General features: G+C 68.4%; 58 protein-coding genes, 2 tRNA genes and 1 pseudogene (1 of these 61 cut by a window edge). 20 read left to right on the forward strand and 41 right to left on the reverse strand.

Annotated features, from left to right (window positions below; genetic code table 11):
• The 3 genes from B7K20_RS10425 to B7K20_RS10435 form a co-directional block, all read right to left on the reverse strand.
• A partial coding sequence (locus B7K20_RS10425) for a hypothetical protein (protein ID WP_144018640.1) occupies positions 1-1083 on the reverse strand: 1083 nt, incomplete at its 3' end.
• Complete coding sequence (locus tag B7K20_RS10430) at positions 1017-1709, reverse strand: RNA polymerase sigma factor (protein WP_084102467.1); 693 nt, start codon at positions 1707-1709, stop codon at positions 1017-1019. The genes B7K20_RS10425 and B7K20_RS10430, both read right to left, overlap by 67 nt.
• 167 nt (positions 1710-1876) lie before the next feature.
• Positions 1877-1949, reverse strand: a tRNA-Glu gene (locus B7K20_RS10435).
• Between the two features lie 230 nt (positions 1950-2179).
• On the opposite strand from B7K20_RS10435, the gene B7K20_RS10440 reads away from it, so the two are divergent.
• Together B7K20_RS10440 and B7K20_RS10445 are read left to right on the forward strand one after the other, a co-directional pair.
• Positions 2180-4330 (forward strand): ATP-dependent Clp protease ATP-binding subunit, encoded by a 2151-nt coding sequence (locus B7K20_RS10440; protein WP_255372767.1) that lies wholly within the window; start codon positions 2180-2182, stop codon positions 4328-4330.
• A 205-nt stretch (positions 4331-4535) separates the two neighbouring features.
• Entirely contained in the window at positions 4536-5315 is a 780-nt protein-coding gene (locus B7K20_RS10445; RefSeq protein ID WP_084102469.1) for an SDR family oxidoreductase, read from the forward strand.
• 217 nt (positions 5316-5532) lie between these two features.
• On the opposite strand, the gene B7K20_RS10450 is transcribed toward B7K20_RS10445, so the two are convergent.
• The 5 genes from B7K20_RS10450 to B7K20_RS10470 form a co-directional block, all read right to left on the reverse strand.
• Positions 5533-5607 (reverse strand) — tRNA-Gln (locus B7K20_RS10450).
• 93 nt (positions 5608-5700) lie between these two features.
• Positions 5701-6741 (reverse strand): hypothetical protein, encoded by a 1041-nt coding sequence (locus B7K20_RS10455; RefSeq protein WP_084102470.1) that lies wholly within the window; start codon positions 6739-6741, stop codon positions 5701-5703.
• An 81-nt stretch (positions 6742-6822) separates the two neighbouring features.
• A complete protein-coding gene (locus B7K20_RS10460) occupies positions 6823-7581 on the reverse strand; it encodes an HAD family hydrolase (protein WP_084102471.1) in 759 nt (252 codons plus the stop codon).
• A 10-nt stretch (positions 7582-7591) separates the two neighbouring features.
• Positions 7592-9088, reverse strand: a complete 1497-nt coding sequence (gene gltX, locus B7K20_RS10465; protein ID WP_084102472.1) for a glutamate--tRNA ligase — start codon at positions 9086-9088, stop codon at positions 7592-7594.
• Between the two features lie 66 nt (positions 9089-9154).
• Positions 9155-9943 (reverse strand): fumarylacetoacetate hydrolase family protein, encoded by a 789-nt coding sequence (locus tag B7K20_RS10470; protein WP_084102473.1) that lies wholly within the window; start codon positions 9941-9943, stop codon positions 9155-9157.
• A 58-nt stretch (positions 9944-10001) separates the two neighbouring features.
• Between B7K20_RS10470 and B7K20_RS10475 the strand changes: the two genes are divergently transcribed.
• Entirely contained in the window at positions 10002-10505 is a 504-nt protein-coding gene (locus B7K20_RS10475) for a ClbS/DfsB family four-helix bundle protein (RefSeq protein WP_159449393.1), read from the forward strand.
• On the forward strand, positions 10502-11584 hold the full coding sequence (locus tag B7K20_RS10480) for a heparan-alpha-glucosaminide N-acetyltransferase domain-containing protein (protein WP_084102475.1): 1083 nt from the start codon (positions 10502-10504) through the stop codon (positions 11582-11584). Before B7K20_RS10475 ends, B7K20_RS10480 begins: the two co-directional genes overlap by 4 nt.
• 64 nt (positions 11585-11648) lie before the next feature.
• Here the strand turns inward: B7K20_RS10480 and B7K20_RS10485 are convergent, their stop codons facing one another.
• Complete coding sequence (locus B7K20_RS10485) at positions 11649-12089, reverse strand: DUF2255 family protein (protein ID WP_084102476.1); 441 nt, start codon at positions 12087-12089, stop codon at positions 11649-11651.
• Between B7K20_RS10485 and B7K20_RS10490 the strand changes: the two genes are divergently transcribed.
• From B7K20_RS10490 to B7K20_RS10515, 6 genes are all read left to right on the forward strand, one after another.
• A complete protein-coding gene (locus B7K20_RS10490; protein WP_084102477.1) occupies positions 12088-13521 on the forward strand; it encodes an MFS transporter in 1434 nt (477 codons plus the stop codon). The genes B7K20_RS10485 and B7K20_RS10490 overlap by 2 nt on opposite strands.
• Before the next feature lie 52 nt (positions 13522-13573).
• Positions 13574-14449 carry a 3-methyladenine DNA glycosylase gene (locus B7K20_RS10495; protein ID WP_200809073.1) on the forward strand — a complete coding sequence of 292 codons (876 nt, stop codon included), beginning with the start codon at positions 13574-13576 and terminating at the stop codon, positions 14447-14449.
• 196 nt (positions 14450-14645) lie between these two features.
• Positions 14646-15680, forward strand: coding sequence for a siderophore ABC transporter substrate-binding protein (locus B7K20_RS10500; protein ID WP_084102479.1), 1035 nt, complete (start codon positions 14646-14648; stop codon positions 15678-15680).
• 18 nt (positions 15681-15698) lie between these two features.
• Positions 15699-16712: an ABC transporter permease gene (locus tag B7K20_RS10505; RefSeq protein WP_144018642.1), complete on the forward strand. Its 1014-nt coding sequence runs from the start codon at positions 15699-15701 to the stop codon at positions 16710-16712.
• Positions 16702-17703, forward strand: coding sequence for an iron chelate uptake ABC transporter family permease subunit (locus tag B7K20_RS10510; protein WP_234985801.1), 1002 nt, complete (start codon positions 16702-16704; stop codon positions 17701-17703). Before B7K20_RS10505 ends, B7K20_RS10510 begins: the two co-directional genes overlap by 11 nt.
• Complete coding sequence (locus B7K20_RS10515) at positions 17700-18458, forward strand: ABC transporter ATP-binding protein (protein ID WP_084102480.1); 759 nt, start codon at positions 17700-17702, stop codon at positions 18456-18458. Before B7K20_RS10510 ends, B7K20_RS10515 begins: the two co-directional genes overlap by 4 nt.
• 4 nt (positions 18459-18462) lie before the next feature.
• Here B7K20_RS10515 and B7K20_RS10520 read toward each other — a convergent pair whose 3' ends face one another.
• A complete protein-coding gene (locus B7K20_RS10520; protein WP_084102481.1) occupies positions 18463-19026 on the reverse strand; it encodes a TetR/AcrR family transcriptional regulator in 564 nt (187 codons plus the stop codon).
• 222 nt (positions 19027-19248) lie between these two features.
• Here B7K20_RS10520 and B7K20_RS10525 point away from each other — a divergent pair, with 222 nt between their 5' ends.
• Positions 19249-20814, forward strand: coding sequence for an MFS transporter (locus tag B7K20_RS10525; protein WP_084102482.1), 1566 nt, complete (start codon positions 19249-19251; stop codon positions 20812-20814).
• Positions 20815-20931: 117 nt separating this feature from the next.
• Here B7K20_RS10525 and B7K20_RS10530 read toward each other — a convergent pair whose 3' ends face one another.
• The 19 genes and pseudogenes from B7K20_RS10530 to rnhA form a co-directional block, all read right to left on the reverse strand.
• Complete coding sequence (locus B7K20_RS10530; protein WP_144018643.1) at positions 20932-21549, reverse strand: CueP family metal-binding protein; 618 nt, start codon at positions 21547-21549, stop codon at positions 20932-20934.
• A 91-nt stretch (positions 21550-21640) separates the two neighbouring features.
• Complete coding sequence (locus B7K20_RS10535; RefSeq protein WP_084102483.1) at positions 21641-22033, reverse strand: hypothetical protein; 393 nt, start codon at positions 22031-22033, stop codon at positions 21641-21643.
• 107 nt (positions 22034-22140) lie between these two features.
• Positions 22141-22236 carry a DUF202 domain-containing protein gene (locus B7K20_RS10540; RefSeq protein ID WP_084102484.1) on the reverse strand — a complete coding sequence of 32 codons (96 nt, stop codon included), beginning with the start codon at positions 22234-22236 and terminating at the stop codon, positions 22141-22143.
• Between the two features lie 20 nt (positions 22237-22256).
• Positions 22257-22388: a hypothetical protein gene (locus B7K20_RS13360; protein ID WP_255372768.1), complete on the reverse strand. Its 132-nt coding sequence runs from the start codon at positions 22386-22388 to the stop codon at positions 22257-22259.
• A gap of 94 nt (positions 22389-22482) precedes the next feature.
• Positions 22483-22620: pseudogene (locus B7K20_RS13315) on the reverse strand (YidH family protein); the annotation flags it as partial.
• A gap of 180 nt (positions 22621-22800) precedes the next feature.
• Complete coding sequence (locus B7K20_RS13325) at positions 22801-22905, reverse strand: hypothetical protein (RefSeq protein ID WP_234985802.1); 105 nt, start codon at positions 22903-22905, stop codon at positions 22801-22803.
• Positions 22906-23266: 361 nt separating this feature from the next.
• Positions 23267-24865 carry a family 43 glycosylhydrolase gene (locus B7K20_RS10560; RefSeq protein ID WP_084102487.1) on the reverse strand — a complete coding sequence of 533 codons (1599 nt, stop codon included), beginning with the start codon at positions 24863-24865 and terminating at the stop codon, positions 23267-23269.
• Positions 24866-25021: 156 nt separating this feature from the next.
• A complete protein-coding gene (locus tag B7K20_RS10565) occupies positions 25022-25351 on the reverse strand; it encodes a DUF202 domain-containing protein (RefSeq protein WP_084102488.1) in 330 nt (109 codons plus the stop codon).
• Positions 25348-25713, reverse strand: a complete 366-nt coding sequence (locus B7K20_RS10570) for a YidH family protein (protein WP_084102489.1) — start codon at positions 25711-25713, stop codon at positions 25348-25350. The genes B7K20_RS10565 and B7K20_RS10570 overlap by 4 nt, the downstream gene beginning before the upstream one ends.
• Complete coding sequence (locus tag B7K20_RS10575; protein WP_084102490.1) at positions 25710-26678, reverse strand: formylglycine-generating enzyme family protein; 969 nt, start codon at positions 26676-26678, stop codon at positions 25710-25712. The genes B7K20_RS10570 and B7K20_RS10575 overlap by 4 nt, the downstream gene beginning before the upstream one ends.
• 1 nt (position 26679) lies before the next feature.
• The gene (locus B7K20_RS10580; protein WP_084102491.1) at positions 26680-28131 is read right to left on the reverse strand and encodes a sulfatase; all 1452 of its coding nucleotides are present in this window, start codon (positions 28129-28131) and stop codon (positions 26680-26682) included.
• Positions 28128-29648: a sulfatase-like hydrolase/transferase gene (locus B7K20_RS12960; RefSeq protein WP_144018645.1), complete on the reverse strand. Its 1521-nt coding sequence runs from the start codon at positions 29646-29648 to the stop codon at positions 28128-28130. The genes B7K20_RS10580 and B7K20_RS12960 overlap by 4 nt, the downstream gene beginning before the upstream one ends.
• 6 nt (positions 29649-29654) lie before the next feature.
• Positions 29655-30713 carry an aliphatic sulfonate ABC transporter substrate-binding protein gene (locus tag B7K20_RS12965; protein WP_234985804.1) on the reverse strand — a complete coding sequence of 353 codons (1059 nt, stop codon included), beginning with the start codon at positions 30711-30713 and terminating at the stop codon, positions 29655-29657.
• Positions 30714-30744: 31 nt separating this feature from the next.
• On the reverse strand, positions 30745-31548 hold the full coding sequence (locus B7K20_RS10590; RefSeq protein ID WP_084102492.1) for an ABC transporter ATP-binding protein: 804 nt from the start codon (positions 31546-31548) through the stop codon (positions 30745-30747).
• A complete protein-coding gene (locus B7K20_RS10595; RefSeq protein ID WP_084102493.1) occupies positions 31545-32294 on the reverse strand; it encodes an ABC transporter permease in 750 nt (249 codons plus the stop codon). Before B7K20_RS10595 ends, B7K20_RS10590 begins: the two co-directional genes overlap by 4 nt.
• 150 nt (positions 32295-32444) lie before the next feature.
• Positions 32445-33671, reverse strand: a complete 1227-nt coding sequence (locus tag B7K20_RS10600) for an ROK family transcriptional regulator (protein ID WP_084102494.1) — start codon at positions 33669-33671, stop codon at positions 32445-32447.
• 122 nt (positions 33672-33793) lie between these two features.
• On the reverse strand, positions 33794-34693 hold the full coding sequence (locus B7K20_RS10605; RefSeq protein ID WP_084102495.1) for a DMT family transporter: 900 nt from the start codon (positions 34691-34693) through the stop codon (positions 33794-33796).
• Positions 34694-34728: 35 nt separating this feature from the next.
• Positions 34729-35370, reverse strand: coding sequence for a YigZ family protein (locus tag B7K20_RS10610; RefSeq protein WP_084102496.1), 642 nt, complete (start codon positions 35368-35370; stop codon positions 34729-34731).
• A 4-nt stretch (positions 35371-35374) separates the two neighbouring features.
• On the reverse strand, positions 35375-35860 hold the full coding sequence (rnhA, locus tag B7K20_RS10615; RefSeq protein WP_371327885.1) for a ribonuclease HI: 486 nt from the start codon (positions 35858-35860) through the stop codon (positions 35375-35377).
• Between rnhA and ybaK the strand changes: the two genes are divergently transcribed.
• The 4 genes from ybaK to B7K20_RS10635 all read left to right on the forward strand — a co-directional run bounded on the left by ybaK (position 35859) and on the right by B7K20_RS10635 (position 40639).
• Positions 35859-36350 carry a Cys-tRNA(Pro) deacylase gene (gene ybaK, locus B7K20_RS10620; protein WP_084102553.1) on the forward strand — a complete coding sequence of 164 codons (492 nt, stop codon included), beginning with the start codon at positions 35859-35861 and terminating at the stop codon, positions 36348-36350. The genes rnhA and ybaK overlap by 2 nt on opposite strands.
• The gene (locus B7K20_RS10625; protein ID WP_084102497.1) at positions 36347-37099 is read left to right on the forward strand and encodes a YggS family pyridoxal phosphate-dependent enzyme; all 753 of its coding nucleotides are present in this window, start codon (positions 36347-36349) and stop codon (positions 37097-37099) included. The genes ybaK and B7K20_RS10625 overlap by 4 nt, the downstream gene beginning before the upstream one ends.
• A complete protein-coding gene (locus B7K20_RS10630; RefSeq protein WP_084102498.1) occupies positions 37096-39786 on the forward strand; it encodes an RNA helicase in 2691 nt (896 codons plus the stop codon). The genes B7K20_RS10625 and B7K20_RS10630 overlap by 4 nt, the downstream gene beginning before the upstream one ends.
• Positions 39787-39925: 139 nt before the next feature.
• Positions 39926-40639 (forward strand): VIT family protein, encoded by a 714-nt coding sequence (locus B7K20_RS10635; RefSeq protein WP_084102499.1) that lies wholly within the window; start codon positions 39926-39928, stop codon positions 40637-40639.
• Positions 40640-40648: 9 nt separating this feature from the next.
• On the opposite strand, the gene B7K20_RS10640 is transcribed toward B7K20_RS10635, so the two are convergent.
• The 3 genes from B7K20_RS10640 to B7K20_RS10650 all read right to left on the reverse strand — a co-directional run bounded on the left by B7K20_RS10640 (position 40649) and on the right by B7K20_RS10650 (position 45063).
• Positions 40649-41698 (reverse strand): biotin/lipoate A/B protein ligase family protein, encoded by a 1050-nt coding sequence (locus B7K20_RS10640; protein WP_084102555.1) that lies wholly within the window; start codon positions 41696-41698, stop codon positions 40649-40651.
• Between the two features lie 106 nt (positions 41699-41804).
• Positions 41805-43400, reverse strand: coding sequence for a citramalate synthase (gene cimA / locus B7K20_RS10645; protein WP_084102500.1), 1596 nt, complete (start codon positions 43398-43400; stop codon positions 41805-41807).
• Between the two features lie 253 nt (positions 43401-43653).
• Positions 43654-45063 (reverse strand): HNH endonuclease signature motif containing protein, encoded by a 1410-nt coding sequence (locus B7K20_RS10650; protein WP_084102501.1) that lies wholly within the window; start codon positions 45061-45063, stop codon positions 43654-43656.
• A gap of 206 nt (positions 45064-45269) precedes the next feature.
• Here B7K20_RS10650 and B7K20_RS10655 point away from each other — a divergent pair, with 206 nt between their 5' ends.
• The gene (locus B7K20_RS10655; protein ID WP_084102502.1) at positions 45270-45854 is read left to right on the forward strand and encodes a sigma-70 family RNA polymerase sigma factor; all 585 of its coding nucleotides are present in this window, start codon (positions 45270-45272) and stop codon (positions 45852-45854) included.
• Positions 45851-46723: a hypothetical protein gene (locus B7K20_RS10660; protein WP_084102503.1), complete on the forward strand. Its 873-nt coding sequence runs from the start codon at positions 45851-45853 to the stop codon at positions 46721-46723. Before B7K20_RS10655 ends, B7K20_RS10660 begins: the two co-directional genes overlap by 4 nt.
• A gap of 18 nt (positions 46724-46741) precedes the next feature.
• Here B7K20_RS10660 and B7K20_RS10665 read toward each other — a convergent pair whose 3' ends face one another.
• From B7K20_RS10665 to B7K20_RS10675, 3 genes are read right to left on the reverse strand one after another with little or no spacing between them, the layout of a single operon-like run.
• Positions 46742-47119, reverse strand: coding sequence for a type II toxin-antitoxin system death-on-curing family toxin (locus tag B7K20_RS10665; RefSeq protein WP_084102504.1), 378 nt, complete (start codon positions 47117-47119; stop codon positions 46742-46744).
• Positions 47119-47325, reverse strand: coding sequence for a CopG family transcriptional regulator (locus B7K20_RS10670; RefSeq protein ID WP_144018647.1), 207 nt, complete (start codon positions 47323-47325; stop codon positions 47119-47121). Before B7K20_RS10670 ends, B7K20_RS10665 begins: the two co-directional genes overlap by 1 nt.
• 59 nt (positions 47326-47384) lie before the next feature.
• Positions 47385-47924 carry a M48 family metallopeptidase gene (locus tag B7K20_RS10675; protein WP_084102506.1) on the reverse strand — a complete coding sequence of 180 codons (540 nt, stop codon included), beginning with the start codon at positions 47922-47924 and terminating at the stop codon, positions 47385-47387.
• Positions 47925-48057: 133 nt separating this feature from the next.
• Here B7K20_RS10675 and B7K20_RS10680 point away from each other — a divergent pair, with 133 nt between their 5' ends.
• Both B7K20_RS10680 and B7K20_RS10685 read left to right on the forward strand, forming a co-directional pair.
• Positions 48058-48618, forward strand: a complete 561-nt coding sequence (locus B7K20_RS10680; RefSeq protein WP_234985805.1) for an RNA polymerase sigma factor — start codon at positions 48058-48060, stop codon at positions 48616-48618.
• Positions 48615-49607, forward strand: coding sequence for an endolytic transglycosylase MltG (locus B7K20_RS10685; RefSeq protein WP_084102507.1), 993 nt, complete (start codon positions 48615-48617; stop codon positions 49605-49607). Before B7K20_RS10680 ends, B7K20_RS10685 begins: the two co-directional genes overlap by 4 nt.
• A 3-nt stretch (positions 49608-49610) precedes the next feature.
• Here the strand turns inward: B7K20_RS10685 and B7K20_RS10690 are convergent, their stop codons facing one another.
• On the reverse strand, positions 49611-50699 hold the full coding sequence (locus tag B7K20_RS10690) for a branched-chain amino acid aminotransferase (RefSeq protein ID WP_234985806.1): 1089 nt from the start codon (positions 50697-50699) through the stop codon (positions 49611-49613).
• A 113-nt stretch (positions 50700-50812) separates the two neighbouring features.
• Here B7K20_RS10690 and B7K20_RS10695 point away from each other — a divergent pair, with 113 nt between their 5' ends.
• Entirely contained in the window at positions 50813-51196 is a 384-nt protein-coding gene (locus B7K20_RS10695; RefSeq protein ID WP_084102509.1) for a RidA family protein, read from the forward strand.
• 9 nt (positions 51197-51205) lie between these two features.
• On the opposite strand, the gene B7K20_RS10700 is transcribed toward B7K20_RS10695, so the two are convergent.
• The 5 genes from B7K20_RS10700 to B7K20_RS10720 all read right to left on the reverse strand — a co-directional run.
• On the reverse strand, positions 51206-52423 hold the full coding sequence (locus B7K20_RS10700) for a sugar MFS transporter (protein WP_084102510.1): 1218 nt from the start codon (positions 52421-52423) through the stop codon (positions 51206-51208).
• Between the two features lie 100 nt (positions 52424-52523).
• Positions 52524-52991, reverse strand: coding sequence for an N-acetyltransferase (locus B7K20_RS10705; RefSeq protein ID WP_084102511.1), 468 nt, complete (start codon positions 52989-52991; stop codon positions 52524-52526).
• Between the two features lie 31 nt (positions 52992-53022).
• Positions 53023-53583 (reverse strand): hypothetical protein, encoded by a 561-nt coding sequence (locus B7K20_RS10710; RefSeq protein WP_084102512.1) that lies wholly within the window; start codon positions 53581-53583, stop codon positions 53023-53025.
• Positions 53584-53653: 70 nt separating this feature from the next.
• A complete protein-coding gene (locus B7K20_RS10715) occupies positions 53654-54523 on the reverse strand; it encodes an ABC transporter permease (RefSeq protein WP_084102513.1) in 870 nt (289 codons plus the stop codon).
• A protein-coding gene (locus B7K20_RS10720) for an ATP-binding cassette domain-containing protein (RefSeq protein ID WP_084102514.1) crosses the window boundary here: on the reverse strand, positions 54520-54820 show its 3' end. The gene runs 662 nt beyond the window's last position; 301 of the gene's 963 nt are visible here — the last part of the coding sequence; its start codon lies off the right edge, out of view; its stop codon occupies positions 54520-54522. Before B7K20_RS10720 ends, B7K20_RS10715 begins: the two co-directional genes overlap by 4 nt.

Below are 54820 nucleotides of genomic sequence, written 5' to 3' on the forward strand. Positions count from 1 at the left end.
GGGCTTGCCAACCTCGCCGGCCGGCTTGCTCTCCTTGGCGGATGCGTCGGCGTCGCCTGACTCCGCCGTGGGGGTCTCCTGCTCGGGCTTACCAGCGCCTTCGGGCTTGCCGGTGCCCTCGGGCTTACCAGCGCCTTCGGGCTTGCCGGTGCCCTCGGGCTTGCCGGCATCGGCAGGCTTGCCGGACTCGCTGGGCACATCGGCGCCAGCCGCCTCGTGGGCGTCGGACGGCTCCTGAGTACCGGCGCCCTGCCCTGCGGAGACCGGAGCATCACCAGCCTCGGCGGGCTGACCGGCGGTCTCCGACTGGCCTGCCGTGGCGGGTACGGGGACGTCGGGCGAGGAACCCTCGTCGGCGCCACCGGCGTCGCCGTCTTGAGGCTCAACGGTGGCGTCATCGACGACTGCCGGCGTGTCCACGAGCCCGCGGGCACGCTCGGACACCGCCTTCCCAAATGCGGCGCCGCGCTCGTCCTGGTCGGCCATCCACAGCAACATCTCGGACACTCGCGTCCGGGTCTCGAGCGACTGCTCGGATCCCTCGGCCAACACGGACTCGGCGGCGACGCGCAGGCCGTCGGCGGCCTCGGTCTCATCGAGGGAGTCGAGAGTCTCGGTGGCAAGCGCGGCGGCCCGGTCGACGTCACCGCGCTCCACGAGGATGCGCACCTCGCCGAGCCTCTCGTCGGCGCCACCGGCGTTGATCCCCACCCGCTCGAGGGCGCGATCCACTCCATATAGTGCATCGCCCGGCGCGGCGTCATCGGCCGCAGCGGCTCCCGCGAGCCCCAGTCCCAGCACACCCGCGACAGCGACGGAGGCACCCACCCGGCGCCTCCACGTCGAGCGGCGGGCCGCGGCCGGCCTCGCGCCCGCGGTCGAAGCGACGGCCGCTGGAGCGACGGCGGCCGCCAACGTCGCGACCATGGCCTCCGCCTGCGAGTCGGTGGGCTGAGCGGCGGCGCTCGCTCGCAGCGCGGCGAATGCCGGGGCGAGGGCAGCAAGGTCGGGATCGGTCACGGGACGACCGGCCACGAGAGCGTCGAAGTCACGGTCGGCGTCGTTGCTCGATACGTGGTCCATACCCCTGTCATCGCTGACGCGGCCAGAAACGTTACAGCGACTTCTTTCCCGGCAGCGTGGACCGCTCGTGACCATGAGCATCGAGTTGCTCGCGCAATGCTTTCAGCGCACGGGTCTGGATCACGCGGACCGCCCCCCTCTGACTTGTCGAGAGCCTCCGCGGTCGCCTTCACCGACATGTCCGCGACCACGCGCATGAGGATCACCTCACGCTGCACCAGGCTCAGGCCACGGATCAGCACGCGTGGTTCGATCAAGGAGATGGCGGACAACGCCTCGGACTCGACATCGCCGTGCCAATGCTCTTCTGCAAGTCCTGCAGGCTCGAGCCCGTCAGCGGTCTCGGGATGACGCCCTCGCGAGCGCCACTCGTCCTGGCCGCGCCGGCGCGCGATGGTGAAGACCCACGCACGGAAGTCGTCTTCGTCACCCGTGAAGCGGTGGATGTCGCGGGCCACGGAGAGGAACGTCTCGGACAACACGTCCTCGACGGCGTCGCCCAATCCGGTGCCGCGCAAGTACGAGTACACGCCGCCATAGAGATCGCGATAGATGCGTTCCCACGCCCAGGTGGCGCCGTTGCGAGCGGCGGTCAGCGTCGGAGCGAAGTACTCGCCCAACGCCATGCGGCCGCCCTCTCGCCAAACTCAACGCCGCGAGGATCGCAGCATGTGACGGGGGAACTTAACACGCAAGCCGGGCTCGCTGCGACCCGGCCGCCAGCCCGCGCGGCAGGAAGAACGACGCCCAGAAACAGAAAAACTCCCCACCGAAAAGTGAGGAGTTTCATCCGTAGCCCCGACGGGATTCGAACCCGCGCTACCGCCTTGAGAGGGCGGCGTGCTAGGCCGCTACACAACGGGGCCCTAGCTGCTCCTGCCCCCTACCGGGCGGCTGGCGCGAGATAAGACTCTACAGCATGGTGCACGCCGATTCCAAATCGGCACCCCACCCCCTCCGAACACACGACGACCATCCTCCCCCGCCACGGCATCGGCCGCCTATCGCTTGCCATCTCAGCCGAGCGTTATGTAAAGTTGAGCGTAAGCGGCTCAACTTTGGAGCCGCCCGTCCCACGACCACCAGGAGGCTCATCATGTCCACCACCCCTCAGGCTCCTGACACGCAGGAGCAGTCCGCGCTCGAGCAGTTCGGCCAGGACTTCACGGCGCTCGCCGAGGCAGGCAATCTCGACCCCGTGATCGGCCGCGACGAGGAGATCCGCCGCGTCATGCAGGTCCTCACGCGGCGCACCAAGAACAACGCCGTCCTCATCGGCGAGCCCGGCGTGGGCAAGACCGCGATCGTGGAGGGCCTCGCCCAGCGCATCGTCGCAGGCGACGTCCCCTCCTCCCTCAAGGACAGGCGGGTCATCGAGATCGCGATGAGTTCCGTCGTGGCCGGCGCCGCCTACCGCGGCCAGTTCGAGGAGCGCCTCAAGGCCATCCTCGCCGAGGTCGAGGCAGCCGAGGGACGCATCATCCTGTTCGTCGACGAGCTCCACACCATCGTGGGCGCGGGCAAGGCCGACGGCTCCGTGGACGCGGGCAACATCCTCAAGCCCATGCTCGCGCGCGGCAAGCTGCGCATGATCGGCGCCACGACACTGAACGAGTACCGCGAACACATCGAGACCGACAGCGCCCTGGAGCGCCGCTTCCAGCCCGTCTACGTGGGCGAGCCGTCCATCGAGGACACGGTCGCGATCCTGCGCGGGCTGCAGGAGAAGTACGAGGTACACCACGGCGTCAAGATCACGGACGAGGCGATCGTGTCCTCGGCGCGCCTGTCCGACCGCTACATCTCGGACCGCTTCCTGCCGGACAAGGCCGTGGACCTGATCGACGAGGCCACGAGCGCCCTCAAGATGCAGCTCGACTCCATGCCCATCGTGCTAGACCGCGCCCGCCGGCGCATCATGCAGCTCGAGATCGAGCGCACCCAGGTTGCGAAGGACAAGTCGGAGCACGCCAAGGCGCGCCGCGACGAGATTGACCGCGACATCGCCGCGCTGCGCCACGAGTCGGAGGCCCTCAACATGCGCTGGGCGCGCGAGAAGGACCTCATCGTGCGCGTCTCGGCCGCGACCGAGCGGCTCGAGGGCCTGCGTGGCGAGCTCGACCGTGCCGAACGCCTGGGCGACCTCGAGACCGCGGGGCGTATTCGCTACGGCGAGATCCCGGCGGCGGAGAAGGAAATGGCCGATGCGAGGGCTGAGTTGGATGCGATCGCACCCGAGGAGCGCATGCTGCGCGAGGAGGTCACCGGCGAGGACATCGCGGCGGTGGTCGCAAAGTGGACGGGCGTGCCAGTCGAGAAGTTGCTGACCGACGAGTCCGCGAAGCTGGGCCACCTCGAGGAGCGGCTGCACGCGCGCGTGGTGGGCCAAGACGGAGCGATCGCTTCCGTCAGCGATGCGATCCGGCGCGCCCGCGCGGGCATCGCGGACGAGCACCGGCCCATCGGCTCGTTCCTGTTCCTGGGCCCCACAGGAGTGGGCAAGACCGAGCTCGCCCGCGCGCTCGCCGAGCAGCTGTTCGACGACGAGCGCGCCATGATTCGCATCGACATGTCGGAGTACATGGAGTCCCACGCCGTGTCGCGCCTGATCGGCTCTCCCCCGGGCTATGTGGGCTACGACCAGGGCGGCCAGCTCACCGAGGCAGTGCGTCGCCGCCCCTACTCGATCGTGCTGTTTGACGAGGTCGAGAAGGCGCACCCGGACGTGTGGAACGTGCTGCTGCAGGTGCTCGACGACGGGCGGCTGACGGACGGCCGCGGGCGGACCGTGAACTTCACCAACACGATCCTCATCATGACCTCGAACCTGGGCTCCGACATCGTGCTCGCGTGGGACGGGGCGGACCGGTCCGTGCTGGAGACGGACCTGCAAGCCGTGCTGCGCCGCGCGTTCCGGCCCGAGTTCCTCAACCGGCTGGACGACGTGGTGATCTTCGACCGCATCGACCCTGCCGCCATGGAGGGCATCGTCGACACGGAGATCGCGAAGACGGTCGCGCGCCTCGCGGTCCAGAAGGACGTGGCGCTCACCGTGACCGACGAGCTGCGCGCCTCGCTCGCGCGCGACGGGTTCGACCCCGCGTTCGGGGCGCGTCCACTCAAGCGACTCATCCAGACGCGGGTGCTCAACTCTCTCGCGCGGCGCATCGTGGACGGCGACGTGCGCGAGGGCGACGCGGTGACGGCCGGCTGGGACGGCGAGGAGGTCACCCTCGAGGTCGAGTAGGTACCCGGGCGCGCGGACAGTGTGAACCGCGCGACACCCCGACACGCCGGCCGGCGGAGCCCCTGCGCCCCGCCGGCCGGCGTGTCGCGTCCGGATCCGGTTCGCACGGTCGGAGCGGGACGGCCGGGACCTTTGTCTCTCGTGCGCCCTGCCCACGCGCGCCTAGCGTGGAAGGACCGTTTTCAATGGAGAGAAGGGACCTGTCATGTCACGCACGTATGTCATTACCGGCGCCGCCTCGGGCATTGGCCTGGCGACTGCCGCACTGCTGAAGGAGCGCGGCCATCGCGTGGTGGGCGTCGACCTGCACGACGCCGACGTCACCGCGGACCTCACCGTGGACGCTGACCGCGAACGCCTCGCGGAGGAGGTCGCGGCCGTGGCCGGCGGACCCGTCGATGCGATCATCGCCGTCGCCGGACTCGCGCTTCCCATCCCCGCCACGGTGGCGGTGAACTACTTCGGGATGGTCGCCACGCTGGAGAACCTGCGCCCGCTCCTCAAGGACTCCCCCGCCCCGCGCGCGGTCGGCGTCGCGTCGATGGCGAGCATCATGCCCACCGATGACGCGTTGGTGGAGGCCATGCTCGCCGGCGACGAGGCGGGCGCGCTCGCGCGGGCAGCTGTGCTGTCCGACGACGAGGCCACCGGCGGGCTGATCTACAGCTCCACCAAGGCCGCCTTCTGCCGCTGGATGCGTCGCAACGCCGCGGGCGACCGGTGGGCCGGGGCCTCGATCCCGCTCAACGCGGTCGCGCCCGGGATCATCCGCACCCCCATGACGGCCGATCTCACGGCGACGCCCGAGGCCACGGCGCAACTGCTCGAGCAGGTGCCGATGCCGCTGAACGGCGTCGCGGACCCCATCGCGGTCGCGTATCCGCTCGCCTGGCTCGCGAGCGAGGAGAACACGCACCTGTGCGGCCAGACGGTCTTCGTCGATGGCGGATCGGACGTGGTGCTGCGCGGCGACACCGTGTGGTGATCGCGCGCGGGGCATGACGCTCCCGCTCCCCCAACACAAACCGGATTGCACTGCGCCGCGCCGGTCAGCAAGGGCCACGAGCCGCGCTGGCCGGCGTGGCGCGTGTTCTTCCGGTTCGCGCTGTCGGAGGGCGGCCGATGCCGTGGCCGGCCGACGTACGGCACCCATGCCGGCATCGGCCGGGTACGAAAAAAGCCCGCCGGAGCGGGCTTTTCGTTGGCTGGCCTACCTGGACTCGAACCAAGACTAAAGGAACCAGAAACCTTCGTGCTGCCAATTACACCATAGGCCAACGCGCCCGACCGAGGCCGGGCTTCGCGGTCAAACCCGGGGGCCCGACCGAGGAACAACTGTACCGGTTCCTGGCCGATGCTCCAAACCAGCCTCAGTCCCAGTACACCTCGGCGAGCGACTCACCCTCGGCATAGCCCGCGCCAATCAACGCGCCGCATGCGCCGGTGAGAGCACGGCTCACGTCACCCAGCCCTTCTTCGTCGCCATAGGGCCGCGCGAACGCGGCGCTGACGGCTACCTCGCCGCACGGCAGGCCGTGCACCCGGGTCAGCGCCAGCCCCGCCTGCAGGGGCTGCGCCCGCTCCCCCACGCGAATCACGACGGCAGTGCCCGCATCGGTGAGGCCCGCCGCTTGGGCGAACACATCGGTCGTCGCGACCGTGACGGGGATCCACGTGACGTCGGTGTCGGCGATCACCCCCGTCGCGGCCTCGAGGGCGCGCAGCCACCGCTCCTGCACGTAGGTGTCGCGTGCGACCCACTCGCCGTGATCGGCGCGCAAGAGCGCGACCCGTTGAGAGACCTCGGCCGGGTGCTGCGCCACCCACACCTGCTCGGCCACCACATCACGAAAGCCCAGGTCGGCGCGGGCGGCCTCGACTGCGGAGCGGACGGCATCGCCGTTGTCCACGTCTACCTCGCTGCGCATGAAGGCGCAGCCCACGGAACCGGTGGCCACCTCGACCGCCTGGCCGCCGCGCCCGAAGTACAGATCGGGCTGGCGCAGCATCGGAAGCGGCGCATCCGGGTAGGCAGTCGCCGGCCGGACGCCCAGGTAGTCCGCGACCGCACCGAGCTGCGCGGCCTGGTCGACAATCTGCACCTCGTAGGGGTAGCCGCGCCCAGCCATGCACTCCACGAGTGAGAGCCGGTCGCGATACTCGCCGTATGCCACGGCGGTGGTGCGCGCCGCGTTGGCTGGCGCGGCGGTGACGGTGGGCTCGGGCGCAGGCGAGGGATCACCGTCATCGGACCACCACCAGGCGGCAGTGACGGCCAGCACGGCCGCGGCGGCGAGGGCCGCAACGCGCACGCGCCACGAGCCGCCCCCGCCGCGATCTTCCTCGACACGCCACGAGTCGGGCCCGTGTCCATGCGGGTCCTCGACGATCACATACTCCGTGGACGCCATCGCTCCTCCGGGCGCCGCGATGCGCCCTCAGGGTCAGGGTACGTCGCCCACCACGACCCCGCGAGGGGTCAACGGCGCCTGCTACAACCCGAGCGCGCCCACCAGCTCATCGAGGCCCACGATCCGCGCCGTACGCTCGCCCAGGTCGGCGCCGTCATGCCCGGCGCGCCGCGTTCCTGGCCGGTCGAGCCACACGCCCGTGAGCCCCGCGCGAGCCGCTCCCCCGGCATCAATGTCTGGCTCGTCGCCCACGTAGGCCACCTCGGCAGGGTCGAGGCCCAGGCGACGGCAACCTTCGACAAACACGCGAGGATCGGGCTTGCCGACACCAAACGTGTCGACCCCCACGAACATCTCCACGCGCTCCAACCCGCACGCTGCGAGCTTCAGTTCCTGGTAGGCCAGGTCGGCATTCGACACCGACCCATAGGGCACGCCCGCGGCGTCGAGCGCGTCGAGCATGGACGCCGCATCGGGGAACGCCTTCCAGCCCTCACGGAAGTGACGCTCGAAGCCTGCATCCCAGATGTCGTACGCCTCGTCGTCGGCGAGAGACGGCCCCCCGAACGTCTCATGCAGCTCCTGCGCGCGGCGCTTGCGCTGCTCGCGGTGCGTCATCTCGCCTCGCGTGTGGGCGCGGTACCAGCCTGAACGGTCCTCGCGCCAGTGTGCGAGGACGGCCTCGGGGCCGGCGCCAGCGTCGAGGTACTCGTCCGCCACCCGCAGCAGCGCATGGCGGAAGGCGCCGCGGGTGTCGACGAGGGTGTCGTCGACGTCCAGCAGCACCCCGCGGATGGCGGGCCGGGATACCCGGCCCGCCACGGCATCGGCCGTCGTCACGAGGCGTCCGTCACAGAGTCGCGCGCAGGCGACGCAGGCGCTCGAGCGAGTGCTCGCGGCCCAGGATCTCCATCGACTCGAACAGCGGCGGCGAGACCTGGCGACCGGTGACGGCGACGCGCAGCGGGCCGTACGCGAAGCGCGGCTTGATGCCCATCTCGTCGACCAGCTTGGCCTGCAGCGCCTCCTGCTGTGCTGCGGCGCCGAAGTCATCGAGGCCCTCCAGCACCACGAGCGCAGCGTCGAGGATCTCCGCGGCGTTCTCGGGCAGCTTGGCCAGCGCCTTCTCGTCGAACTCGTAGCCGTGGTCGTCCTCGAAAAGGAAGCCCAGCATGCCCGGGGCCTCGCCCAGCAGGTTCATGCGGGTCTGCACCAACGGGGCCGCCTCGGCGAGGGTCTGCTCCTCGTGCGGGGTGAGGTCCTGCGGGTCGGCGCTCGACAGGTGGCCGGAAGCGTGCAGGTAGGGCACCGTGCGGGCTACGAAGTCACCCAGCGGCAGCATGCGCAGGTGATCGGCATTGATCGCCTCGGCCTTCTTGAGGTCGAAGCGGGCGGAGTTGGGGGTGACGTCGCGGATGTCGAACGCCTCGACCAGCTCGGCGGGCGTGAAGACGTCGCGGTCGGGGCCGATGCTCCATCCCAGCAGCGCCAGGTAGTTCAGCAGGCCCTCGCGGATGAAGCCGCGTTCGCGGTGGAGGAACAGGTTGGACTCGGGGGCACGCTTGGACAGCTTCTTGTTGCCCTCGCCCAGCACCATCGGCATGTGACCGAACTCGGGCACCTGGTTCGCGACGCCCAGCTGAACCATGTAGCGGTACAGGGCGATCTGGCGCGGGGTCGAGGACAGCAGGTCCTCGCCGCGCAGCACGTGCGTGATGTTCATCAGCGCGTCGTCGACGGGGTTGACGAGCGTGTACAGCGGCACGCCGTTGCCGCGCACGATCACGAAGTCGGGCACCGAGCCCGCGCGGAACGTGATCTCGCCGCGGATGAGGTCGGTGAAGGTGATGTCCTCGTCGGGCATGCGCACGCGGATGACGGGCTGGCGGCCCTCGCCGCGGAAGGCGGCCTTCTGCTCCTCGGTGAGGTCGCGGTCAAAGCCGTCGTAGCCCAGCTTGGGGTCGCGCCCGGCGGCCTTGTGGCGTGCCTCGATCTCCTCGGGGCTCGAAAACGACTCATACGCGAAGCCGGCCTCGAGCAGGCGCTTCGCGACATCGAGGTGCAGCTCGTGACGCTCGGACTGGCGGTACGGGGCATAGGGGCCGCCGATGCCGGGGCCCTCGTCGTAGTCGATTCCCAGCCAGTTCAGCGCGTCGAGCAGCTGCTCGTAGGACTCCTCGGAGTCGCGCTCGGCGTCGGTGTCCTCGACGCGGAACACGAGCTTGCCGCCCATGTGGCGCGCGTAGGCCCAGTTGAACAGGGCGGTGCGAATCAGGCCCACGTGGGGGGTGCCCGTCGGGGACGGGCAGAAGCGGACGCGGACCTCGGGGGCGGCGGTGTCAGTCACGGTGTGAGGTTCTCCAGGGTGGTGCGGATGTTCGGGCGGCCGATGCCGTGGCCGGGTGACGCTTCTTTAGCGGCGGATCGCGGGGTTACGCAGGGTGCCGAGACCCTCGATCTCGACCTCGACGATGTCGCCGTGGCTGAGGGTGGTGACGCCCGCGGGGGTGCCGGTGAGCACGAGGTCGCCGGGCAGCAGGGTCGTCACCTCGGAGGCGATCGCGATGGCCTCGTGGATGCCGTTGATCATGTCCTTGAGGTTGCCCTCCTGGACCACCTCGCCGTTGATCGCGCCGGTGATGCGGGCATCGTCGGTGTCGAGCTCGGTCTCGATCCAGGGGCCGATGGGCAGCGAGGTGTCGAACGCCTTGCCGCGGAACCACTGGCCTTCTTGCTTCTGCACGTCGCGAGCGGTGACATCGTTGGCGCAGGTGTAGCCGTAGATGTACTGCTCGGCGTGCTCGGGCAGGACGTCCTTGCACATGCGGCCGATGACGATGGCGAGCTCGGCCTCGAGCTGCACGTCGTCGCTGTAGGCGGGCAGCACGATCGGGTCGTCGGGGCCCACGACGGCGGTATTGGGCTTAAGGAACACGATGGGGTACGCACCGGCGGGGCCGGTAATGTCCTTCATCTCCTCCGCGTGGGCCGCGTAGTTCTTGCCCAGGCACACGGCCTTGGAGCGCGGGATCACGGGGGCGAGGAGGCGGACGTCGTCGGTGAGCTTGATGCGCTCGCCGGTGACGTTGCCGGGCGTGTACATGGGGTCGCCGGTGAGGACCACCAGCTCCTCCTCGCCGGGGGCGCCGTCGACAATCGCGTAGCGGGGCTCGTCTCCAGTGGTGAATCGGGCAATACGCATGGGCTCCAGCGTAGTGGCTCCCCTGTCACCGTCGCCTCGCGGGCCTTACGATGCGGGTATGTCATCCGCCACCGTCGACGAGCTCATCTCCGCCGCCGACGAGCGCCTGGACTCCCTGCTTGCGCTCGCGGACGCGGAGCGCGACCGCCACCTGGGGCTCGCGTACGAGGGACGGCGCACGGCGGACGTCCTCACCCACCTGCACGCGTGGCACCTGCTGTTCTTCGACTGGATCGAGGCGGAGAACGCGGGCGAGGAGCCCGACTTCCCTGCGGCCGGCTACACGTGGCGCGACCTGAGCGCCCTCAACGACGCCCTGTACTTCGCGCACCGGCACTGGAGTTACGACGAGGCGCGCGGCCTGCTCATCGAGTCCCACGGTCGCCTCTGCGCGCTCATGCGCCGCCTCGACGACGAGCGGCTGTTCGACACCGAGGCGAGGCCATGGCTGGGGCACGAGTCGCTCGCAGAGGTGGCCGAGGAATGCCTGGGTCACCACTACGCGTGGGGTGAGGGCGTCATCGCCAAGGCCACTTACGCGGACCTGGACAGGGAGCAGTGACGGCAGACGATCGGGCGACCACAGCACAGGCCGCCCGCATCTCACGTATCGATGGGCTCGACCTGGCGCGTGGCATCGCGGTGCTCGGCATGGTGGGCGCCCACGTGGGCGACGAGGGCTCGTGGGACTGGCTCGTCGTCACGCACGGCTTCCCCTCCGCGCTGTTCGCTGTGCTCGCGGGGGTATCGATGACGATGATGCTCACCCTTCGCGGACGCGTCGCCGTCGCGGACGTCGACGACGCGCAACTGTGGCGCACCCGCATCAGGATCGCTGTGCGCGGGCTGATGCTCGTGGGGCTCGGGCTGGTGCTCGCGTTGCTCGGCACTCCGGTGGTCGTCATCCTCACCCACCTGGGCGTGATGTTCTGGCTCACCATGCCGTTCCTGCGCGTGCGCACCCCGGTGCTGCTGTCCGTCTCCGCCGCGTGCCTCGCCTTCGGCGGGTACGCGGCCTTCCAGATCGACGCGGCCGTGGGTCATGGTTCGCTGTGGGGCCCCGCCTACCCCGGCATCCCCATCATCGGCGCGCTGTGGGGCCCGTACTACCCGGCGCTCGCATGGATGGGGTACGTGCTGGTCGGGGTATGCGTGGGACGGATGGCGCTGAGGGAGGACCGCGTCGCGCTGCTGCTGGCGGGGCTGGGGCTCATGGCCTTCGCTGCGTCGCGCCTCTCCGTGGCGCTCGCGGTGATGGCGGGCGCGGACGCGTCCTCGTGGTGGCTCGACCTCGAGGATCACAGCTACTCCCCCGTCGAGATGCTCGGCAACGTGGGCGTGGCGTGCGCGGTCATCGCGGCGTCATTGTGGATCGCTCGGCGGGCGCGCGGCCTCGTCTGGCCGCTGCTCGCCGTGGGCTCGATGGCGCTCACCGCCTACGTCGCACACCTCATCGTGATCGTGGCAGTCGGCACCGAGATCGTATGGCAGCCGTCCAACGTCTCGCTCGTGGCGCTGTGGCTTGGGATCATCGTGTTCTGCTCGCTGTGGCGCTGGCGACTGGGAGCCGGTCCGCTCGAGCGCTGGCTCACGGCCTGGTCCACGCGGGCGGCGAACTCCCGGGTCCCGGTGCGTACGTGAGTCATGCTGGACAGAGGCGAAGCCCTCCCACGCGTACGTCAGCGCCGGAACCCGCGCGTCGGGATCACGCCTGCGGATGAATCACCACGGTGGCGGCCTGCGTGCGAGGGCTCACCATCGGCGGCAGATATTGGCTGTCCGCGTACTTCGAGCGGTAGGCGGCGTCGACCGCCCCGGTGAGTGACGCATCGGCCGCCGTGAAGGTCACCTCGACGGTGTGGCCGCCGGCGATGATCCTTCCGGCGCCCTGCGCCATGGCCACCTGATGCCAGCGCGAGCCTGCGCCGTTGTAGGCGCGCACGTAGAGGTTGCCGCCGACGACCACCGACCAGATCCAGGTGGGGGTGCCGTACGTCGTGCTGTCCGCACGGAAGGGCGCGATGTGGAGGTCGTCGGAGCCCGCGATATCCGCAAGCACGTCGCCGGACGCACACGCGGCCCGATCACCACCGCACCCACGGCAGTTGACCTTCCACCCAAGGGGAAGGTTTACCGTTCCCGGCATGTCCTCTTCACGGTCCGTCTCCACGCGGCGCGGCGTCGCCTTGCCGCTGCTCGTCCTCACCACCGCGCAGCTCATGCTCGTGCTCGACGACTCGATCGTCAACATTGCGCTGCCCACCATCGAGGAGCAGATTGGCGTCGCTCCCGTCATCCTCCCCTGGGTCGTCAACGCCTACATCCTCGCCTTCGGCGCCCTCCTCCTCGTAGGCGGGCGCGCCGGTGACATCCTGGGCCGGCGCCGGACCCTCCGATGGGGAGTGGCGGTCTTCATCCTGGGTTCCCTCCTGGGAGGCCTCGCCTCGTCCGCCTCGGTCCTCATCCTCGCGCGAGCCGTGCAGGGCGTGGGCGCCGCCCTCACCGCCCCGAGCGTTCTCGCCCTCATCACCACCACGTTCACGGAGCGCTCGGTGCGAGACAAGGCCATCGCCGTCTACGGGGCGATGTCGGGAGTCGGCATCATCCTCGGCCTGCTGCTGGGCGGCGTGCTGACCGACACGGTCGGCTGGCGAGCGGTGTTCCTCGTCAACGTCCCCATCGGGCTCGCGGTCCTCGCCGGCACCACCGTCTTGCCGCGCGCCGCGGGCAACGGCGGCCGGCTCGCAGGAACAGACGGGGCGCTCGTCACGGGCGGCATGCTCGCACTCGTCGCAGCGATCACCAGGTTCGCCGACGCGGGGCTCGGAGAATCGTCCACATGGGCGCTCGTGGCGGCCGGCGCCGCCCTCCTCGCCGCCTTCGTCGCACGGCAACGTCGCAGCGCCGACCCGCTGCTGCCGCTCGCGATCGTCCGCGACCGCGTCCGCGCCGGCGCCTACCTCACCACCCTGCTCGTCGCGGTGGGCCCGATGGGCGCGTTCTATGTCGTCACGCTGTACCTCCAGCACGTGCGCGACCTGACCCCGCTCCAGACGGGCCTCGCATGGCTGCCCTTTGCCGCGGGAATCTTCATCGGGGCCGCGGCCGGCACCGCAGCGCTCACGCGCCTGCACCGAGGATCGGTCGCGAGCATCGGAGCCGCGGCCGCCGCGGTGGCCATGGCATGGCTCTCGCTGATCGCCGAGAACGTGTCCTACTGGACGCACCTCGCCCCGGCGATGGCGCTGCTTGCCGTGGGGTTCGGCGCGACGGTGATCGCGACGACCCAAAGCGCCGTCGAGCGAGTCGACGCGAACGACGTGGGCGTGGCATCGGCCACCCTGAACGCCGCGCAGCAGGTGGGCGTCGCGCTCGGCATTGCCACGCTGGGATCGGTGGCCGCCGCGATCACGAGTGGCGCCACGGCCGCGAGCGCGGACGCGGCACTCATCGAGGGCTACCAGGGGGCCCTCCTCGTGGGCGCCGTGATTGTCGCGGTCGGCGCCGTCATCGCAACCACCATGATGCGCGCGTCCACCCAGGCGAGCGAGGCGGGTCAGGCCGCGATGCACGGCTAACGCCACGCTCAGGCTTTGAGGGCGCACCTGCCGAGGCCTGAGACAATGGGGTGTGCCCACGCTCGTCTCGACGGTCCTTCCCGAGGACACATGGCGCGCACTCGCACAGGCGCACGAGGAGCGAGCGGATGCGCTGACCGCCGGCCGCCGCGAACGCGCCGCCAGGGGTGAGCGCCACGCGATCGAGGACTTCCTGTTCGAGTACTTCGCGCTCAAGCCCGGCCAGGTGCGCCGGTGGCACCCGGGCATCGGCGTGGGATTGCAGGCGGCCGATGCGTATGCCGGTAGCCGTTGGTACGTCACCTCACGCGACGGATTCACCGGGCTCGACGCGGCGGCCTTCGCCGCCGCGCGCGGCGACGCGGTCGCACATATTCGCCGCCTGCTCGCGGCGACGGCCGGCCGCAAGCCGCTTCTTGGATGCTTCGGGATGCACGAGTGGGCCATGGTCTACCGGGCCGACGACGACCGCAGGCACTCCCTGCCCTTGCGGCTGGGTCAGGACGGCACGGACGCTGCCGTGGACGCCAACCCCCTGGTCTGCTCCCATATCGACGCCTTCAGGTTCTTCACCCCGCCGGCCGTGCCGCTCAACGCCCATCAGCTGACCCGCGACTCGCAGGTGGCCATGGAGCAGCCCGGCTGCCTGCACGCCACTATGGACCTGTACAAGTGGGCCTACAAGCTGGGTCCTGCGACCCCCGGAGACCTGCTGCTCGACTGCTTCGAGCTGGCGCGGGACGTGCGCTACGTCGACATGCAGGCCTCGCCGTACGACGTGTCGTCATACGGCCTCGCGGCCATCCCGGTGGAGACCCCCGAGGGCAAGAGCGAGTACGCCGCGCGGCAGCGGGAGTTCACGCGCCGGGCGGCACCCCTGCGCGAGCGCCTCATCGCCGTGTGCGACGCCGTGCTCGCGCACCGCTGACGCGGCGCCGGCTCGGTCCTCCTCACGGGGCGGGCGACGACATTCGCGCGGAGATGTCGAATTACGTGCTTCCGCTGTGAGCAAAATGCGCTAGGGTCATTTTCCGTACGCACCAGTTGCGTATTTGGGCGCGGCGCCGCACCCTCCTCCACCCGACCGAGGGGCGGGCGCTTGCGCCCTCCCGGAAGAGAGACCCATGGCTTTTGCACGATCCCTCGCGACGATCACCACGATCGCCGCATCGACCGTCGTCTTCGCCGGATGTGCGTCGACTGACGACGCGGAGTCGACGACGACCTCCGACGCCGCCGTAGCCGCCGCAAGCGAGCCGCAGACCGTCACCTACACGTGGAACCGCAATACCGCGGGCGAGGACGAGGACCCCTCGTTCGAGGAGACCAGCGTCGAGGTCCCGGTGAACCCCGAGACGATCGTTGTGTTCGACATGGCCTCGCTCGACACCATCGGCGCCCTGGGCGGCGAGATCGCGGGTGCCCCGCTCGACTCCGTCCCCGACTACCTCCAGAGCTACTTGGCCGACGATGCCTTCAACGCGGGAACCCTGTTCGAGGCCGACCTGCTGGAGATCGAGGCGCAGCAGCCCGACCTCATCGTCATCGGCGGACGCTCGGCCACGTTGTACGACGACCTCAGCGAGATCGCCCCCACGATCGATACCTCGATCGCGGGCTCCTTCGAGGACACCCTCGAGAAGAACGTCGCCTTCTTCGGCGAGGTCCTGGACGCCTCCGACGAGGCCGATGCTGCACTCGCCGAACTCGAGTCCGGCATCGCCGAGGCACAGGCCGCGACCGCGCAGGCCGGCACCGGCCTGGGCATCATGGTTTCGGGCGGCTCGCTCAGCGCGCTGTCCCCGTCGGATGGCTCGGATGACGCTCGCGCCGCGCGCGGCGGCCTCATCTACGACGTCTTCGGCGTGACCCCGGTCGTCGACGACATCGCCTCCGCCACCCACGGCGAGCCCGTCTCCTTCGAGTTCCTGCTCGAGAACGACCCGGACTACCTCTGGGTCGTCGACCGTGACGCCGCGACCGGCACCGAGGACGCCCAGGCGGCCGCGGAGGTCCTCGACAACGACATCGTCCACCAGACGACCGCGTACCAGGAGGACCAGATCGTGTACCTGGACCCCACGCCCTGGTACATCGTCTTCGGCGGCATCGACACCACGCAGCTGATGATCGACGACGTCCTGCAGATCACCGAGTAAGGAACCGTCCCTCTTCTCGTGACTGACACCGCGCTCACGCGCACCGACGCCCCCACCCGCACCCGGCCCCGCCGGGCGTGGGTGGGGGCACTCATCGGTGTCGCACTCGTCGTCCTTGCCGTGGCGAGCCTGTTTATCGGAGTGTCCGACGTGACCCCCGCGTCCCTCATCGCGGGCGACGCCGATGCCGCCTTCCTCCTCGTGGCCAGCCGAGTGCCGCGCACCGTCGCCGTGATCCTCGCCGGCGCCTCGCTCGCGATCGCGGGCCTCATCATGCAGATGATGGTGCGCAACAAGTTCGTCGAGCCCTCAACGACGGGCGTCACCGAGTTCGCGACGCTGGGCATGCTCGTCACGATCGTGCTGTGGCCAGGCATGGCCGTCGTCGGCAAGATGGGCGTCGCGACGGCCTTTGGGCTGGTCGGCACCTGGGTGTTCCTGCGCGTGATCCGCGCGGTGCCCGTGCGGCAGCTGGTGCTCGTGCCGCTGGTGGGGGTCATGCTCGGCGGCATCGTCGGCGCCGTCACCACCTTCTTCGCCTACCGACTGGACCTCTTGCAGTCGCTGGGCCAGTGGTCGCAGGGCAGCTTCGCGACCGTCATGCAGGGCCGCTACGAGTTCGTGTGGTTCGCCGCCGCCATGGTGGTGGTCGCGTGGATTGCGGCCGACCGCTTCAGCGTGATCGGCCTGGGCGAGGAGTTCGCCACCAACCTCGGCCTCAACTACCGACGCGTCATGGCCATCGGCACATGTGTGATCGCGGTGATCACGGCATCGGTGCTCGTCACCGCCGGCATGATTCCGTTTCTGGGACTCGTCGTGCCCAACATCGTCAGCCTGATGGTGGGCGACAACGTGCGCCGCTCCATTCCGTGGGTCGCGGGACTGGGCGCCGTCTTCGTCCTCGCGTGCGACATCATCGCGCGCACCGTGCGCTTCCCCTACGAGATTCCGCTCTCGGTCATCGTGGGCGTCATCGGCGCCGGCCTGTTCCTGTGGCTGCTGCTGAGAAAGGGAAGTCGTGCTCATTGACGTCGTCGAGGCGCCCGCTCCCCCACGCCGCCGCCTCACCTGGTCCTCGCCCGCCGTACGCATCGGCATGCTCGGCGCCGTCGTGGTCGCCCTCGCGGCCACCTATCTCTTCACCGACATCCCCGGCTCGTTCACGTTTGCGCTGCGCGTGCGCTCGCTGACCATCGCGGCGATGGCCGTGGTGGCGGTCGCCGTCGGCGTGTCGACCGTGGTCTTCCACACCATCACGGGCAACCGCATCTTGACGCCGTCGATCATGGGCTTCGACGCGTTCTACATGCTCATCTCCACGGTGATCGTGTTCGTCGCAGGAGGAGTCACGTTCCTGCGCACCGACCCCCTCACGCTGTGGGTGGTGCAGGTGCTCGTCATGGTCGCCTTCAGCACCCTGCTGTTCACGTGGCTGTTCGGCGGCAAGCGGCGCTCGCTGCACCTGATGCTCCTGGTGGGCATTGTGCTCGGCACGTTCTTCCGGTCGCTCACGGAGTGGATGCAGCGGATGCTCGACCCGCTCGACTTTCAGATCCTCACCGACACCGCCTTCGCGTCGCTCACCCGCCCCGACCCGACCCTCCTGGCGGCCACCGCCGTGATCGTCGCCGGCGGATGCGCGGCGATCGTGCCGCTGGTGCGCACGCTCGATGTGCTGTCGCTCGGGGAATCGGCCGCTGTGGGCCTCGGGGTCAACCATCGGCGTGTGGTGATGGCGCTGTTCATCATCGTGTCCGTGATGGTCGCGGCCTCGACAGCGCTCGTGGGCCCCATCCTGTTCTTTGGCCTCATCGTGGCCAACCTCGCCTACTCCTACGCCGGGACGTTCCGCCATCGCTGGGCGCTGCCGGCCGCGGCTCTGCTGGGCGCAGTCTTCCTGCTGGCCGGGCAGCTCATCCTCGAGCAGGTGTTCTCCTTCGGAGCGAGCCTGTCCATCGTGATCGAGTTCGCAGGCGGCCTGTTCTTCCTCGTGCTCGTGCTCAGAAAGGGGGCGCGATGATCGCGCTCGACCATGTCACCAAGCGCTACGGCAACACCGCGGCGCTCGATGACGTTTCCCTCACCCTCGGCGACGTGGGGGTCACCGCACTGCTGGGCCCCAACGGCGCGGGAAAGTCGACGCTGTTCTCGGTGGTGGGACGCCTCGTCCAGGCAGATGCCGGCACCGTGACGATCGACGGTCGCGACGTTGCCGAGACGCCCTCGTCCGACCTCGCGCGCACCCTCGCGGTGCTGCGCCAGGACAACCACATCGCGGCACGCCTCACGGTGCACGACCTGGTCGAGTTCGGCCGCTTTCCGCATTCGAAGGGCCGCCTCACCGTCGAGGATCGCGACCACATCGAGCGCGCACTCGACTACCTCGACCTCGAGCCCTTGCGCGACCGGTTCCTCGACGAACTCTCCGGCGGTCAGCGCCAGCGCGCCTTCGTCGCGATGATCCTCGCGCAGGACACGCGATACGTGTTGCTCGACGAGCCACTGAACAACCTGGACCTGCGCCACATGACGGAGATCATGCGACTGATCCGCCAGCTCGCGGACGAGTGGGGCAAGACCGTCATCGTGGTGCTCCACGACATCAACTTCGCCGCGCGCTACGCGGACCGGATCGTGGCCCTGCGCGACGGCCGCGTGGTGGCCGATGCCGACGTGTCCGGCTTCATGCGGCCCGACGTCCTCGCTGACATTTACGACAGCCCCGTCGAGGTCCACCAGATCGACGGCAAGCCCGTGGCGCTGTACTACGAATAGGCGCCTACGGCACCAGGGACGCCGCCACCACCTGGGCGGCCGCGGCGCGGTCCTCAGCAGTCCCGCCCAGGTCGGAGTCCGGCTTCGAGGACACCAGGACGGCCATCACGGCCATGCGCATGCGCAGCTTGTCCTCGATCGAGGCATCCTCGGGAAGCGCCGCGTCCCACAGCTGCTGCTTCATGTGATGGATCAGCTCGGTGGTGCGGCCCATGTTGGCCAGCGCCACCTCGTTCTGCTGCACACACTGCAGCACTCCCCCACCCGCGCCCCGGGTGATGTCGCCCAGGCGGCGGATCATCTCGATGCGGCGCTCATGCGTGGGCGTCTCCTCGCGCATCCAGGCGACGAGCTCGTCGACCTGAAACGCGACGGAGGACAGCAGCCCGTCGAGGATCTCCTCCTTGGACTTGAAGTGGTAGTACAGGGCCGCCTTCGTGACGCCCAGGTCCTCGGCAATCTCTCGCAGCGACGTCTGGTCGTACCCGTTAGACGTGAAGCGTTCAAGAGCAACCTCCTGGATCCGCTCGCGCGTGTCACCGCGCCTGCGCGTCGCCGCCTCAGCCATCACGTTCGCCTCCTGCTGTCGAGCAAATTTCACGTAAAAAATCGCCAACTAACTTGACGCCCGGTTAGTAGAGCGCCTAATGTCCACTACGTAACTTACCGGACGGCTAGGAAGTTCCACAAGAACCCGGGCCTCCACCTCGCCCAGCCGGGCATCCCCACGGACGGCGCCGCCCGCATCGGCCCTCCGCCGGCGCGCAAACCCTTCACGAAAGGTCCCCCCATGGACACCACCCCCGATCCCCGCCGCTGGTGGGGCCTGGCCGCGATCGGCCTCGCGCAGCTCATGGTCGTGCTCGACATGACCATCGTCAACATCGCGCTGCCCACCGCGCAGGCCGACCTCGGCATCTCCGACGCCGACCGCCAGTGGGTCATCACCGCCTACACCCTCGCCTTCGGCGGCCTGCTGCTGCTGGGCGGACGCCTGGGCGACGTCATGGGCCGCAAGCGCACGCTGCTCATTGGCCTCATCGGCTTCGCCGGCGCCTCGGCGCTGGGCGGCGTGGCACAGAACTTCGAGATGCTGATCTCGGCCCGCGCGCTCCAGGGAGTCTTCGCGGCCCTCCTCGCCCCCGCGGCTTTGTCCATGCTCAACGTCACGTTCACCGAGGCGAAGGAGCGCGCCCGCGCGCTCGGTATTTATGGCGCGATCGCCGGTGGCGGCGCGGCGATCGGCCTCATCCTCGGCGGCGCGCTCACCCAGTACGTCGACTGGCGCTGGACCCTGATGGTGAACGTGCCGATCGCGATCGTCGCGGTCATCGGCGCGTCGCTGTTCCTGCACGACCGTTCCAGCTCCACCGTGCGTGTGCGCCTCGACATCCCCGGCGCTGTTCTCGCCTCAGCCGGTCTGCTCGCGATCGTCTACGGCCTGTCGGAGGCGGAGACCGACGGCTGGACCTCGGGCATCGTGCTCGGCTCCCTCGCTGTGGGAATCGCCCTCATGGCTGTCTTCGTCGCGGTCGAGCGCCGCACCCCGCATGCCCTGCTGCCGCTGCACCTGCTGCGTGACCGCAACCGCGTGGGGGCACTCACCGCGGTCGGACTGAGCCAGATCGGCATGTTCGGCGTGTTCCTGTTCCTCACGTACTACATGCAGGGCATCCAGGGCTTCTCCCCCATGGCAACCGGCATCGCGTTCCTGCCCATGGTCGTCGGCATGATGACAGGGTCGGTCGGCATCTCGGCCCGCCTGCTGCCCCGCGTCGGCCCGCGCCGCCTCATGCTTCCCGGCCTGCTGCTCGCGGCCGCCGCCCTGGCCTTCCTCACGCAGATCGAGGTCGGGTCGTCGTACTGGCTGCACGTGTTCCCGGGCCTGGTCTTCCTGGGACTTGGCATGGGTATGACGTTCATGCCGTCGATGGCCACGGCGACCGGTGGGGTGCGCGGCACCGATGCCGGCGTGGTCTCGGCCACGCTCAACACCACGCAGCAGGTGGGTGGATCGATCGGCATCGCGCTGCTCAACACGGTCGCGGCCAACGCCACGACCCGCTGGATCACCGACAACGGCGGCCTCGACGCCGACCAGGCCCAGGCGGCCGTCTACGGCTTCACCACCGCCATGTGGGTCTCTGTCGCGGCGGTGCTCGTGGCCGCGGTGGCCGCCGCCCTGCTGGTGCGGGTGCAGCCGACCGTGCACGTCACGATCTCAGAGCCCGAAGTGCTTGCCGAAGCCGAGGTCGCCGGCTCGCCCCTGTCCGGGGCTCAAGCGCCGACGGCCGATGCCGTGGTCGCCCCGACGGCCCACCCCGGCTCAACGTCTGGCGAGGCGGGCACGCGGTGACGCGTCCCTGAGGCCTGGCCCTCCCGGCGCGGGCACGCTGCGAAGCGTCCCCGGTCAGCCATCCAGCGGCGCCCCCGGATACATTTCCGGGGGCGCCGCTGGCGTTCACGGTGGCGGTCAGGCCAGCTGCATAGTGGTGACGCACGTGGCGTCATCGGGGCCAGAGGTGTCGAGCCGCTGAGTGGCGGACTTGCCGTCCCGGGTGATGATGACATCCACCTCCGTGTCGCGCGGCAGCCACATCCCGTGGAAACCGTTCGGGCTCGTGGTCGAGGACTCGTCGACGAGCACCTCGCCCGTCTCCACATCGGTGACGAGCACGTCGATCGCGGCGCTCGACATCTCGCCGGTGCACGTGGTCAGCGAGTGGAAGTAGCACTCGTGGGTGCTGTCGGCGTAGGGAGCCACGGAGACGTAAAAGGCGTCGGCGGGCATGGGCATGGAGACCTCTGCCCCGTCGGCGCCGGTGAGGAGGAGCTCATCCGGCCGTACAGAGGCTCGGAGGTCGGCGGGGCGCTCGTCGAGTGGCATCGCCTCGAGCGCGTCGATGACCTGGCGGGCGTCGAGACCGTCGAGTCCATAGGGCGCGAGGACCGCGTCGGCTGCGGTGGCGGCGGCGGAAGCGGAAGCCGTGTTGGGAGCCTCGGCGGGCGGCGACGAGCACGCGGCGAGTCCCACGGCGAGGGCGGAGGCGATGGCTGCGGTGCGCAGCATGCGGGTGGTGCGAGTAGTCATGATCTGTCCTTCACGAGTGGTGGTGCCGCATGGATGCGGCGGGGAGCGCGGTGCCGCGGGCGACCGGGGGTCGGTTGCGGCGGCACTCACCTCACGTGCGACAGATACCGAGGGCGAGGAGGGTTGGGGACGGTTGCCGGGCGCCCCGTAGGGGGACGGGCGGTGCCGGGGTGCGGCGTGCGAGCAGCACGGCAAGCGGCCCGCGGGGGCCCATGACCGCCATGACGGCGAGCACGGAGAGAGTCAGCAGGCACGCCAACGCGACGCCGTCCTCGGGCTCGCCGCAGGTCTCGCAGGTGATGACCGGGGCCGCATCGACAACGGATTCCACGATCGCGTGGTGACCCGTCGATGCCCCGGCCGAGGCATCGGCCCATGCATGGGCGAAGCCCATCGCGATGCTGACCGCGAGGGCGAGGAGGCCGGCAAGCACCGCCGAGCGCACCGCGACCCGGCTACGGGGGTGGAGGCCGCTGGCGGTCATGCTCCACGACTGTAACCGCATATGCGCATCACGGTCAGGACCTCGGGCCCACATGGTCGGTGCCGTTGCGAGACGGCACACGTACGACGTACGCGGCATGTGCCTTGCTAGCGCGCAGCGACGGCGAGGGTGGCGACGAGCGAGTCTGCGCCGAGCGCGGGCGCGGTTCGGCGCCACGCGAGTTGAGTCCGTTCTCCTTGCAACCCGGGGTCTCACACAGACGTCACCCCAGCACCATCGCCATCACGACAAGAACATCGGCGAGAGTCGTCGCAGCCACGACGACGAGCCCCCACCACAAGCCGGGCAACGCTTCGTGGAGGCGTATGGATCTCTCGGCGGCATCCACGCTCACCACGCGAGTCCTTGCAGGACGGAACCGGCGACAAGTACACCAATGAGGCCGCCAGGCTCCACCGCGACTCAAGACCAGACGCCAGCGTCTGGAGCGCCACGCCCGCCGCCACGAGCGCGAGCGACGCGCGTAGCCATGCATGCAAGGTGCGCTCGTTCGCTTGGCTGAATCGCGCGTCGGGCTCGCTCCCCTGACCGTAGACCGCACGCGGGAAGCGCCGGGGCCGGTTCATCCTGCGACCGTCCGAAAGCCCGCATTGCACATCGGTGAATCCGGCGTATTAGACGAGCGCGCGGAGTTTCGGTAACGGATGCAATACGACGCGCCGCACGGTCGACGGCGTGCAGCGTGGACACCGGGCCGATGTCGGGGATCTCCGGGCCGGAGATGCCGATGGTCTGCGACCGTCCCGTCACGAGGGCGCGGTCCGCGACGCTGCGGCGGTAGCCCAGTTCTCGATCGCCTCAAGAACCTTGTCACGGGTCTCCGGTCGGACCACGGGGAAGTCGTCCAGCACGCGGCTGACGGTCTGATGCGAGATGCCCGTGCGCGGAGACGTCGTGCATGCTCGGACCGCGATTGCCGTTCGCCACGTGTACCTGCCTGTCGCACGTTCACACCTGCCGGAGGCGCACGGAGCTCGGGCCATCAATCCGTCGGATGTCGCACGGCCGGTGCGCGTTCGAGAGGTCGGTTCACCACGGCTTCGCGCACGGTTCTTTGGGCATGACGGTACGGCACGAGAACCTCCGGGCGGGAGACGATGTGGACATCACCCACCCCGTCCGGAGGTCCTCGCGTACTTCAGTCTCCAGCCCGAGGTGTCACCACGGTCCGGGCCGCATAGCGCGGGGCGGCGTCACCGACGTGCCGGTCCGTCAGCAGCTCGCGACCTTGCTCCACGGGCCCCACGGGGAGGTGCCGGGCTCCTGGTTGCGTGTCCACCACTGAGCTTTCCACAGTGCGCCATCACGCACGACGGCATCGCCCTCGCCGTACACACCTGATGCCGTCCAACTGGCTCCGCAGGCGCCGTTGAAACCGGCCTCCACCCACGGCCCGAAGGGCGAAACACCAGGCTCCTGGCCGCGTGTCCACCACTGCGCTTCGTAGGACGCGCCCCCGAAGGCAACGATGTCGCCGCGCTGGTAGCTGGCGGTCGAGTCGTACGTCGGTGCATCGACCGGTCGCTGGGCGTAGAGCCGGTTGCCGTCCGGACCGGTCCACTCGAGCTTGATCACGCCAGGGACCGCGGAGTCGGCGAGGCGCACAGGGTCGGCCCAGTATCCGAAGTTGGGATTGCGGAAGAACGTCATCCACACCTGACCGGACTCGTCGATGAACATGTTGTTGTGTCCGGCGCCTACACCGGCCGTGTAGCGCTCGGTGTAGGGGCCCTCGAAGGAGTCGGCCACGGCCACGATCGCGTCATACTGCTCCTGCGTCCCACCCGGCAGGTACGACAGCGCGGGATCGCTATCGGGACCCGATCGCCGCGACCACGCTGCGTGCATCAAGTAGTACTTACCGCCGTACTTCGTCACCGTCGCACCCTCGAGATAGGGCTCCGGCTTATACGTTGTCTGGTCGAACTTCGGCAGGTTGGTGGGCGTCACGAGGTTCTCCATGTCGTCGGTGAACAGGGCGTACTCGTGGTTGTGAAGCACCAGGTACGTGTCCTCGCCGTCATCGAAGAGCCCGCCGTCGATGTGGTATCGGGTCTGATTGGTGGGTCGAACCAGGTCGCCCAGGGGCTTGTCCACACTTGCTTCGATGTTGCGGTAGGGCCCTTCGGGCCCGCCGTCGCTCACCAGCACGAAGGAGCCGACGAGCCGCGCGTTGTCGCCCATCGTTCCGGCGAGATACCACGTGCCGTCGATGTAGTGCAGTTCCGGTGCCCAGGCCTGGCCTTCGCGGAGCGTGGAGTCTTCCGGGTTCTTGTACGTCTGCCAGTCGGCGACCACCGTGCGCTCGGCCGTGTTCTCGTCTACGAACTCCGGCGACCAGACCTTGCCCTTGGGCGCGTCGGGCCGAATTCCAGTGGTGTCCACCAGCGTCCAAGGCCCGTCGAGCCCGGGGGCTGTCCATACGTAGAAGCCGTCGTTCCACGGGCCCGCCTTGTCCAGACCAGGCACGCGGGTGGTGCCCGTCGCGACATACAGCGACTCACCGTCGACCTCGTACCGGTTGACGTAGGTGTCTCGCATCCACACCCTGCCCAGCTCCTCGTCCTGCGGTCGCAGCTCGAGGTCCAAGACCATCGAGTTATCGTCTCGTGCGGAGATCTCCTCTCGCTGATCGGCGATGCCGTATGGCTCGAGGTCAGGCCAGTTCGCGGGATAGGCGACGGAGCGCGGCGGGTCGGTATCCGCGTCCGTGGGTGGCGCAGCCACCGCAGCCACTGCTGCCGCGCCGAGGAGCGTCGCAGTCGCCGCGCACACTGCCACAGCCCCCGTCATCGTCCGCTTGAGTGACATGTCATTGTCCCTTCGCCTTTGAAGTAGCGCACGTGCTCGTGCGCATTTTCATACCAGCAGGGTCGTTTTTTTCCGGCAAGAACCTGACATAAAGAGGCCACATTTTCCGCACATGTGTTGACAGAATGCGGCCGGCAATCCAACGGACGCGTGCCCTCAGCCAGTGGCCAGGAGTCCTGCAGCCACTGCCAGGACGATCGCGCCCGTCGTGACCAGGCACGCCACGACGAGGAGATCACCGCCTCCGCGTCTCACCGCAGTCGCGCCCTGACCATGCAGATGGCGATACCGACGCTGCCCCAGCGCCGCGACGACGCCCGACGCCACAACACCGCCGATGCCTGCCAGCACCCACGACATGTCCCCCATCGCATGGGGCAGCACACGTGCCGCGACTACAGAGCCGACGGCCATGGCGAGCGCAGTACGGCGCCAAGCGAGCGCTGTGCGCTCTGGCTGCAGACCCGGGTCGCGAGGGGGTGTCATGCCCCGACGGTGGCCCACACCACGAGGGCGCCCGCGGCAGTCACTGCCACCGCCACGACAAGTCCCAGCCACGAACCAGGCAAGGGCCCATCGAGGCGCAGTGCACGCTCAGACTTCATCCAGTGCGCCCATGCGAGGGACGGCAGCACCAGCCCTGCCCCGATCAGCACGAGCGCCGCGCTAAGCCTCAGGCCCGGGTGCAGGTTCACCGCGAGCGCTTCGAGTGCCACGCCTGCGGCCATCAGCGCGAGCGCCGTGCGCATCCACGCGAGATAGGTGCGTTCGTTCGCGAAGGAGAACCGCACGTCAGGCTCACGACCGCGCGTGTACACGGAGCGGGGAAACCGCGTGTGCGCGCTCATCGGGCGACCGTGCGAAATCCGGCGTTGCCCATCGAGGAGTCGGGGGTGTTCGAGGAGCGTGCGGAGTTGCGATAGCGGTTGCAGTAGGACGGGTGACACAGGTAGCTGCCGCCGCGCAGAACACGTGCGCTTCCGTCGGCGGGCCCGACTGGATTGTCGCGCGGCGCCGAGGGGTACGTGCTCGGATTGAACCAGTCCTGGCACCACTCCCAGACGTTTCCCACCGGCTGCCACAGTCCATAGCCGTTGGGCTCAAAGGTTCGCACAGGCGCCGTGGTGAGAAACCCATCGGCGAGGGTGTTGACACGCGGAAACTCGCCCTGCCAGATGTTGACCCGCCACTCTGGCTCGTCGACCTCGTCGTCGCCCCACGGGTACTTGGCGCGCTCGATACCACCCCGCGCCGCGTACTCCCACTCGGCCTCCGTCGGGAGTCGCCGGCCGGCCCACTCGCAATACGCCTGAGCGTCGTTCCAACTGACGTGCACCGCCGGGTGATCACCACGATCTTCGATCGACGACAGTGCGCCGCCGGGCTGGCGCCATGACGCACCCCTGACGCCGAACCACCACGGCGTGCCCGCCGCCTGCCCCAGAATATCGGTGCGCGGCGCCTCCACGGCCAGGTGGAACACCGCGGAGTAGCCGAACTGCTCCGCTTCCGTGACGTACCCGGTCGCGTCCACGAAGGTCGCGAACGCGTCATTCGTGACCGTGGTCGCGTCGACCGAGAATGCATCGATGGTCACGGGATGCACCGGTGTCTCGCCGTCCGCGCTGTTGCGATCACCACTCGAGTCGCCCATCGCGAACGTGCCCGCAGGGACCATCACCTGCGCGACGGCGTGTGACGCGTCCGAGTGTCGGCTGGCGGCGCTGACGGGCAAGACGGGCCGTGACTGCGGCTGTGCGCCCGCGTCTCGTGGAGGCATTCCGCAACCGCAACCACACCCACTGTCGGCCATGTCAGGACCCTGTGCCTTCCGCGCCAGCTCCGAGCTGCGCCTCCCACCGCTCCTCGGTGTCGCTGGCGTGCCGTCGGTCGCCGACGTCGCGCTGTTCACGAAGCAACCGTCGACGGAGGTGACGTGCGATGTCCGCGTAGTGAGGGTCGTGGACCACGTTGCAGGTTTCGTCCGGGTCGGTCTCGAGGTCATACATCTCCCACTCGCCAGCGTAGGTGAACTCACCAGTGCCAGGGATGCCGAGACCGTCGTTGTAGTAGTAGATGAGCTTGTAGCGATCCGTGCGATATCCATAGTGGGCGGGTGCCTTGTGGAAGACATCATCGTGCTCCCAATACCGGTAATAGAAGCCGTCTCGCCGTCCCGTCTCGCCCGCTTCGATGGCGCCGAGAATGCTGCGCCCCTGCATACGCTGTGGCGCGTCGATCCCGGTTGCGTCCAGGACAGTCTGAGCGATGTCGACATTAGTGAGGATGCCCTCTTCCCTGGTGCCCGCTGGCAGGCGACGCGGATAGGACATGATCACCGGCATCCGGATCGACTCTTCGTACATGAAGCGCTTGTCGAACCACCCGTGGTCGCCCAAGAAGAAACCTTGGTCCGATGCGTACACCACGAGCGTGTCGTCGAAGAGCTCCCGCTCGTGCAGCCAATCGGTTACACGCCCCACGTTCTCGTCGACGGCCTCGACGCAGCGCAGGTAGTCCTCCATGTATCTCTGGTACTTCCACACCGCCTCCTCGTCGTACGTGAGGCCGGGCGGCGGCTCCATCTTGAGATCCTCGGCCGTGAGGTGATCGGCGATGCGCATGGCCGCGCGGCGAGCCGACGAGGAGCGGGTCGCGAGATCGTCGTCCCACGTGGCGGGCAGCGGCACGGGCTCGCGTCGTTCGGCGAGGTGCCGCGGCGCGGGTTCCCAGGGCCGATGCGGTGCTTTATGCCAGATCAGCACGCACCATGGAGTCTGGTCATCGAGCGTCTCGAGCCACGCGAGCGCAAGGTCAGTGATGACATCCGTCGCGTACCCCTCCTCGACCCTCAGCCCCGACGGGTTGAGGAATCGAGGATTGTGGTACTCGCCCTGGTCGATCAACACGTCCCAGTAGTCGAACCCCTGCGGGTCGTGGCCATCACCGTCGCCCATGTGCCACTTGCCGACGACTGCGGTGCGGTATCCCGCTGCCTTCAGGTGAGTGATGAATGTAGGTTGCGCAGCGTCGATGGGCGTGACAAGGGTGGTCACTCCGTTGACGTGGCTATACGTTCCGGTCAGGATGGATGCCCTGCTCGGTGAGCACAGCGAGTTGGTGGCGAAGCAGTTCTCCAGCACCGCGCCGCCGTGCGCGAGCTCGTCGATGCGGGGCGTCTCATTGACGATCGAGCCGTAGGCACCGATCGCGTGAGCGGCGTGGTCGTCGGTCAGGATGAGCACCACGTTTGGGCGTGTGGTCATGTTGTCGTCTCGGCGTTCGCCTCTCGACGATAGGTCGTCTCGTCCAAACCGGATTGGGTGGGATCGTAGTCGACCTCCCCTACGTCATACATCGTCGTCATCCAGTGGTAGAAGTTGTCGCCGCGCGCGCGCAGCGCCCGGTACAGCCGTGCCATCATGTCGCGCACCACACCTTGCATCTCGGGGTGCGCGTAGATGTTGATCAGCTCATCGGGATCGTTGTCCAGGTCGTACAGCTCGTTGATCGAGTCTGGATTCACAACCAGCTTGTACTGTTCGTCTCGGAGCATCCGCTGGGGATACGGGAAATGATGCCCGTGGAACTCGCACAAGACCTCACGAGGCCATGCCGGCACATGCTCACCTGCAACCAACGGCAACAGACTTCGGGAGTCCACCGCCGCCTCGGAATCCACACCCGCTATCTCCAGGATCGTTGCGGTGGCATCGAGAAGGCTGACAAACTCGCGCCGCACCTGCCCAGAAGGTGAGCCCGGCACGCGCACAATGCCTGCCGTACGGTAAATGTCCTCGTACATCGCGGGCCCCTTGTCGTGCAGGCGGTGCGATCCGGTAAATTCGCCGTGGTCGGAGGTAAAGAAAACCGCAGTGTTGTCCGTCAGACCCAGATCGGCCAGCGCCGCCATCACTCGACCGATTTCCATGTCGATCAGAGCGACGTATCCCCAGTAGACCGCTATCAACTTCCGACTGACCTCGATGGGCATAGTGTCGAAGGTCCAGTGCTCACTGTAATTGCGCTGCACCGGCGGTTTACCGGCGAAGGTTTCCGACATCGACTTCGGAAGTTCAACGTCTTGCGGGTCGTACAGATCGAAGTACTCGTCGGGCAGGATGTAGGGCAGGTGTGGCCCGAAGAAGTTCAACTGAACGAAGAATGGCTTCCCGTCGTTCGAAGAATCCGCAGCGTAGCGTTCGAGCATCTCGATGGTCCGCGTCGCCAGGTAGTGCTCGAAGGTCGCCTCCACCGGCTGGTGGAGCCGGGCAGCCAACAGGTTGCCCGGCCCACCATTGGGCAACGTTCCCCGGATACGGTCGCTAATGCGGTACTCAGGGAGCCCACGATCGCGCAGGTATCCGACGTAATCCTCGTTCTCGACAGGGTTGTGCCATCCGGGAAGGTCGGGGCCGTCGAAGCCGAAGTCCGCCGCGGAACGCTGCGTTCCAGCATGCCACTTCCCGACAAGCCCGGTGTTGTAGCCCTTGGCGCGCAGCGCCTCCACGAACGTGAAGGCTCCCGGTTCGAGGTCCTCGAGATAGCCCACGTTGCGCTCGTGGTTGGCGAGGACCCGATGCCGAAACGGCGCCTGGCCGGTCAGCAAACTCGCACGTGCAGGCGTACAGATGGCCGTTGGCGTGTACCACCGGTCAAAACGCGTGCCCGTCCGCGCGAGCTCGTCGAGCACCGGTGTGGCGACGTGCCGATTCCCGTAGGCTCCCAGGGTGTCGGCCCGGTGCTGATCAGTCATGAGGAAGAGGATGTTGCTCGGCGACATTGTGGACTACTCGCCTGCCTTCAGAAACAGATCGCCAGTGTAGAACGAGCCTGGCTCGACGGTGGCGTCGAGCTTGCCTGCGCCCACAAAGTAATCGACCATTCCGGACAGCCAGGAGTCGACCGTTCCGTCCTCCGTGAGGGTGTCAATTTCGTCGAGAGAAAGAATCTTCACGTTCGCAGCATCACCCGCAACCGCCTCCTCCTCGAGCGCGTTAAACGAAGCAGTCATCGCAATCGATTCGTCGACGTTGGCGGCGCGGAACTCCATTGCATCGCGCAATGCCTTGAGAACGCGGTCGAGCTTGTCGGACTCGTTCTCGACGAGGTCGTTGCTGGCGACAAAGGCAGTCGGGAAAGCCACCGTGTCCTCAAAGTCGGAGTTGTCGGCAATCTCGACAAGATCGGGGACCTGCTCCTTCACCGTCTCGAGCGCGGGGTACCAGAAGCCGGCGCCATCGACCTGGCCAGACGAGAGTGCAGCCACGATAGCGCTGGGCTCCATCGGCAAAGCCTCGATATCGTCCTTCGTCATCCCCGCGTCCTGGAGAGCAAGTGTCAGGATCATGTCGCCTGAGGTGCCTTCGGGGAACGCCACGGTCTTGCCACGAAGGTCTTCCATGGTGTCGTTGCCCGGCTGGCCGACCACGCGGTCAGCCTGGCCCAGCGTGTTGATGGCGACGATCTTCGACTGCCCGCTCGCGGGAAGCCAGAACGCCCCGGGACCGATGTAGCCGAAGTCGAGGTCGCCGGTACCGAGTGCCTGGATCTGCAGCGGCCCGTTGGTGAAGGTTTGGGTCGACACGTTGAGCCCGTAATCGTCCCAGATGCCCTCTTCTTCGGCGATCGCTAAAAGGCTCGTGCCGTTGTAGTCGGGGATGAAACCAAAGTTCACATCGATGACGTCGTCGTACTGACCGCCGGGCGCCTCGGAGTTGGCGCCCGTGGGCGCTGCCGCACCCGTCGACGACTCCTCGGTGGTGGAAGCGCTAGAACAGCCGACGGCCGTCACGGTGACTGCCGCGCTCATCGCGAGCGCCGCAACATACTTTCGCAGGTGGTGCATGGGTTCCCTCCTCGGGGGACTGAAGGACGCGTCAGTGCGACGCGGTGCCGGCGACGTTGCCGGACTGCTGGTGATAGACGGAATGCCAAACGCGATTGCGCAGCTCGGTGAACTCCGGGCTGAGCCGTACGTCCTCCGTCCGGGGATAGGGCAGGTTGACGTCGACCACGTCATAGATCCGCCCTGGGCGTGCCGCCATCACGACCACGCGATTGGCGAGGAAGACCGCCTCGTCGACGTCATGCGTAATAAAGACGACGGTGCGCTGCTCGCGACTCCACGTATCGAGCAGTTGCTCCTGGAGCTTGACCCTAGTGAGCGCGTCGAGTGCGCCGAACGGTTCGTCCATGAGCAGGATCGAAGGATTAACCGCATACGCCCGCGCGATCGCGCAGCGCTGCTTCATGCCACCCGACAGCATTTTGGGCAAGGCATCGGCGAACTGGCTCAGACCTACCATCTCGATGAAGTGCTCGGCTCGCTCGCGGCGCTCGGTTTTCGACACTCCCGCGACCTTGAGCCCGAACTCCACGTTCTTACGCACGGTCAGCCAGGGGAACAACGCATATTGCTGGAAGATGACGCCACGATCGGGGCCCGGACCCGAGACCGAGGTGCCCGCAACGAACGCCTCTCCCGCCGTCGGCTCCTCGAGGCCGGCGAGGATGTTCATCAAGGTGGACTTGCCGCAACCCGACGGGCCCACCACCGTGACAAATTCGTTGTCGGCGATGTCGAGATCGACATGGTCGAGCGCGACGAAGTCTTCGTCCTTGAGCGAGAAGACCTTACGGACTCCGCTGATCGAAATCTTTGGTCCTGCGGTATCGGTCATCGTCGCTCCTGCCATCCAGTGAGCCGACTCTCCGCGAACAACAGCAGGCGGTCCATCACGAGCCCGAGGACTCCGATGATGACGATGCTCACGAAGATGGTCGGCAGGTCGTAGTAGATCTGTGCCTGCTGCATACGGAACCCGAGACCCGCTTGGGCGGCGAGGAGCTCGGCGGCGACAAGCGTGGCCCACGCCGATCCCAGACCCACGCGCATACCGACGAGGATGAACGGAGTCGACGCCGGGACCACGACGCGCGCGAAGATGGTGCCGTCCTTGGCCCCTAGGACTCGCGCGGCGTTGATGAGGGTGCGATCGACGCTCACCACGCCCTGAAAGGTCGAGATCACGCAGGCCAGGAAGGCTGCAAGGAAGATCACGGACACCTTCGGCACCTCACCGATGCCGAGGAGCACCAGGACCAGCGGCAGCAATGCCAACGGAGGGATCGTGCGGAAGAACTGGATCCAGGGCTCAAAGAGCCCGCGCGCGATCGAGTACCAACCCATCAGGAACCCCACGGGAATCGCAGCGGCAGAACCCAGGATGAATCCGATGAGCACACGCTGCAGGCTTGCCAGGACGTCCTCCTGAATGATTCCTGCAGACCACATCCGAGCGGCGGCCTCGACGACCTCTGGAGGGGTCGGGAGTTGGAGCCCGCTCAGCGCAAGCAGCCACCAGATTCCGATTCCCGCGACAATCGAGATCGCGTTGTAGAGGTACATACGGGTGCGCTTCGACATCACCCGTCGCACGCGGCCTCGGGATGAGGGAGAACTGGGCCGCGCTGCACCGGAGCCAGACACCGGCGACGAGTCGACCCCCTGCGGGGCTTCCGAAAGACTATTCATGGGCACCGACGACCTTTCGATGCATGGCGTTGGCAGGTCATCTCACACTCCTTCGTGCGGGTGGCGGCGACCACTCGGCGCCACGGCCGAGTAGGCAGCTGCCAGGGGGGACTGGTGGAACAAGGAGGCGATGGCGCCGACGGCTCCATCGTTGTCACGCAGCAGCGCGGCGCGCACAGTCTGTGTCTGGTCGGTGGGGATGGGCGACAGTTCGTACCGCAATGTCGAGGCCGCCTGCTCGACCAAGACCGGGGCGATGTGAACAATCTCGCCGCCGATGACCACTTCATCGGGATTGAGCGTCATCGCTGCCCCGCCGAGCACGCGCCCCAGGGCCCCACCCGCGTCACGCAGCACTCGCTCGGCGACGGGATCACTGATGCGCACCGCCTCAGCCAGGTCGTCGAGCGTCTCGACGTCGAGCCCGTTGGCCCGGCACGTTCCGAGGATGGCGGGAACGGATGCCACCGTCTCGAGGCACCCACGCTTGCCGCATTGGCACCTTGCACCGTGAGGGTCAACATTCACGTGGCCTAGCTCACCGGCGTAACCGCGCGTTCCCATGACAAGCCGGCCAGCGACGATGAGACCACCCCCGACGCCATCGGACAGCCTCACGTAGATCAGGTCGTCGGCCGCCGACGGCCCAGCGATAGCTTCAGCCAGAGCGGCGAGGCGCGTGTTGTTGTCGACCATGACCGGGGCGCCGAAGCGCTGTTCGAAAGCACGGTCAACTCCGTCGGGCGCCAGTTGCTTCTTCCACGTCACTGTTGGCGCACCCTCGCATGCATAGGTGTAGGGCCCCGGCACTCCGATGCCGATTGCTTGAAGGTCCGACAGGTGCACGCCGTTGCGGGTCGCGAGGTCGTCGATAAGTCCGTACGCTGCGGCGAGCCGCCGTTCCCAGTTCGCATCGCTCTCATAGCGACATGCCCCTTCCGCGAGGATGTTGTGAGAGGCATCCGCGATCGCCACGGTGACCCGACGGTGACCGAAGTCGACGCCGAGAAACTGGCCCGAGGCAGGGTCGACAGCAAGCCGCTCAGCCGGACGTCCACTTCCGGAGCGCACGGCTGCGTCAGTGTCGGCGACGACGATCGCTCCTCTGAGTAGCAGATCGGCGGTGATGTCCGACAGGGTCGTGCGCGACAGCCCCACTCGCCTCGCGAGCTCGGATCGACTCATCGCGCCGTGCTGACGCAACGCGTCAAGCACTCGAACCTCGTGGGTACGGCGCACCTGTGTGTGCGCTCCAGTCATCGTCGACATGCGGACGATCCTGCGGGTTCAGTTTTTTTCCGTCAAGACCCCGACAGAAAACATTTGAAATTCCTTCGGATGACCGTCAAAACCATGACCGGCAGCGCGCATGCACTACCAGTCACGCCCCCCTACCGTGTGCTCTCGGCGGTCGCCTCGACGGCAATTTCCTCGGCGGCGGGGACCGCCCGACGACCGGCCGATGCGACGGCCCCCACACCCGCGACCGTCACCAACGCGATGCCGGCCGCCACGGCCCACGTGAGGCGCTGGTCCAGAAGGATGAGCCCGGCGAGGGCCGCGATGGCGGGCGCGAGAGCGAGCAGGATGGCGAACGTCTCCGCCTTCATGCGGCGCAGGGCGGTGAGCTCGATCCCGTAGGGAACGGCCGAGGACAGCACCGCGACGGCGAGTCCGAGCGCGAGCGCCCCTGGGTGCCACAGGGCCGCGCCCACCACGCCGATCGCGACGGGCAGGGTCAGCACGGCGCCCACGACCATGGCGAAGGCGAGCCCCACCACGCCCGGCATCGCGGCTCCGGCGGCACGGGCGGTGAGGATGTACGCGGCCCACATCACGGCGGCGCCGACGGCGAAGGCGACGCCCACGAGATCCAGATCGTGCGCGCCACCACCGAGAAGCGCCACGCCGGTGGCCGCGAGCGCGGCCCACAGGGCTCCCGCCCACGAGCGGCTCGCCACCACGCTGAGCACGAGGGGGCCCAACACCTCGATCGTGACGGTGATGCCGAGCGGGATGCGCTCGAGCGCGAGATAGAAGAACGTGTTCATGCCCGCGAGCGCCACGCCGAAGGCCACGACGGTGGGCCAGTGGATGCGGCCGCCGCGCCTGAGGCTCACCACGGCAAGCGGCACCAGCACGAGCGCCGAGAACACCAGGCGCATGGCGATGACTCCCCACGGGCCCACCTGGGGCATGAGGGTGACCGCGACGGCGGCGCCGGCCTCCTGGCACACCAGGCCAAGGATCACCAGCAGGGGCATGCCGGCGGTGCGGGCGTCGGTCGTCATGGGGACATCCTGGCCCATCGCAGGTTTCGGCCGTGTCACCGAGGACGGTCGACGATGGCGGTCTCCCCCACGGCCGCCTCGACGGCTCCCGCGGTGATCGCGGCGACCTCCGCGCGGGCGGCATCGACTGCCTCGGGCGCGACGCGCAGGCCGAGGGTCGCGACCGCGCCGTAACGCGGCTCGTCGAGGACCGCCCCGTGGGCGTCGGCCCAGGTGTGCAGGCTCGCGAGGACGCGACCGGCGTCGGCATGCGGGACGTCGAGACTCAGCGCGGTGAGCGGCACGCGGTCCACCCACTGCGCCTCGTCGAGGGCCGCCGCGACCGCGGAGCCATAGGCGCGCACCAGTCCGCCGGCGCCCAACTTCACCCCGCCAAACCACCGGGTGACGACCGCGACCACATCCGTCACCTCCCGATGGCGCAGCACTTCGAGCATGGGCACCCCGGCAGTCCCGGCGGGCTCGCCGTCGTCGCTCGAGCGCTGGCGCTCGCCGAGGGGGCCGACAATCAACGCGGCGCAGTGGTGTCGCGCATCCCAGTGGGCCTTGCGGATCGAGGCGACCACGGCATCGGCCGCCCCAACGGAGCTGACGGGAGTCAGCGACGCGAGGAACACGGAGCGTTTGATCTCGGTGCGCACCTCGACCGGTGAGGCGATCGTGGCGGGCAGGGTCATGGGCTTAGCCGCGGCGCGCCTGGTCGACGCCCTTGTTGGCGAGGGCGTCGGCGCGCTCGTTGCCGGGGTCACCGGCGTGGCCCTTGACCCACACCCACTTGATGTCGTGGCGGGCGACCTGCTCGTCGAGCTCGATCCAGAGCTCCTTGTTTTTCACGGGCTTCTTGTCGCCGGTCTTCCAGCCGTTGCGCTTCCAGCCGTGAATCCACTTGGTGACGCCGTTCATGACGTACTGGGAGTCGACGTGGAGCGTGATCTGGCAGGGACGCTTCAGGAGCTTGAGGCCCTCGATCACGGCGGTGAGCTCCATGCGATTGTTGGTGGTCTCGCGCTCGCCGCCGAAGATCTCCTTCTCGCGGCCGTTCCACACCATGAGGGTGCCCCAGCCGCCCACGCCGGGGTTGCCTTTGCAGGCGCCGTCGGTCCACATGTCCACGTGTGCGGGGGCGTCGGAAGTCACCCCGAAACGATAGGACACAATGGGGGCCATGGCCCGCACTGCACCCACCGGCACCCCGGCGCTGGCGTTGCTGGAGCGCGAGGGCGTTCCGCACGGCGTTCACTCGTACGAGCATGATCCTGCTGCCCAGCACTATGGGCTTGAAGCTGCCGAGAAGCTCGGCGTGGACCCCCAGCAGCTGTTCAAGACGCTGTGCTTCGAGGCCGATGGTGTGCTCACCATGGGTATCGTGCCCGTCTCGGGATCGCTCGACCTCAAGGCCGCGGCGCGCGCGGCGGGGGCGAAAAAGGCCTCGATGGCTGAGCCGGCAGTCGCGGAACGTGCGACGGGTTACGTGGTGGGCGGCATCTCGCCGCTGGGCGGGCGCAAGCGACTGCCGGCGGTGTTGGATTCTTCTGCCTTCGATTTCGACACCGTTTATGTCTCCGGAGGGCGGCGCGGGCTCGACGTCTCGCTGGCCCCTGCCGACCTGGTGCGCCTCACGGGCGCCTCGACCGCGTTTATTGGGAAGGGCTCATGAGTCTCGCTTCTACCCCGCTCGACCACGACTACGCGGCGGCGCTTGCCGACGTGCGCGCCCGCGTCCACGTCGCGGAGGCCGCGTGCGGGCGCGCGGGCTCGGGCGTGCAGGTGCTGGTGGCGACGAAGGCGTGGGATGCGGGTGCTGCGGCAGGCGCGGTCGCTGGTGGCGCACGGCTCGTAGGCGAGTCGCGCATGCAGGAGCTCGCCGAGAAGGGCGAGGCGCTGCGAGAGGCGGGGGCCGTGGTGCACGTCATCGGCCAGCTGCAGCGCAACAAGGCGGCGATCGCCGTCGAGTACGCGGCGTGCGTGCAGACGGTGGACTCGCTGAAGCTTGCCGAACGGCTGTCGCGGCTGTGCCTCGAGGCCGAGCGCGACCTGCAGGTGATGATCCAGGTCAACGTCTCGGGCGAGGAGTCGAAGGCGGGGGTCGCGCCGTCGGCGGCGCTGTCGCTCGCGGCGGCCGTGCAGTCGCTGCCTGCGCTCGAGGTGGTCGGCTTCATGACGATCGGGCTGAACTCGCCAGTCGAGGCCGATGTCCGGGCCGGTTATCGGGTGCTGCGAGAGATCAGGGATACGGCCCTGATTTCCTCCGAACGTGGCGCAATTGATTTGTCGAGCGCGTGGCAGCTGTCGATGGGCATGTCGGGCGACCTGGAATGGGCGATCGCCGAGGGCGCGACCATGATCCGGGTGGGGACGGCCGTGATGGGGTCACGCCCGGACGGTACGGACGAGCGGACCGCATGAGCACCACCGCCCCGCTGCTCGCCGCCCTGCCTGCCACCGACACAGGGCAGGCACCCGACCCCGACGCCCTCTACGAGGCCTTCGCCACCTGGGCGGCCGACACGGGTCTGCCGCTGTACCCGCACCAGGACGAGGCGCTCATGGAGATCGTCTCCGGCTCGCACGTCATTCTCGCCACCCCCACGGGATCGGGAAAGTCGCTGGTCGCGGCGGGCGCCCACTTCGCGGCGCTGGCCGCCGAGCGCGCGGGCAAGGGAGCGCGGACCTACTACACGGCGCCGCTGAAGGCCCTGGTAAGCGAGAAGTTCTTCAATCTCATCGACTTGTTCGGGTCCGAGAACGTGGGGCTCATGACGGGCGACTCAGCGGTCAATGCCGACGCTCCCATCATCTGCTGCACGGCCGAGATTCTTGCCAATCTGGCCCTGCGCGACGGTGCGGCGACCGAGGCGTCGATCGTCGTCATGGACGAGTTCCACTTCTACGCCGACCCCCAGCGCGGCTGGGCGTGGCAGGTGCCGCTGCTGGAGCTGCCGAAGGCGCAGTTCGTGCTGATGTCGGCCACGCTGGGCGACACCTCGTGGCTCGTGGAGGACCTGGAGAGCCGCACCGGCCGCGCCGTCGCCGAGGTCACCACTGCCGAGCGCCCCGTGCCGCTGACTTTCGAGTACATCCTCGAGCCGCTGCCCGAGGTCGTCGAACGGCTCGTGGAATCCGGCAAGTCCCCGGCGTACATCGTCCACTTCACGCAGAAGGACGCCGTCGAGCGTGCGCAGGCGCTGCTGAGCATGCAGGTCGCCACCAAGGCGGAGCGCGCGGCCATTTCAGATGCCCTCGACGGCATCCGCTTCGGCACAGGATTCGGTAAGACCTTAAGTAAATTCCTGCGCGCGGGCATCGGCGTCCACCACGCGGGAATGCTGCCCAAGTACCGGCGCATCGTCGAGCGCCTCACCCAGCAAGGTCTGCTCAAGGTCGTGTGCGGCACCGACACCCTCGGAGTCGGCATCAACGTCCCCATCCGCACCGTGCTGCTGACGAGCCTCGTGAAATACGACGGCGAGCGGATGCGCCACCTGAGCGCCCGCGAGTTCCACCAGATCGCGGGCCGCGCGGGCCGCGCCGGCTACGACACCGAGGGCGACGTCCTCGTCATGGCCCCCGAGCACGTCATCGAGAACCGCAAGGCACTGCTGAAGGCCGGCGACGACCCCAAGAAGCGCAAGAAGATCGTCCGCAAGTCGGCCCCGCAGGGCTCGGTGAACTGGACCGATGCCACCTTCGAGCGCCTGCGCGAAGCCGAGCCCGAGCCACTTACCAGCCGCTTCGCCGTCACGCACGCGATGGTGCTCAACATCCTCGCGCGCGGCCAGGCCAACCCGTGGCTCGACCGCGAGCCGCAGGACCCGGTGCTCGCCATGCGCGACCTCCTGGCCGCTCTCCACGAGACCGACGCCCAGCGCTCCGCTCACGCGCGCCAGGCCCTACGCATCGCGCGCTCGCTCAAGATCGCGGGCGTGGTCGAGCAGCTGCGTGTCCCGGACCCGACGCACCCGCGTGGGGAACGCCCCACCATGCGTCTGGTGGTGGACGTCCCTCGCAACTTCGCCCTCAACCAGCCGTTGTCCCCCTTCGCGCTGGCCGCGATGGACCTGCTCAACGTCGAGTCGCCCGATCACGCCCTCGACGTGGTCTCGGTGATCGAGTCGACCCTGTCGGACCCGCGCCAGGTCCTCATCGCACAGCAGCATGCGGCCCGAGGAGAGGCGATCGCGGCGATGAAGGCCGACGGCATCGAGTACGAGGAGCGCATGGAACTCATGGAGGAGGTCACGTGGCCCCGTCCGCTCGCCGATCTCCTCGAGCCCGCCTTCATCACCTACCGCCGCGCCAACCCGTGGGTACTCGACGCGGAGCTCTCCCCCAAATCCGTGGTGCGCGACATGCTCGAGAAGGCGATGTCCTTCGGCGACCTGGTCTCGGTCTACGGGTTGGAGCGCACCGAGGGTGTGGTGCTGCGCTACCTCGCGGAGGCCTACCGCGCAATGCGCCAGACGGTCCCCGAGGAGCACCGCACCGACGAGGTCGAGGCGATCACGGACTGGCTGGGCGAGGTGGTGCGCTCCACGGACTCGTCCCTGCTCGACGAGTGGGAACGCCTGATGAATCCCGATGCCGTGGTCGCCGACGACGCCGACCCCGCCTCCGCGGGGCTCACCCCGGCGATGGCGGGCCCGGCGCGCCCCATGACGGGCAACCCGCGGGTGCTGCGCCGCCTGGTCGGCAATGCGATGTTCCGCCGGGTCGAGCTCGCCGCTCGCGAGGACTACACGGCGTTGGGCGCGCTCGACGGGCGCTCCGGGTGGACGGCCGATGCGTGGCGCGACGCCCTTGACCCGCTCTTCGAGGCGCAGGGAGACGATGCGATCGACATCGGCCCCGACGCCCGCTCGGCGGCGCTGCTCACCTTCGTGGAGCCCGGCGGCGACCACGCCGAGGGGCGCGCGCAGGCGGCGTTGGCGGCCACCGCGGAGGGTGCCCTCCCGGAGGGCACCTGGCTGGTGCGTCAGGTGCTGGCGGATCCGGCGGGCGACCACGACTGGGCGATCACGGCGCTGGTGGATCTCGAGGCCTCGGACGAGGCGGGAGCACCGGTGATCGAGGTCATAGCGGTAGGCCCGCAGTAGCCGAACCAGCTGGGCAACAACCGCCATTCTTGGGGCCCCCGAAAACTCAAGTTCGGGCCTTCTACCAGGCATTTCGGGGGCACTTAAGAAAGGCTTGCCTTCCTAGCGGGCGACCACCGCATCGGCCTAACCTGGTTTCATGACGCCCGCAGGAACCCATCACATCGACGAGGACGCCGTCACCCGACGGCTCAATGCATTGCGCGCCGCGGTGCTCGGAGCGAACGACGGCATCGTGTCGATCGCGGGTCTCGTCATCGGTGTCGCCGCGGCCACCCCCGACAACCACGGCGCGATTCTGGCAGCCGGTGTCGCCGGCCTCACCGCGGGCGCGCTGTCGATGGCGGTCGGCGAATACGTGTCGGTGAGCTCGCAGTCCGACGCCGAGAAGCAGCAGCTGCGCCGCGAGCACCGCTGGCACCAGGTGCGCCCGGAGTGGGAGCTCGAGCAGCTCGTCGAGCTCAACATGGAGACGGGCATGAGCGAGGAGACGGCCCGCAAGGCCGCGCAGGAGCAGACCGCGCACGATCCGGTCGCGATCCACGCCCGCATGCACCTGGGAATCGACCCCGACGAGATCACGAACCCTTGGCACGCCGGCTGGGCCTCGCTGCTGGCCTTCAGCGCGGGCGGACTGCTGCCGCTGCTGACCATCCTGCTGGCGCCCACGGCCTGGCAGATCCCCGCGACCTACGTGGCCGTCATCGTTGCGCTGGCCATCACGGGCTACGAGGCAGCGCGCTGGGCCCACTCCCCCCGACTGCGCTCGGTGCTGCGCAATATCGCGGGCGGAACGCTCGCGATGGCCATCACCTGGGCGATCGGTTCGCTGCTGGGTGTGGCGGTCGCCTAACGCAGGGCGCTACGGCACCAGCCCAATCCACTCGTCGGTCGAGAACTTCGACTCCACGAGCGCCTCGGCTTCGGCGAGCTCGTCGGGGGTGACGGCGCCGGCGTGGGTCGAGTAGCGGCCCGAGAAGTGCGCGAGGAAGGCGTCGATGATGTCCTTACGCGCCATGCCGGTCTGGCTGCGCAGCGGGTCCACGCGCTTGTTCGCGCTCTTGGTCCCCTTGTCGGACATCTTCTCGCGGCCAATGCGCAGGGTCTCCATCATCGCGTCCGCGTCGATGTCGTAGGCCATGGTCACGTGGTGGAGGACGGCACCGGAGGCGTAGCGCTTCTGCGCGGCGCCGGCGATCTTGCCGTGCTCGGAGGCGATGTCGTTCAGCGGCACGTAGCGCGCCTTGATGCCCACGTCGGCGAGCGCACCCAGGACCCAGTCGTCGAGGAACGCGTAGGACTGTTCGAAGCTCAGCCCCTCCACCAGCGAAGGAGGCACAGAGAGCGAGTAGGTGATGGTGTTACCAGGCTGAACGAACATCGCGCCGCCGCCGGAGACGCGGCGAGTGACGGTGATGTCGTGCTTGGCCGCACCCTCGGGGTCGACCTCATTGGTGAGCGACTGGAACGAGCCGATGATGACCGCGTTCGAGGCCCACTCCCAGATGCGCAGGGTGGGGGCGCGGCGGCCGTCGGCTACGCGGCGCGACAGCACGTCGTCGATCGCCATCTGCAGGTGCGGCGCGCGCGGCTCGTCGTGCAGGACCTCGAAGGTGTGGTCGTGCCAGCCGGTGGCGTGACCAAGGGCGCGGCGCACGGCAATCGCGACGGCCTCGGGGCTGAAGCCCACAAAGTGCGCGTCGGGGCCGGCGGCGCGCTGGACGGCAGCGGCGAGGTCGGCGACGCTCGCGGAGGCGCGCATGCCCGTGAGGGCCAGGCGGATGTCGTGGATCGCCTCGGCGGGCTCGAGGAAGAAGTCCCCCGAAATCACCACGCGCGAGAGGGTGTCGCCGTCGGCCTCGACGTCCGCGATGACGAGCTTGCCGCCAGGAACCTTGTATTCACCGTGCATGCTCACCATTGTCTCGCCGTTTGCGGACGCTCAAGACACACGGACGGCCGATGCCGTGGCGGGCCCACGTACGGGCCTCGCCACGGCATCGGCCGACTGATGTGATTTAGCGCCGCTCGACGCCGGCCTTCAGCAGGCCGTATACGAGCGAGTCGACGAGCGCCTCCCAGGCGGCCTCGATGATGTTGGGGCCCACGCCGACGGTGCGCCAGGTGCGGCCGGTCTCGCGGTGGACCGTGGTGATGAGGACGCGGGTGACGGCGTCGGTGCCGTGGCTGGCCTCCATGATGCGCACCTTGAAGTCGCTCAGTTCGAAGTCCCCGATCTCGGGGTAGGCGCCCTTGAGGGAGGTACGCAGGGCGTGGTCGAGGGCGTTGACGGGACCGTTGCCCTCGCCCACGGCGACAATGCGGTCGCCGCCGGCGTGGAGCTTGATGACGGCCTCGGCGTCGGCGTCGGTGGGGTCACCGGGCTTCGACGAGACGCGGACGCGCCAGGTCTCGACGTCCCAGAAGGCGTTGTCCTCGCCCAGCTCGGAGCGCAGCAGGAGCTCGAACGATGCGTCGGCGGCGTCGAAGGTGTAGCCGGCGGCCTCGGCGTGCTTGACGCGGTCGGTGACGCGGCCCAGCAGTTCCCCCTGGCCCTCGAGGTCGAAGCCGAGCTCCTTGCCCTTGAGCTCGATGCTGGCCCTGCCCGCCATGTCGGACACCAGCATGCGCAGGCCGTTGCCGACCTTCTCGGGCTGAGTGTGCTGGTAGAGGTCGGGGTCCACGCGGATGGCGCTCGCGTGAAGGCCGGCCTTGTGGGCGAAGGCGCTCGCGCCCACGTAGGGCTGCCGGGCGAAGGGGGCGATGTTGGTGATCTCGGAGATCGCGTGCGCGATGCGGGTCGCCTCGGTAAGCCCGTCGCCCTTCAAGACCGTGAGGCCCTTCTTGATCTCGAGGTTGGCGACCACCGAAATGATGTCGGCGTTGCCGGTGCGCTCGCCGTAGCCATTGATGCAGCCCTGCACGTGGGTGGCGCCGGCGGCCACGGCGGCCATCGAGTTGGCGACGGCGCAGCCGGAGTCGTTGTGGGCGTGCATGCCGAGGGGCAGGTCCACCTGGCCGCGGACGGCGCGGACGATCTCGGCGACGTCGTCAGGCAGCATGCCGCCGTTGGTGTCGCACAGGCACAGGGTGTCGGCGCCGCCATTCACGGCGGCCTGGAGTGCGCGCACCGAGTAGTCGGCGTCAAAGCGATAGCCGTCGAAGAAGTGCTCGGCATCCATGATGACGCGGCGCCCCTCGCCGGTGAGGAACGCGAAGGTCTCCTCGATCATGGCGAGGTTCTCGTCGGGGCTGACGCGCAGGGCGCGCTCGGCGTGGCGGATGTCGGCCTTGCACACCAGCGTGATGATGGGCGCCTCGGAGTCCAGGAGGGCGCGCACCTGGGGGTCGGAGGCGGCGGTGGTGCCGGCCTTGCGGGTCATGCCGAAGGCAGCAAGCTGGGCGTGCTTGAACGACAGCTCCTTGGCGGCGAGCCCAAAAAACTCGGTGTCCTTCGGCACGGCACCGGGCCAGCCACCCTCGATGACGCCCACACCGAGCTCATCGAGCAGGGGCGCGATCGCCATCTTGTCGGCGACCGAGAGGTTCATGCCCTCCTGCTGGGCGCCGTCGCGCAGGGTGGTGTCGTAGACCTCGACCGTGAGATCCGTCATGGGGTGCCTCCCGAAGGCTGGTTGCTTCACACCGTGTCGCCTGGGCAACACCTTCCCAACAAAAAAGCCCCCCAGGTACGGGAGGCTAGCGCGTCGGGAGGGTATCGCCGACGCGCTACGGAATGATGATCGCGGTGTGCATCGGGGCCAGTATGGCACAGGCGTCAAGATCTGCCAGCGTCGATGCCGAGTCCCTGACCGCTCCATAGGACACGGCCTGCGAGCTCTCGCAGGCAGAGTGCTCCCCCGAACGCTAGGTGGCGGGTTCGAGTTCGTAGTGGGCTTTGCCGCCGATGCGGGGGGTGCGGTCGGGGTCGATGGAGGCCGGTGGGATGAACCACACTTGGGTGCCGCGGATATCGATGTCCCAGCCGCCGTGGTGGATGCGATGGTGGCAGCTCACACACAGGAGGACACCGTTGGAGAGGTCGGTTTGTCCGCCGTTGATCCACCATCGGATGTGGTGCGCTTCGCAGTAGCTGGGTGGGGCGTGACACCAGGAGCAGCCTCCGTCACGTTCGACCAGGGCGAGTTTGATTTCGGTGGAGAACAGTCGGTCTTTCCAGCCCACGTCCAGGGGAACACTCTCGCCGCCCATGATCATGGGTAGGACCTCCATGTCGACGGCCATGCGTCGCAGGGTGCCCACCGAGATGGGTGAATCGATACCGTCCACGGATGCGCAGCCCACACCGGTCTCGACGGCGTCGATGTCGGTGCGCAGCACGATGGTGGTGGTCACACCGGTGGGCACTTCCGTGCAGCCCAAACTGTGCCGTGCGGCAGCCGAGAGGGCGTCGGCGTGGATTTGGCCGGGGGTGCGGTCGTCCTCGGTGAAGTCCATCCCGATCTTGCCCTTCTTCTGGGCGTTGTCACGTCGGGTCCGCATCACTTGCTTTACCGCACCCTTGAGGAGCGTCACAATCGGGGCGGCGGTGGACACGTCCAGGCGGGCATGGATCCCAACCGAGCCGTCGGCTTCATCCTTGATCTGCACGTACCGGTTCTCAAACGCGACACGATCACGTTCCTCCACGTCCTTGGGTCGATGCCACGCTTCCTCGGCCAGCAGCATGCGACGAATGTCTCGCAGACTCAGGCTGCACGCCTTCGCCACGATCTTCTGCTCCACCGCGACGATCTTGTCGGGTGCGACCTGCTCGATACGTTCCAAGGCGCGGGTAATCACCGCGGCGGCCTCCATCGACAGCGCCCCCGACATTACGGCTTCAGCGAGCACAGGGAAATGCGGTGCCGCACGCGTGGTCGCGCCAGGACCATCCGCACCCGCGTCCCCACCCGCGTCCCCACCCGCGTCCACGCCGGCCTCACCGGGCTCGCTCTGGCGTGGCCGTGTCGCATCGGCGACGGCCAAAATCCTCTGCGCTTCAGCCTCGGAGCCACCCAGAGCATCGGCCAACATCTGGCCAGGCGACGCGAAACCACGCTTACGGGCCACCCCTTGGAGACACTCGGCAGGATCCGAACGCCGCGCCAACTCCCCCGCCACCTCACCCAGCGCCACTTCCGTCATGCGACGCACCTGCACCAGGGCGCTTTGGAGTTCGACCAGCCGGTTCGCGGGCGTCGAACCCAAATCGTCGCCCTCGAACGAGCGCGCGACAGCGACAGTACGGTCGAGCTCGGCGGTCGAGAAGTTCATGACACCAGTCTCCCGCGCACCACCGACATCCCTGCTAGATACCCGAAATCTGTGGAAAACTTACCCCGCGCCAGGACCTGGGGACGACGCAAAATGCGCCGCCAACGGCGGCCCGTGACGCCCGAACCAGGCAGCACCCCCGCGTTTCCACGCCCCCGTGCGTACTACCTGGTGAGACCATCGCCAGAACGATCAAGGGGGACCTGATGTCGCGGACGCCGGCGCCGTGGGCGCGCATCGTGGAGGCGCTGATCCGCGAGCGTGGCCCGGCCCTCTTCGGCTACGCGGTCGCCCTCACCGGTGATCGCCACGCCGGCGAGGACCTCCTGCAGGACGCACTCGTCCGCAGCTTTCGGCGCGGGCGCGGTGACGTCTCCCTCAACGAGGCACACGCCTACGTCAAGCGCGCCATGCAGACCGCCGCGATCGATACGAGCCGCCGGAGGAAGACCCGCCCCGCGACCCCTACCGCGACACTCCCCGACTCCCCCACCCCAGATCATGCCGGCGCTATCGCGGACAGGGACGCCCTCGCATCGGCCCTCAACACCCTCTCGCCCCGCGAACGCACCTGCATCGTCATGCGCTACGTCGACGGCCTCAGTGCCGTCGCCATCGCCGAGGAGACCGGCCTGGCGGCCGGCACCGTCCGTAAATACCTGTCCGACGCGGTGGCCAAGCTTCAGGACGCCAGCCTCGGCTTGGGGCTCCAGACGGCCGATGCCGTGGCCGGCGGAGGCCATCACTTACCTGTCGCGGTTCGCACCACACAGAAGGGAGGCCAGCGATGAGCGAGCACCTCAGCCGGGGCCTCACGGCCCTCATCGATGACGAGGCCCAGGCGTTCTCCGACACTCGCTTGGGCGCTGATCCGACCGAGGGCCTCGTGGCCGTCTCACGTGCGCGCAGGCGCCGCGCCGTCACGCTCGCGGCGTCGTCGATGTCGGCCGTCGCCGCGATAGCCGTCGGTGCGACGTTGTGGAGCGGCGCTGGCGCGACGGAGGCCGAGCCTGCGTCATCCTCCCTGCTCACGACCGCGACGTCGCGTAGCCAGACCGATCCGGAGACCCGCGACGACACCCAGGCCGCTATGCGGTGCACGTGGGCTGCGGGCGACGGGCCGCGCGACACCGCGAGCGGCGTCGACGGTGAGCCCGCCTACGCGATCGTGATGGACGAGTGCGACGCCGTGTGGGTGGGGCAGGCGCCCCTCGTTGACGCGAGCATGGACCTGACATTCGACGGCAATTCGACCTCGACCGCCACGGTCGACGCGCACTGGACAGTCACCAACGTCTCGGACCTGCCGCTCGAAGTCGACGCCGCCGCCATCGCCCCCGCATTCGAGATTCCCGATCTGCGCACCGACACCCTCGGCGGCAACGACGGCATCGCCCTGGTGGCCAAGGACCTGTGGATCACGGACTCCGAGCGCTTCACGCTGCTGACATCGGACGCGGGAACGGTCACGCTCGGCCCAGGCGACGCCCTCGAGGGCACCACCATCCTCAACGGCGACGAGTACGTCACGGCGCTACGCACGGGCGCTCCGCATCGCGACTACCTGCGCATCCCGCTTGCCTACGACGGCACCGAAAGCCTCATCCTCGAGGTCCCCACGGGCGAACTCACCGAGTCCGAAGTCGAGGGCGCAGCGTAGGCGCACACCGCAGCTGATCTACCGCGGCGCCGTCACCAGCCGCTTAGCGATGTCCTCCAGTTCACGGGTCGCGCCCGAGGCGACCTCCATCGTGAGATCAAAGAGCTCGTCGTTGCTCAACGAGCACCGGACACCGTTGACCTCGAGAAACATCACTGCCATCAGTGCGGCAATGCGCTTGTTCCCGTCGACGAGCGCATGGTTGAGGCACAGCGAGTGCATCAGCGCGGCCGCCTTGAGCGGGATCCCCACGTACGCATCCTCACCCATCACCGTGGTCGCGGGACGTTCCAGCGCGGAGGTCAGCAGCCCCTCGTCACGGATGGGTCCGATGCCCTCACGTGCGATGACTTTCACCGCGATGGTGAAGGTGGGATACAACACCTGACGGGGCATCACACGCTTCCGAGCCTGTCGAGAGCGTCGCGGTAACGCGTGCTGACGTCCTCGTACGCGGCCATGAACGCGTCATCGGTGGAGTTCCCGTTCGAGGCCTCCTCGACCGCACGCAGGATCGCCTCTGTTTTCGAGACCCCCCACCTCTTGGCCAGGGCCTCGATGGCCGCGTCTTGCTCGGGGGTGGTCCGCAGTGTCATCGCCATCCCTTCACGGTATCACCGTGGTATCACGGCCCACAGAATCCGGCCGATGCCCCACTCGCCTACTGCTTACGCCTCAGCGCCGTACGCCTCGCCTTCCAGTCGGGCAGCTGCGCGTCCATCAGCGCGTAGAAGCCGGGGCCGTGGTTCTGGTGGAACAGGTGGGCGAGCTCGTGCACCAGCACATACTCGAGCGCATCTCGGCCCCGACGAGCGAGTTCGGCGCTGAGGTTGATCTTGTTGAGGGTCGCGTTGCACGATCCCCACCGCGAAGTCATCACTTTGATCGAGACGCGCGGCGCGACCTCGACGCCCATCCGCTCGCACCACAGCGGCATGAGTTCCTCGAGCGCGACCAGGATCTCCGTTCGCGCCTGCTCGAAGTCCTCGCTCCCCCGCTGGATCCCCTGCGGCAACGCCTTGAGCTCCTCACGCTTGCGGTCGATCCAGCCGACGTTCTGCGTCACGAAGTCGTGGACCGCCGTCCTCGACGCGCCCGCGGGCGCCGTCACGCGCAGCGATCCGTCCGGGCGCACGCGCAGGATCATGCGGCGCTGCTGTCGCCTGCGGGTGACCGTGTAGGCCAGGGTGTCGTCGCTCATGGTGCGCCCAGGCTAAGCCGCTTCGCGTACGCAAAGCGCCACCGCATCGGCCATCTGTGAAAAACCTCGCCACCCACCCCAACCTGGGGACGACGCGCTGCGTTCGTGCCAGCATGACGCCTAGGAGGAACCGATGAGCAGGTGGAAGGACACCCTCGACGCGCTGATGCATGAGCGGGCCGCGGCGCTGTTCGGCTACGCGTACGTCCTCACGGGCGACGCCGACGACGCCGAGGACCTGCTCCAGGACGCCTTGGTCCGCACCTTTCGCGTGAACCGCCGCTCGGGCACCGTCAACGAGGCGCACGCGTATGTCAAGCGCGCGATTTCCACGGCCTTCATCGACTCCCACCGCCGTCGCGCGGCCCGCCCCCAACGCCACCCGGGCGACGAGGGAGACTTCGCCGGCGCGTCGGCCGCCGTCACGGACCCGGCCGCCCGCTCCGCCGAGACGATCGACCTCCACGCCGCGATACTCACCCTCCCCGCGCGCGAGCGCGCGTGCGTAGTCCTCAGATACCTCGACGACCTTCCCGTCGCATCCGTCGCGGCCGAGCTGGGACTCGCGACCGGCACCGTCAAGCGCTACCTCTCCGACGGCGTCGCGCGCCTGAAGCCCCTGGTATCCGACACAGATTTCCCAACCGACGACCCCGAATCCGTCCCCGTCCACCACGCAGGAGGCACCCGATGAGCACCGCACGCGACCAGCTGTCCGCCATCGCCCGCGACGGGGCGGCTCGCTTCGCCGCGACCGACCTCGCACACGGCCACGGCGCCGTGACCCGCCGCGTGCGCCGCGACCGCTCCGTGCGCGCGGGGGTCACGACCCTCGCGGGGGTCGGGGTGGTCGGCGCCGGCACCTTCGGAATCTTTCAACTGCGGGCGGCCGATGCGACACTGACGCCCGCTTCCCCGTCACCTTCCGTATCGGGTTCCGCCGAGCCGACACCGGCGCCGAGCGCCTCCACGTCTCCACTTCCGACGGGAAAGCTGACCGTGCAGTCCGGTGAGCGAGCTGAGAACACGATCGAGCGGCTCGCGGATATGTACGACGCCGACGTCGAAGAAGCGACCACCTTCGTGGTCCAGGGCCTGCCCGACGAGGCCGAAGGAGAGCCCGAAGGCTGGATCCTGAGTGGCGTGTACGGCGACTTCACCGAAGAGGGAGGGTTCGCGGCAGGGACGCTTACCCAACAGGCATCCTCCCTGGCACGAAGTGTCGAACGCATCATGATCTTCACCGACGTGCCACGCGATGAGTGGTACGACACTGTCACGATCGCGTCGATAGTTCAGGCGGAGGCCGGCGATGACGCCAGCGCGATGTCCGGAGTCGCCGCTGTCATCCGCAACCGTCTCGACGCAGGCATGATGCTGCAAATCGAGTCGCCGCTGGCCTACGACCTGCGCGCCGATGAGCGCACCATCTCCGACGACGGTTGGGCCGTCGACACCCCGTACAACACGTTCATGTACGAAGGGCTGCCGCCAACACCGATCGGGTCGCCGTCACCCGAGGCACTCGAGGCCGCTATCACCCCCGCAGACGAGGACTGGCTCTTCTTCGAGACCGACCCGACGACGGGCGCGGTCACCTTCGCCAGCACCTTCCACGAGCACGAGCTCAACCTGGTAGAGCTGGGCCTGCTCGACGAGCGCGACGTCCTACCCGAGGAGTAGCGGCTACAGGACCCGGCGCATCCAGCCCAGCGCGTCATCCGCGCGGCCGTACTGGATGTCGGTGAGGGTCTCGCGCAGCCACGAGGTCACCGCGCCGGAGCCGCCGTCTCCCACGAGCACGTCGAAGTCGGGCGACACCAGGCGCGCGATGGGCGTGACCACGGCGGCGGTGCCGCACGCGAACGCCTCGACCACAGACCCGTCCTCGATGCCGGCACGCAACTCGTCCAAAGCGATGTCGCGCTCCACCACCTCGCGACCCGAGGCCCGCAGCAACTCGATCACCGAGTCCCGCGTCACGCCCTCCAAAATCGTGCCGGTGATGCGCGGCGTCCACACGGAGCCGTCGCGGCGCACGGCGAACACATTCATGCCGCCCAGCTCCTCGATATAGCGATCGTCGCGGGCATCGAGGAAGAGCACCTGGTCGCAGCCGTGATCCTGCGCCTGCTGCTGCGGCTGCATGGACGCCGCGTAGTTACCCGCGGTCTTGGCCTGGCCAGTGCCACCGGCGCCGGCGCGGTGGAAGCCCTGCGCGACCCAGATCGACACGGGCTTCACGCCACCGGAGAAGTACGAGCCCACGGGGCACGCGAGCAGCATGTACTCCACCTGGCGCGAGGGCCGCACGGCAAGAGATGGCTCGGTGCCGATGAGCAGCGGGCGCAGGTACAGGCTCGCCTCACCCTTGTCGGGCACCCACTCCTGGTCCACCCGCACCAGCGCCTCGATGGACGCGAGGAAGTCCTCCTCCGACACGGGCGGGAGCGACAGGCGCACCGCGGACGCCGCCATGCGCGCGGCGTTCGCCTCGGGACGGAACAGGCGAATCGAGCCGTCGGACCAGCGATACGCCTTGAGCCCCTCGAAAACCTGCTGGCCGTAATGCAACACGGTGGCGCCGGGATGCAACGAAAGATCCGCGAAAGGTTCGATCCGACGGTTGCTCCAGCCGGCATCGGGCGTCCAAGTGGCGCGAGCCACGTGGTCCGTGAAGACCTCGCCGAACACGGGTGCGGCCATCAGCCCCGCGCGCTCCTCGGCCGTCGCGGCCTGGGGGTGGGGTGTGACGGCGTAGTCCTCAGCGCTCACCGTGTTCCTTTCGTCCATTCGGTCACAGTAACGACGGTCTACGGCCTCAACGCCGACGCCTCGCCGCGCGCTCCCGAGCCCGCGGGATTACCGTCGAGAGAAGGAGGCCCGCCATGTCCATCACCCACCTCAACCCAGATTCCATGCACCGCTCCCCCGCCTTTTCCCAGGGCGTCGTCGCCACAGGCACACGCACGGTCTACGTGGGCGGCCAGAACGGGGCCGATGCGCACGGTCAGATTGAGGGTGACCTCGTCACTCAGACCGCCCAAGCCCTCCGTAACCTCATCACCGTGCTTGCGGAGGCAGGTGCGACCCAAGACGACGTGGTCCGCATGACCATCTACCTCCAGGCGGACCAGGACGTGCAGGAGGGCTTCGCCGCCTCGCAGGAGGTGTGGGGTATGCACGCCGTCCCGATCGTGGTGGTGCTCGTCCCCGCCTTTGGGCGCCCGGAGGCGCTCGTCGAGATCGACGCGATCGCGGTGCTCGACTGAAAGCCAGGACTACGCCGCGGGAGCCCCAGCAAGCTCGCCGTGATCCACGCGACGGTTGAGCCGCTCCGACATCGCGAGCCCCAGCGCCACGAGCGCCAGAATGAAGAACGGGAAGATCCACAGCCCCAGCCACGTGGACAGCGCCCCGAACAGCGGCGGGGCGAGCGTGGAGCCCGTGTACGCGGCGGCCATCTGGACGCCGATGATCGCCTGCGAATTCTGCCGCCCAAAGTTCACGGGCGTGGAGTGGATGATCGCCGGGTAGATGGGCGCCGAGCCCAGCCCTGCAACCACCAGGCCCGCGAGGGCGAGCACGTCCGTGCCCACGGGCACCGCAATCATCACCGCGCCCACGCCCACCGCAAGGAAGCCGCCGCGGATCAGCGCGCGGTCACCCACGTGGTCCGCGACAAAGCCCGCGAGGAAACGGCCCGCGGTGATACCGAGCAAGAACAGCGAGGCGAACGCGGCCGCCGTCGCGGCCTCGACCCCGCGGTCCTCGACCAGGAAGGTGGAAGCCCACAGGATGGCCGTGCTCTCAAGCGCGCAATAGGCGAAGAAGGCCGCGAGGATGAGCTTCACTCCGCGGATCCGCAGCGCGGTGCCCAGTGGAACGTGGCCCGTGTTCACCGGCGCTCCCTCGAGACCCTGGGCTTCCACCGCGGCACGCGCCGGGTTCACCCGCCCCCACAGCGGCAGGCTGATGAACAACACAAGGGTCAGCAAGGCCTGGACGCCGCCGATGATCCAGTACGCGCCCGACCACCCCAGCGACGACGAGGACAGCGCGAAGCTCATCACGAACGGGCTGATCGCGGCGCCCACCCCCCAGCACGCGTGCAGCCAGTTCATGTGACGCGCCGCATAGTGCAGCGCCACGTAGTTGTTGAGGGCCGCGTCAACGGCGCCGGCGCCCAGGCCGTAGGGAATCGCCCACAGGCAGAGCATCCAGAACGAGTCTGACAGGGAGAACCCCACCAGCGCGGCCGCCGTCATCCCCACGCTGACCGCCGTCACCGACCCCGCGGAGAAGCGACGCGTCAGCCGCTCCGAGGCGAGGCTCGACACGATCGTGCCGCCCGCGATGATCGTCGTGAGGACGCCCGCAAAACCGAGGGGTACCCCCAGGTCGGAGTGCATCACCGGCCAGCCGGCGCCCACCAACGAGTCGGGCAGACCGAGGCTGATGAACGCCACATAGATGATGGCAAGCAACAGCGCGTACATCGACAGCCTTCCGCGGTGAAGTGGTGCGCCCCGGACTATGCCTCCGCGACGCGTGAAGCCTACCTATCCGCGGCGCCCGCCGAACGCTCGCAGCACACAGCTACAGCGTCTTGCGCATCTTCACCGAGGTGGTCTCGTACCCCAGCGACTCGTAAAGGCGCCGCGCGGCGACGTTGAACCCGAACACGCTGAGCCCGAGCGTCTGGGCGCCCTGCTCCCGCGCGTACTGCTCGGCCAACTCCATCGCGGAGCGGCCCCAGCCTCGTCCCCGATGCTCGGAGTCGATCGCCACGTCCCACACCCACCACGCGGAGGGATCCTCGGACACATCGCTACCGACCCAGACGTACCCCACCACGCCCAGGCCCTCGGCGACGACGTCGAAGACCGCGTTGTCCGCGGTCGGCACACCCGAGGGAAAGGCCCCGACGAACGACGCGTCGGCATGCCGCTGCGCTGCCTCAGGACTCTCGCCGGTCTCGACCAGATCGGCCGCGTACTCCGCGCGGCAACGCTCCTGCCACTCCGGGAACCGCGCTACATCGATGGGCACGAGCGAGAGCGTCATCCCGCCAGTGTGTCACCGGCGGCCGGTCGGGCTACCCGCAGAGGTCGCAGACTCCCGTCGCGGGGAGGTCGATGAAGCACGTGGGGCACGGCAGCTCGGCGATCTCAGCGCGCTTGCCGATGCCCATGTTGGTCACGCGCGGGGCCGGCTTGGCCGGCTCGGGCACGACGACCACGGGGCGGATGGCCGATGCGACACTCGCCTTGGTAAGCGCTCCCTCGCTGGGCGAGGGGCTCGCGACAGCCTCGGTGACCGTGGCCGAGGCCACCACAGCGGAAGGCGCGGCGGCGGCTGAAGCAGCCGCGGCATCGGCCATCGCCGCAAACCCGGGCAGCTCGAAGAACTGGCTCTCGCCACCCTCGGGGTGGATCGCCACGTGGAAGGGCGTGATGAAAGCAACGGGCTTGTCAGCGCCCAGCGGCTCGAGCGCAACGTAGGCGCGCGACTCGGGGATGTAGACGTGCTCGTAGCGCAGACCGTGAACGAACTCGCGGACCTTGTCGACGGCGTTGAGCGGAAGTTCAAAGTCCGCGAGGGCGGCGTCGAGAGTGCGGAAATAGGTGCGAAATTCGAGGTCAAGCGCGGAAGTCACCGGAAGATTTTGCCGCATGCGCGATGGCACCGATGACCACCGAAACCGTGTTAACGGGGCCGAAAAATTCTTAGCGAGGATCGCGATATTTCCACATGGTGAGCGAGCCGAACACGGCCACGAGCGCCGCCGACCAGCCCAGGGTGATCGCGAGCTCCGAGCCAATCTGCTCACCGTTCATGAGCGCGCGGACTCCCGTCACGAGGTCGGACACCGGATTGACATTGACCCACGCCTGCAGCCAGCCGGGCATGGTGGCCGGATCGACGAAGATGTTGGAGCCGAACAGCAGCGGCATCAGCACAAAGCTCGCGACACCCATGATGGCGCCCGGCGTGCGCAGGATGAGCGACAGGAACGTCCAGATCCATCCCAGCGAGAACGCGAACACCAGCAGCAGCGCCACACCGAGCACCACTCCGACCACGCCACCCGCAGGGCGCCAGCCGATCGCGAGGCACACGATGGATGTCACGATCGAGGCGACGATGAAGCGGACCGCGTCGCCCAACAGCATTCCTACCAGGGGTGATGGTCGCCAGATAGGAAGCGAGCGGAAGCGGTCGAACACTCCCTTGTCAATATCGGTGCGCAGCGTGGTGCCGGTGTACATCGTGATGAACAGCACCGACTGCACCAGCACGCCCGGCGCGATGTAGGCGATGTACGCGCTCACCGACCCGGCAATCGCGCCGCCGAACAGGTAGGTGAAGAGGAGCGTCATGATCACGGGGAACACCGTGACGTCGAAGAGTTGCTCGGGCACGTGCTTGATCTTGAGCAGCGCGCGCCATCCGAAGGTCACCGAGGTCGACAGGGCGCTGGGTCGCGCGGGCCGCTCGGAGGATGCGAGGGCGTGCGCGATGGCGCTCGCCTGGGGCGCGGCTTCCGTAGCGGTCACTTCCTTTGCGGCCGATGCCGTGGTCTCATCGGTGGTCATGCCGCCTCCTCCTTGGTCGGCTCCGCGGGCTTGCCCGTGAGCGACAGGAACACCTCGTCGAGCGTGGGCTGGCCGAGGCTGAATTGCGCGAGGCCAATGCCCGCAGCGTCGAGCTCCGTGAGCGCCCGCGTCACGCGGCCGCGGTCCTCGATGGACGCGGTGAGTGCCTGCGGGTCGGCCGGCATGTCGACGTCGACCTGGAGCTCGCGCAGCAGGATCTCGCGGGCGGCGTCTCGGTCGGCGCGATGCATCACGCGCACGTGCAGCATGCCGGAGCCCACCGAGGCCTTAAGTTCC

The organism is Demequina sp. NBRC 110051 (assembly GCF_002090055.1).
Classification (GTDB): Bacteria; Actinomycetota; Actinomycetes; order Actinomycetales; family Demequinaceae; genus Demequina.

What these genes read in the sequence shown, in the direction of transcription:
- B7K20_RS10455 (WP_084102470.1), bottom strand. Translation starts at nt 6,741, where the DNA reads ATGGCGTCCACGGAGTATGTGATCGTCGAGGACCCGCATGGACACGGG.
- B7K20_RS10535 (WP_084102483.1), bottom strand. Translation starts at nt 22,033, where the DNA reads ATGACCGCCAGCGGCCTCCACCCCCGTAGCCGGGTCGCGGTGCGCTCG.
- B7K20_RS10430 (WP_084102467.1), bottom strand. Translation starts at nt 1,709, where the DNA reads ATGGCGTTGGGCGAGTACTTCGCTCCGACGCTGACCGCCGCTCGCAAC.
- B7K20_RS10680 (WP_234985805.1), top strand. Translation starts at nt 48,058, where the DNA reads ATGAGCAGGTGGAAGGACACCCTCGACGCGCTGATGCATGAGCGGGCC.
- B7K20_RS10705 (WP_084102511.1), bottom strand. Translation starts at nt 52,991, where the DNA reads ATGACGCTCTCGCTCGTGCCCATCGATGTAGCGCGGTTCCCGGAGTGG.
- B7K20_RS10470 (WP_084102473.1), bottom strand. Translation starts at nt 9,943, where the DNA reads ATGCGTATTGCCCGATTCACCACTGGAGACGAGCCCCGCTACGCGATT.
- B7K20_RS10675 (WP_084102506.1), bottom strand. Translation starts at nt 47,924, where the DNA reads ATGAGCGACGACACCCTGGCCTACACGGTCACCCGCAGGCGACAGCAG.
- B7K20_RS10715 (WP_084102513.1), bottom strand. Translation starts at nt 54,523, where the DNA reads ATGACCACCGATGAGACCACGGCATCGGCCGCAAAGGAAGTGACCGCT.
- B7K20_RS10490 (WP_084102477.1), top strand. Translation starts at nt 12,088, where the DNA reads ATGTCCTCTTCACGGTCCGTCTCCACGCGGCGCGGCGTCGCCTTGCCG.
- B7K20_RS10600 (WP_084102494.1), bottom strand. Translation starts at nt 33,671, where the DNA reads ATGTCGACGATGACTGGAGCGCACACACAGGTGCGCCGTACCCACGAG.
- B7K20_RS10655 (WP_084102502.1), top strand. Translation starts at nt 45,270, where the DNA reads ATGTCGCGGACGCCGGCGCCGTGGGCGCGCATCGTGGAGGCGCTGATC.
- B7K20_RS10670 (WP_144018647.1), bottom strand. Translation starts at nt 47,325, where the DNA reads ATGGCGATGACACTGCGGACCACCCCCGAGCAAGACGCGGCCATCGAG.
- B7K20_RS10595 (WP_084102493.1), bottom strand. Translation starts at nt 32,294, where the DNA reads ATGTCGAAGCGCACCCGTATGTACCTCTACAACGCGATCTCGATTGTC.
- B7K20_RS10630 (WP_084102498.1), top strand. Translation starts at nt 37,096, where the DNA reads ATGAGCACCACCGCCCCGCTGCTCGCCGCCCTGCCTGCCACCGACACA.
- B7K20_RS10500 (WP_084102479.1), top strand. Translation starts at nt 14,646, where the DNA reads ATGGCTTTTGCACGATCCCTCGCGACGATCACCACGATCGCCGCATCG.
- B7K20_RS10700 (WP_084102510.1), bottom strand. Translation starts at nt 52,423, where the DNA reads ATGTACGCGCTGTTGCTTGCCATCATCTATGTGGCGTTCATCAGCCTC.
- B7K20_RS10530 (WP_144018643.1), bottom strand. Translation starts at nt 21,549, where the DNA reads ATGACTACTCGCACCACCCGCATGCTGCGCACCGCAGCCATCGCCTCC.
- B7K20_RS10605 (WP_084102495.1), bottom strand. Translation starts at nt 34,693, where the DNA reads ATGACGACCGACGCCCGCACCGCCGGCATGCCCCTGCTGGTGATCCTT.
- B7K20_RS10575 (WP_084102490.1), bottom strand. Translation starts at nt 26,678, where the DNA reads ATGGCCGACAGTGGGTGTGGTTGCGGTTGCGGAATGCCTCCACGAGAC.
- B7K20_RS10625 (WP_084102497.1), top strand. Translation starts at nt 36,347, where the DNA reads ATGAGTCTCGCTTCTACCCCGCTCGACCACGACTACGCGGCGGCGCTT.
- B7K20_RS10515 (WP_084102480.1), top strand. Translation starts at nt 17,700, where the DNA reads ATGATCGCGCTCGACCATGTCACCAAGCGCTACGGCAACACCGCGGCG.
- B7K20_RS10640 (WP_084102555.1), bottom strand. Translation starts at nt 41,698, where the DNA reads ATGCACGGTGAATACAAGGTTCCTGGCGGCAAGCTCGTCATCGCGGAC.
- B7K20_RS10520 (WP_084102481.1), bottom strand. Translation starts at nt 19,026, where the DNA reads ATGGCTGAGGCGGCGACGCGCAGGCGCGGTGACACGCGCGAGCGGATC.
- B7K20_RS10565 (WP_084102488.1), bottom strand. Translation starts at nt 25,351, where the DNA reads ATGACACCCCCTCGCGACCCGGGTCTGCAGCCAGAGCGCACAGCGCTC.
- B7K20_RS10580 (WP_084102491.1), bottom strand. Translation starts at nt 28,131, where the DNA reads ATGACCACACGCCCAAACGTGGTGCTCATCCTGACCGACGACCACGCC.
- B7K20_RS10635 (WP_084102499.1), top strand. Translation starts at nt 39,926, where the DNA reads ATGACGCCCGCAGGAACCCATCACATCGACGAGGACGCCGTCACCCGA.
- B7K20_RS10485 (WP_084102476.1), bottom strand. Translation starts at nt 12,089, where the DNA reads ATGCCGGGAACGGTAAACCTTCCCCTTGGGTGGAAGGTCAACTGCCGT.
- B7K20_RS10695 (WP_084102509.1), top strand. Translation starts at nt 50,813, where the DNA reads ATGTCCATCACCCACCTCAACCCAGATTCCATGCACCGCTCCCCCGCC.
- B7K20_RS10440 (WP_255372767.1), top strand. Translation starts at nt 2,180, where the DNA reads ATGTCCACCACCCCTCAGGCTCCTGACACGCAGGAGCAGTCCGCGCTC.
- rnhA (WP_371327885.1), bottom strand. Translation starts at nt 35,860, where the DNA reads ATGGCCCCCATTGTGTCCTATCGTTTCGGGGTGACTTCCGACGCCCCC.
- B7K20_RS10660 (WP_084102503.1), top strand. Translation starts at nt 45,851, where the DNA reads ATGAGCGAGCACCTCAGCCGGGGCCTCACGGCCCTCATCGATGACGAG.
- B7K20_RS10445 (WP_084102469.1), top strand. Translation starts at nt 4,536, where the DNA reads ATGTCACGCACGTATGTCATTACCGGCGCCGCCTCGGGCATTGGCCTG.
- cimA (WP_084102500.1), bottom strand. Translation starts at nt 43,400, where the DNA reads ATGACGGATCTCACGGTCGAGGTCTACGACACCACCCTGCGCGACGGC.
- B7K20_RS10650 (WP_084102501.1), bottom strand. Translation starts at nt 45,063, where the DNA reads ATGAACTTCTCGACCGCCGAGCTCGACCGTACTGTCGCTGTCGCGCGC.
- B7K20_RS10525 (WP_084102482.1), top strand. Translation starts at nt 19,249, where the DNA reads ATGGACACCACCCCCGATCCCCGCCGCTGGTGGGGCCTGGCCGCGATC.
- B7K20_RS12965 (WP_234985804.1), bottom strand. Translation starts at nt 30,713, where the DNA reads ATGCACCACCTGCGAAAGTATGTTGCGGCGCTCGCGATGAGCGCGGCA.
- B7K20_RS10610 (WP_084102496.1), bottom strand. Translation starts at nt 35,370, where the DNA reads ATGACCCTGCCCGCCACGATCGCCTCACCGGTCGAGGTGCGCACCGAG.
- ybaK (WP_084102553.1), top strand. Translation starts at nt 35,859, where the DNA reads ATGGCCCGCACTGCACCCACCGGCACCCCGGCGCTGGCGTTGCTGGAG.
- B7K20_RS12960 (WP_144018645.1), bottom strand. Translation starts at nt 29,648, where the DNA reads ATGTCGCCGAGCAACATCCTCTTCCTCATGACTGATCAGCACCGGGCC.
- B7K20_RS10665 (WP_084102504.1), bottom strand. Translation starts at nt 47,119, where the DNA reads ATGCCCCGTCAGGTGTTGTATCCCACCTTCACCATCGCGGTGAAAGTC.
- B7K20_RS10685 (WP_084102507.1), top strand. Translation starts at nt 48,615, where the DNA reads ATGAGCACCGCACGCGACCAGCTGTCCGCCATCGCCCGCGACGGGGCG.
- B7K20_RS10560 (WP_084102487.1), bottom strand. Translation starts at nt 24,865, where the DNA reads ATGTCACTCAAGCGGACGATGACGGGGGCTGTGGCAGTGTGCGCGGCG.
- B7K20_RS10475 (WP_159449393.1), top strand. Translation starts at nt 10,002, where the DNA reads ATGTCATCCGCCACCGTCGACGAGCTCATCTCCGCCGCCGACGAGCGC.
- B7K20_RS10590 (WP_084102492.1), bottom strand. Translation starts at nt 31,548, where the DNA reads ATGACCGATACCGCAGGACCAAAGATTTCGATCAGCGGAGTCCGTAAG.
- B7K20_RS10570 (WP_084102489.1), bottom strand. Translation starts at nt 25,713, where the DNA reads ATGAGCGCGCACACGCGGTTTCCCCGCTCCGTGTACACGCGCGGTCGT.